This window comes from Fodinicurvata halophila (genome assembly GCF_042651425.1).
Lineage (GTDB): Bacteria > Pseudomonadota > Alphaproteobacteria > Kiloniellales > DSM-21159 > Fodinicurvata > Fodinicurvata halophila.
On the sequence record NZ_JBHSCW010000010.1, the window covers coordinates 1 to 51832 of the forward strand.

The 51832-nt window shown below is 63.1% G+C and carries 65 protein-coding genes, 1 tRNA gene and 1 riboswitch (1 of these 67 cut by a window edge); of the genes, 32 read left to right on the forward strand and 34 right to left on the reverse strand.

Features of this window, described 5'->3' with window-relative positions; all coding sequences use genetic code 11:
- Window positions 1-163: 163 nt before the first annotated feature.
- A complete protein-coding gene (locus ACFOW6_RS15055) occupies window positions 164-904 on the reverse strand; it encodes a hypothetical protein (protein ID WP_382423247.1) in 741 nt (246 codons plus the stop codon).
- A 465-nt stretch (window positions 905-1369) separates the two neighbouring features.
- On the opposite strand from ACFOW6_RS15055, the gene ACFOW6_RS15060 reads away from it, so the two are divergent.
- Together ACFOW6_RS15060 and ACFOW6_RS15065 are read left to right on the forward strand one after the other, a co-directional pair.
- On the forward strand, window positions 1370-1717 hold the full coding sequence (locus ACFOW6_RS15060; protein ID WP_382423248.1) for a hypothetical protein: 348 nt from the start codon (window positions 1370-1372) through the stop codon (window positions 1715-1717).
- 14 nt (window positions 1718-1731) lie between these two features.
- The gene (locus tag ACFOW6_RS15065) at window positions 1732-2559 is read left to right on the forward strand and encodes an ISL3 family transposase (RefSeq protein ID WP_382423249.1); all 828 of its coding nucleotides are present in this window, start codon (window positions 1732-1734) and stop codon (window positions 2557-2559) included.
- Window positions 2560-2621: 62 nt separating this feature from the next.
- On the opposite strand, the gene ACFOW6_RS15070 is transcribed toward ACFOW6_RS15065, so the two are convergent.
- A tRNA-Ser gene (locus ACFOW6_RS15070) sits at window positions 2622-2712 on the reverse strand.
- A 311-nt stretch (window positions 2713-3023) separates the two neighbouring features.
- A riboswitch (cobalamin riboswitch) is annotated at window positions 3024-3224 on the forward strand.
- A gap of 139 nt (window positions 3225-3363) precedes the next feature.
- Here ACFOW6_RS15070 and ACFOW6_RS15075 point away from each other — a divergent pair.
- Together ACFOW6_RS15075 and ACFOW6_RS15080 are read left to right on the forward strand one after the other, a co-directional pair.
- Window positions 3364-3849, forward strand: a complete 486-nt coding sequence (locus ACFOW6_RS15075; protein ID WP_382423250.1) for a copper chaperone PCu(A)C — start codon at window positions 3364-3366, stop codon at window positions 3847-3849.
- A 182-nt stretch (window positions 3850-4031) separates the two neighbouring features.
- Window positions 4032-4763 (forward strand): glycerophosphodiester phosphodiesterase family protein, encoded by a 732-nt coding sequence (locus ACFOW6_RS15080; protein WP_382423251.1) that lies wholly within the window; start codon window positions 4032-4034, stop codon window positions 4761-4763.
- 13 nt (window positions 4764-4776) lie between these two features.
- Here ACFOW6_RS15080 and ACFOW6_RS15085 read toward each other — a convergent pair whose 3' ends face one another.
- From ACFOW6_RS15085 to ffh, 9 genes are all read right to left on the reverse strand, one after another.
- A complete protein-coding gene (locus tag ACFOW6_RS15085) occupies window positions 4777-5886 on the reverse strand; it encodes a sn-glycerol-3-phosphate import ATP-binding protein UgpC (RefSeq protein WP_382423252.1) in 1110 nt (369 codons plus the stop codon).
- Between the two features lie 11 nt (window positions 5887-5897).
- Entirely contained in the window at window positions 5898-6746 is an 849-nt protein-coding gene (gene ugpE, locus ACFOW6_RS15090) for a sn-glycerol-3-phosphate ABC transporter permease UgpE (RefSeq protein WP_382423253.1), read from the reverse strand.
- A complete protein-coding gene (gene ugpA, locus ACFOW6_RS15095) occupies window positions 6746-7627 on the reverse strand; it encodes a sn-glycerol-3-phosphate ABC transporter permease UgpA (protein ID WP_382423254.1) in 882 nt (293 codons plus the stop codon). Before ugpA ends, ugpE begins: the two co-directional genes overlap by 1 nt.
- A 106-nt stretch (window positions 7628-7733) precedes the next feature.
- Window positions 7734-9056, reverse strand: a complete 1323-nt coding sequence (gene ugpB / locus ACFOW6_RS15100; RefSeq protein ID WP_382423255.1) for a sn-glycerol-3-phosphate ABC transporter substrate-binding protein UgpB — start codon at window positions 9054-9056, stop codon at window positions 7734-7736.
- 247 nt (window positions 9057-9303) lie between these two features.
- Window positions 9304-9729 (reverse strand): 50S ribosomal protein L19, encoded by a 426-nt coding sequence (gene rplS, locus ACFOW6_RS15105; RefSeq protein WP_382423256.1) that lies wholly within the window; start codon window positions 9727-9729, stop codon window positions 9304-9306.
- A gap of 10 nt (window positions 9730-9739) precedes the next feature.
- Entirely contained in the window at window positions 9740-10480 is a 741-nt protein-coding gene (trmD, locus tag ACFOW6_RS15110) for a tRNA (guanosine(37)-N1)-methyltransferase TrmD (protein ID WP_382423257.1), read from the reverse strand.
- A 61-nt stretch (window positions 10481-10541) separates the two neighbouring features.
- The gene (gene rimM, locus ACFOW6_RS15115; RefSeq protein WP_382423258.1) at window positions 10542-11093 is read right to left on the reverse strand and encodes a ribosome maturation factor RimM; all 552 of its coding nucleotides are present in this window, start codon (window positions 11091-11093) and stop codon (window positions 10542-10544) included.
- A gap of 30 nt (window positions 11094-11123) precedes the next feature.
- The gene (gene rpsP, locus ACFOW6_RS15120; protein WP_382423259.1) at window positions 11124-11570 is read right to left on the reverse strand and encodes a 30S ribosomal protein S16; all 447 of its coding nucleotides are present in this window, start codon (window positions 11568-11570) and stop codon (window positions 11124-11126) included.
- Window positions 11571-11669: 99 nt separating this feature from the next.
- Window positions 11670-13136: a signal recognition particle protein gene (gene ffh / locus ACFOW6_RS15125; RefSeq protein WP_382423260.1), complete on the reverse strand. Its 1467-nt coding sequence runs from the start codon at window positions 13134-13136 to the stop codon at window positions 11670-11672.
- A gap of 263 nt (window positions 13137-13399) precedes the next feature.
- On the opposite strand from ffh, the gene ACFOW6_RS15130 reads away from it, so the two are divergent.
- Window positions 13400-14107, forward strand: a complete 708-nt coding sequence (locus tag ACFOW6_RS15130; RefSeq protein WP_382423261.1) for a GntR family transcriptional regulator — start codon at window positions 13400-13402, stop codon at window positions 14105-14107.
- Window positions 14108-14145: 38 nt separating this feature from the next.
- Window positions 14146-14895 carry an SDR family oxidoreductase gene (locus ACFOW6_RS15135; RefSeq protein WP_382423262.1) on the forward strand — a complete coding sequence of 250 codons (750 nt, stop codon included), beginning with the start codon at window positions 14146-14148 and terminating at the stop codon, window positions 14893-14895.
- A gap of 7 nt (window positions 14896-14902) precedes the next feature.
- Here ACFOW6_RS15135 and dgcN read toward each other — a convergent pair whose 3' ends face one another.
- On the reverse strand, window positions 14903-15916 hold the full coding sequence (dgcN, locus tag ACFOW6_RS15140) for an N-acetyltransferase DgcN (protein WP_382423263.1): 1014 nt from the start codon (window positions 15914-15916) through the stop codon (window positions 14903-14905).
- 108 nt (window positions 15917-16024) lie between these two features.
- On the opposite strand from dgcN, the gene ACFOW6_RS15145 reads away from it, so the two are divergent.
- The 3 genes from ACFOW6_RS15145 (at window position 16025) to ACFOW6_RS15155 (ending at window position 18102) form a co-directional block, all read left to right on the forward strand.
- Window positions 16025-17383 carry an MATE family efflux transporter gene (locus ACFOW6_RS15145; RefSeq protein ID WP_382423264.1) on the forward strand — a complete coding sequence of 453 codons (1359 nt, stop codon included), beginning with the start codon at window positions 16025-16027 and terminating at the stop codon, window positions 17381-17383.
- A gap of 90 nt (window positions 17384-17473) precedes the next feature.
- Window positions 17474-17734, forward strand: coding sequence for an AbrB/MazE/SpoVT family DNA-binding domain-containing protein (locus tag ACFOW6_RS15150; RefSeq protein WP_382423265.1), 261 nt, complete (start codon window positions 17474-17476; stop codon window positions 17732-17734).
- On the forward strand, window positions 17734-18102 hold the full coding sequence (locus tag ACFOW6_RS15155; protein WP_382423266.1) for a type II toxin-antitoxin system PemK/MazF family toxin: 369 nt from the start codon (window positions 17734-17736) through the stop codon (window positions 18100-18102). Before ACFOW6_RS15150 ends, ACFOW6_RS15155 begins: the two co-directional genes overlap by 1 nt.
- Here ACFOW6_RS15155 and ACFOW6_RS15160 read toward each other — a convergent pair whose 3' ends face one another.
- The 11 genes from ACFOW6_RS15160 to ACFOW6_RS15210 all read right to left on the reverse strand — a co-directional run bounded on the left by ACFOW6_RS15160 (window position 18103) and on the right by ACFOW6_RS15210 (window position 28357).
- Window positions 18103-19227 (reverse strand): ABC transporter ATP-binding protein, encoded by a 1125-nt coding sequence (locus ACFOW6_RS15160; protein WP_382423267.1) that lies wholly within the window; start codon window positions 19225-19227, stop codon window positions 18103-18105. It lies immediately after the preceding gene.
- A gap of 10 nt (window positions 19228-19237) precedes the next feature.
- A complete protein-coding gene (locus ACFOW6_RS15165) occupies window positions 19238-20146 on the reverse strand; it encodes an ABC transporter permease (RefSeq protein ID WP_382423268.1) in 909 nt (302 codons plus the stop codon).
- Entirely contained in the window at window positions 20143-21066 is a 924-nt protein-coding gene (locus ACFOW6_RS15170) for an ABC transporter permease (protein ID WP_382423269.1), read from the reverse strand. Before ACFOW6_RS15170 ends, ACFOW6_RS15165 begins: the two co-directional genes overlap by 4 nt.
- Before the next feature lie 91 nt (window positions 21067-21157).
- Window positions 21158-22300 (reverse strand): ABC transporter substrate-binding protein, encoded by a 1143-nt coding sequence (locus ACFOW6_RS15175; protein ID WP_382423270.1) that lies wholly within the window; start codon window positions 22298-22300, stop codon window positions 21158-21160.
- Window positions 22301-22458: 158 nt separating this feature from the next.
- Entirely contained in the window at window positions 22459-22881 is a 423-nt protein-coding gene (locus ACFOW6_RS15180; RefSeq protein WP_382423271.1) for an OmpA family protein, read from the reverse strand.
- Window positions 22882-23089: 208 nt separating this feature from the next.
- Window positions 23090-24103: an NADP-dependent oxidoreductase gene (locus tag ACFOW6_RS15185; protein ID WP_382423272.1), complete on the reverse strand. Its 1014-nt coding sequence runs from the start codon at window positions 24101-24103 to the stop codon at window positions 23090-23092.
- Between the two features lie 90 nt (window positions 24104-24193).
- Window positions 24194-25228, reverse strand: coding sequence for a tRNA dihydrouridine(20/20a) synthase DusA (gene dusA / locus ACFOW6_RS15190; RefSeq protein ID WP_382423273.1), 1035 nt, complete (start codon window positions 25226-25228; stop codon window positions 24194-24196).
- Window positions 25229-25433: 205 nt separating this feature from the next.
- Window positions 25434-26324 carry a CopD family protein gene (locus ACFOW6_RS15195; RefSeq protein ID WP_382423274.1) on the reverse strand — a complete coding sequence of 297 codons (891 nt, stop codon included), beginning with the start codon at window positions 26322-26324 and terminating at the stop codon, window positions 25434-25436.
- An 8-nt stretch (window positions 26325-26332) separates the two neighbouring features.
- Window positions 26333-26695 carry a copper resistance CopC family protein gene (locus tag ACFOW6_RS15200; protein WP_382423275.1) on the reverse strand — a complete coding sequence of 121 codons (363 nt, stop codon included), beginning with the start codon at window positions 26693-26695 and terminating at the stop codon, window positions 26333-26335.
- A gap of 243 nt (window positions 26696-26938) precedes the next feature.
- Entirely contained in the window at window positions 26939-27580 is a 642-nt protein-coding gene (locus ACFOW6_RS15205; protein WP_382423276.1) for a gamma-glutamylcyclotransferase family protein, read from the reverse strand.
- A 201-nt stretch (window positions 27581-27781) separates the two neighbouring features.
- Window positions 27782-28357 carry a gamma-glutamylcyclotransferase family protein gene (locus ACFOW6_RS15210; protein WP_382423277.1) on the reverse strand — a complete coding sequence of 192 codons (576 nt, stop codon included), beginning with the start codon at window positions 28355-28357 and terminating at the stop codon, window positions 27782-27784.
- A gap of 254 nt (window positions 28358-28611) precedes the next feature.
- On the opposite strand from ACFOW6_RS15210, the gene ACFOW6_RS15215 reads away from it, so the two are divergent.
- The 8 genes from ACFOW6_RS15215 to ACFOW6_RS15250 all read left to right on the forward strand — a co-directional run bounded on the left by ACFOW6_RS15215 (window position 28612) and on the right by ACFOW6_RS15250 (window position 32593).
- Window positions 28612-29241, forward strand: coding sequence for a glutathione S-transferase family protein (locus tag ACFOW6_RS15215; protein ID WP_382423278.1), 630 nt, complete (start codon window positions 28612-28614; stop codon window positions 29239-29241).
- 126 nt (window positions 29242-29367) lie between these two features.
- Window positions 29368-29820: a carboxymuconolactone decarboxylase family protein gene (locus tag ACFOW6_RS15220; protein WP_382423279.1), complete on the forward strand. Its 453-nt coding sequence runs from the start codon at window positions 29368-29370 to the stop codon at window positions 29818-29820.
- A 21-nt stretch (window positions 29821-29841) separates the two neighbouring features.
- Window positions 29842-30096, forward strand: a complete 255-nt coding sequence (locus tag ACFOW6_RS15225) for a sigma factor (protein ID WP_382423280.1) — start codon at window positions 29842-29844, stop codon at window positions 30094-30096.
- Window positions 30089-30742 (forward strand): sigma factor-like helix-turn-helix DNA-binding protein, encoded by a 654-nt coding sequence (locus tag ACFOW6_RS15230; protein ID WP_382423456.1) that lies wholly within the window; start codon window positions 30089-30091, stop codon window positions 30740-30742. Before ACFOW6_RS15225 ends, ACFOW6_RS15230 begins: the two co-directional genes overlap by 8 nt.
- Before the next feature lie 99 nt (window positions 30743-30841).
- Window positions 30842-31108, forward strand: a complete 267-nt coding sequence (locus tag ACFOW6_RS15235) for an antitoxin (RefSeq protein ID WP_382423281.1) — start codon at window positions 30842-30844, stop codon at window positions 31106-31108.
- A complete protein-coding gene (locus tag ACFOW6_RS15240) occupies window positions 31105-31512 on the forward strand; it encodes a type II toxin-antitoxin system VapC family toxin (RefSeq protein WP_382423282.1) in 408 nt (135 codons plus the stop codon). The genes ACFOW6_RS15235 and ACFOW6_RS15240 overlap by 4 nt, the downstream gene beginning before the upstream one ends.
- An 81-nt stretch (window positions 31513-31593) precedes the next feature.
- Window positions 31594-31809, forward strand: coding sequence for a type II toxin-antitoxin system BrnA family antitoxin (gene brnA, locus ACFOW6_RS15245; protein ID WP_382423283.1), 216 nt, complete (start codon window positions 31594-31596; stop codon window positions 31807-31809).
- A 157-nt stretch (window positions 31810-31966) separates the two neighbouring features.
- The gene (locus ACFOW6_RS15250) at window positions 31967-32593 is read left to right on the forward strand and encodes a LysE family translocator (protein ID WP_382423284.1); all 627 of its coding nucleotides are present in this window, start codon (window positions 31967-31969) and stop codon (window positions 32591-32593) included.
- A gap of 23 nt (window positions 32594-32616) precedes the next feature.
- Here the strand turns inward: ACFOW6_RS15250 and ACFOW6_RS15255 are convergent, their stop codons facing one another.
- Window positions 32617-33060 carry a MarR family winged helix-turn-helix transcriptional regulator gene (locus tag ACFOW6_RS15255; protein WP_382423285.1) on the reverse strand — a complete coding sequence of 148 codons (444 nt, stop codon included), beginning with the start codon at window positions 33058-33060 and terminating at the stop codon, window positions 32617-32619.
- 101 nt (window positions 33061-33161) lie between these two features.
- Here ACFOW6_RS15255 and ACFOW6_RS15260 point away from each other — a divergent pair, with 101 nt between their 5' ends.
- The 4 genes from ACFOW6_RS15260 (at window position 33162) to brnA (ACFOW6_RS15275) (ending at window position 34850) form a co-directional block, all read left to right on the forward strand.
- Window positions 33162-33602 carry a DoxX family protein gene (locus tag ACFOW6_RS15260; protein WP_382423286.1) on the forward strand — a complete coding sequence of 147 codons (441 nt, stop codon included), beginning with the start codon at window positions 33162-33164 and terminating at the stop codon, window positions 33600-33602.
- Window positions 33603-33613: 11 nt separating this feature from the next.
- Window positions 33614-34288, forward strand: coding sequence for a glutathione S-transferase family protein (locus ACFOW6_RS15265; protein ID WP_382423287.1), 675 nt, complete (start codon window positions 33614-33616; stop codon window positions 34286-34288).
- A 96-nt stretch (window positions 34289-34384) separates the two neighbouring features.
- Window positions 34385-34648 carry a BrnT family toxin gene (locus ACFOW6_RS15270; RefSeq protein WP_382423288.1) on the forward strand — a complete coding sequence of 88 codons (264 nt, stop codon included), beginning with the start codon at window positions 34385-34387 and terminating at the stop codon, window positions 34646-34648.
- On the forward strand, window positions 34635-34850 hold the full coding sequence (brnA, locus tag ACFOW6_RS15275) for a type II toxin-antitoxin system BrnA family antitoxin (RefSeq protein WP_382423289.1): 216 nt from the start codon (window positions 34635-34637) through the stop codon (window positions 34848-34850). Before ACFOW6_RS15270 ends, brnA (ACFOW6_RS15275) begins: the two co-directional genes overlap by 14 nt.
- Window positions 34851-34893: 43 nt before the next feature.
- Here the strand turns inward: brnA (ACFOW6_RS15275) and ACFOW6_RS15280 are convergent, their stop codons facing one another.
- On the reverse strand, window positions 34894-35787 hold the full coding sequence (locus tag ACFOW6_RS15280) for a LysR family transcriptional regulator ArgP (protein WP_382423290.1): 894 nt from the start codon (window positions 35785-35787) through the stop codon (window positions 34894-34896).
- A 98-nt stretch (window positions 35788-35885) separates the two neighbouring features.
- On the opposite strand from ACFOW6_RS15280, the gene ACFOW6_RS15285 reads away from it, so the two are divergent.
- Window positions 35886-36488, forward strand: a complete 603-nt coding sequence (locus ACFOW6_RS15285; protein WP_382423291.1) for a LysE/ArgO family amino acid transporter — start codon at window positions 35886-35888, stop codon at window positions 36486-36488.
- 227 nt (window positions 36489-36715) lie between these two features.
- Here ACFOW6_RS15285 and ACFOW6_RS15290 read toward each other — a convergent pair whose 3' ends face one another.
- From ACFOW6_RS15290 to ACFOW6_RS15300, 3 genes are all read right to left on the reverse strand, one after another.
- On the reverse strand, window positions 36716-39103 hold the full coding sequence (locus ACFOW6_RS15290) for a mechanosensitive ion channel domain-containing protein (protein WP_382423292.1): 2388 nt from the start codon (window positions 39101-39103) through the stop codon (window positions 36716-36718).
- Between the two features lie 529 nt (window positions 39104-39632).
- Complete coding sequence (locus ACFOW6_RS15295; protein ID WP_382423293.1) at window positions 39633-40076, reverse strand: VOC family protein; 444 nt, start codon at window positions 40074-40076, stop codon at window positions 39633-39635.
- A gap of 43 nt (window positions 40077-40119) precedes the next feature.
- Complete coding sequence (locus ACFOW6_RS15300; protein ID WP_382423294.1) at window positions 40120-40584, reverse strand: MarR family winged helix-turn-helix transcriptional regulator; 465 nt, start codon at window positions 40582-40584, stop codon at window positions 40120-40122.
- Window positions 40585-40671: 87 nt separating this feature from the next.
- On the opposite strand from ACFOW6_RS15300, the gene ACFOW6_RS15305 reads away from it, so the two are divergent.
- The 6 genes from ACFOW6_RS15305 to ACFOW6_RS15330 all read left to right on the forward strand — a co-directional run bounded on the left by ACFOW6_RS15305 (window position 40672) and on the right by ACFOW6_RS15330 (window position 44101).
- Window positions 40672-41409 carry a DUF899 domain-containing protein gene (locus tag ACFOW6_RS15305; protein ID WP_382423295.1) on the forward strand — a complete coding sequence of 246 codons (738 nt, stop codon included), beginning with the start codon at window positions 40672-40674 and terminating at the stop codon, window positions 41407-41409.
- 6 nt (window positions 41410-41415) lie between these two features.
- The gene (locus ACFOW6_RS15310; protein ID WP_382423296.1) at window positions 41416-41640 is read left to right on the forward strand and encodes a hypothetical protein; all 225 of its coding nucleotides are present in this window, start codon (window positions 41416-41418) and stop codon (window positions 41638-41640) included.
- Between the two features lie 10 nt (window positions 41641-41650).
- Window positions 41651-42388, forward strand: coding sequence for a DUF899 domain-containing protein (locus ACFOW6_RS15315; protein WP_382423297.1), 738 nt, complete (start codon window positions 41651-41653; stop codon window positions 42386-42388).
- Window positions 42369-42812, forward strand: coding sequence for a YybH family protein (locus ACFOW6_RS15320; RefSeq protein WP_382423298.1), 444 nt, complete (start codon window positions 42369-42371; stop codon window positions 42810-42812). Before ACFOW6_RS15315 ends, ACFOW6_RS15320 begins: the two co-directional genes overlap by 20 nt.
- 85 nt (window positions 42813-42897) lie before the next feature.
- Window positions 42898-43620 (forward strand): cytochrome c oxidase assembly protein, encoded by a 723-nt coding sequence (locus ACFOW6_RS15325; RefSeq protein ID WP_382423299.1) that lies wholly within the window; start codon window positions 42898-42900, stop codon window positions 43618-43620.
- A gap of 40 nt (window positions 43621-43660) precedes the next feature.
- Window positions 43661-44101, forward strand: coding sequence for a copper chaperone PCu(A)C (locus ACFOW6_RS15330; protein WP_382423300.1), 441 nt, complete (start codon window positions 43661-43663; stop codon window positions 44099-44101).
- 14 nt (window positions 44102-44115) lie between these two features.
- On the opposite strand, the gene ACFOW6_RS15335 is transcribed toward ACFOW6_RS15330, so the two are convergent.
- On the reverse strand, window positions 44116-44763 hold the full coding sequence (locus ACFOW6_RS15335) for an MBL fold metallo-hydrolase (RefSeq protein WP_382423301.1): 648 nt from the start codon (window positions 44761-44763) through the stop codon (window positions 44116-44118).
- Window positions 44764-44847: 84 nt separating this feature from the next.
- Here ACFOW6_RS15335 and soxR point away from each other — a divergent pair, with 84 nt between their 5' ends.
- Entirely contained in the window at window positions 44848-45309 is a 462-nt protein-coding gene (soxR, locus tag ACFOW6_RS15340; protein WP_382423302.1) for a redox-sensitive transcriptional activator SoxR, read from the forward strand.
- Between the two features lie 49 nt (window positions 45310-45358).
- On the opposite strand, the gene ACFOW6_RS15345 is transcribed toward soxR, so the two are convergent.
- Window positions 45359-45733: a group I truncated hemoglobin gene (locus ACFOW6_RS15345; protein WP_382423303.1), complete on the reverse strand. Its 375-nt coding sequence runs from the start codon at window positions 45731-45733 to the stop codon at window positions 45359-45361.
- Window positions 45734-45798: 65 nt separating this feature from the next.
- A complete protein-coding gene (locus tag ACFOW6_RS15350) occupies window positions 45799-46023 on the reverse strand; it encodes a tautomerase family protein (RefSeq protein WP_382423304.1) in 225 nt (74 codons plus the stop codon).
- A gap of 190 nt (window positions 46024-46213) precedes the next feature.
- Between ACFOW6_RS15350 and ACFOW6_RS15355 the strand changes: the two genes are divergently transcribed.
- Together ACFOW6_RS15355 and ACFOW6_RS15360 are read left to right on the forward strand one after the other, a co-directional pair.
- Window positions 46214-47668: an aminotransferase-like domain-containing protein gene (locus tag ACFOW6_RS15355; RefSeq protein ID WP_382423305.1), complete on the forward strand. Its 1455-nt coding sequence runs from the start codon at window positions 46214-46216 to the stop codon at window positions 47666-47668.
- Between the two features lie 46 nt (window positions 47669-47714).
- Window positions 47715-48719, forward strand: a complete 1005-nt coding sequence (locus ACFOW6_RS15360) for a GlxA family transcriptional regulator (protein ID WP_382423306.1) — start codon at window positions 47715-47717, stop codon at window positions 48717-48719.
- 24 nt (window positions 48720-48743) lie between these two features.
- Here ACFOW6_RS15360 and ACFOW6_RS15365 read toward each other — a convergent pair whose 3' ends face one another.
- Window positions 48744-49016 carry a DUF4242 domain-containing protein gene (locus tag ACFOW6_RS15365; RefSeq protein WP_382423307.1) on the reverse strand — a complete coding sequence of 91 codons (273 nt, stop codon included), beginning with the start codon at window positions 49014-49016 and terminating at the stop codon, window positions 48744-48746.
- 224 nt (window positions 49017-49240) lie between these two features.
- Window positions 49241-50653, reverse strand: coding sequence for an FAD-binding oxidoreductase (locus tag ACFOW6_RS15370; protein ID WP_382423308.1), 1413 nt, complete (start codon window positions 50651-50653; stop codon window positions 49241-49243).
- 230 nt (window positions 50654-50883) lie between these two features.
- Here ACFOW6_RS15370 and ACFOW6_RS15375 point away from each other — a divergent pair, with 230 nt between their 5' ends.
- Window positions 50884-51531, forward strand: a complete 648-nt coding sequence (locus ACFOW6_RS15375; protein ID WP_382423309.1) for a TetR/AcrR family transcriptional regulator — start codon at window positions 50884-50886, stop codon at window positions 51529-51531.
- Here the strand turns inward: ACFOW6_RS15375 and gloA are convergent, their stop codons facing one another.
- A protein-coding gene (gene gloA / locus ACFOW6_RS15380) for a lactoylglutathione lyase (protein ID WP_382423310.1) crosses the window boundary here: on the reverse strand, window positions 51532-51832 show its 3' portion. The gene runs 236 nt beyond the window's last position; only the last 301 of its 537 coding nucleotides appear in the window; its start codon lies beyond the right edge, outside the window — the gene reads right to left on this strand; it ends in the stop codon at window positions 51532-51534.

Consider the following 51832-nt stretch of genomic DNA (forward strand, 5'->3'; position numbering starts at 1 on the left):
CATTCGTAATCCGTCAGTTCGTAACGCCGCCGGCTCATCTGTCCTCCGTAGCTTGCTCTACAGAGGACAAAGGGGAATCATAAATCACCCAATTTGGGAATCCCGTTTATGAGTATGCAGCCTAGTCATCCACGCTTGGGCGCGTTCATCTCCTGGTGGAAGATCAGGGCTCCAGGAATTGATTTATGCTTTCCATTTCGGAGGTAACCAGGGCAAGGAACTCCTCGCGGTTCGATTGATATTGGGTGATGGCGGTCGTTAACTCCGGATCCTCGCACTCGCTTTCCATCAGGTGGACATAGGAGGCGCCCATGCCTTCGGAATAGGACTCAAAAAGCTGATCCTTGCTTCGCAGATAGTCCTTCATCACCTGAAGTATCCTGGGTTCTGGTCTTTCTATGCCCAGAGTGTCGCTCAAGATCATGGACATTAAAGTGGCCCAGATCGTCATTGATCGTTTATCTTTCAGCGAGTTATTGGTCTCTTCCTGAAGCTCAACTATCCTTTCGCCAATAGCCAGATGATCATTGAATGCGGCCGCCTCCTCATTGGTGATTGCTTCATTGGCCTCCATCTTTGCAGACTTCTTATCAAAATTTTCGCTAAACGACTCCGTAATTTCGCTCCATCTCCGACCGCATTCCATCACTTTAAATAAATCTGAATTGTACGCAGTACTAAACTCACTCGATACGGATTTGACGAGTTCTTGTGCTCCTTTCGAGTTTTCTACATCTCCTATCCTGTTTGCCTCTTTCTTCACGAAGGTCTCGATTTCGGCGAGATCGGCGATGCCTGCAACACCTTCTAAACCTTCGATGTTTAAGCGCTCTGCGTTGGCAGATGAAGGACTGGCCATGAACAGGAGGGCCGCGAAGGGGATGGCGAGCAATGGAGAGCCCATGATCTATTCCTTTCACGAAGTACATGTGAGTTGTATGGCATCCAGTGCGGAATAGAACGGGAGAAGAAAGGTCGGATTGCCTTTGCTATGCCAGCCTAGATTTCAACCATATCGGCCAATACTAATTGGGCCATGGAAATATCGCCACGACCCTTTAAAGGTATTACCTTTGGGACTCAAGAAAACGGGTTCACCGGGATCCGGATCTCCGGATGGCCGGACGGTTCTTCTTGCCCCCGAGGAGAGCGCTGGAAGGGCTGCTCGGGTCATTCCGGGGAAACAGGGTGGTCTCAGCGTCGTCCTTGTCGCAATCCTGGTCGACCGCATCTCGCAGGGTTTCGGCCGCACGGCCCGCGAGAGGGGCCACCTCAGCTGGTACCAGCGGGCTCTACCTCATAAACGGGGGATAAGCGGTATTCATTAAGCTTGGTTTTCTTGGAACGAGGCTTGATGGAGGAGGTACCGATGTCCCCGACAGATTCTCTTCTTGGGATAGAAGGTTTGGCCGTTCAGCGGGTGGAGCGGCGGCGAGACATTCATGTCTGGGCCAGGCCCAAGGAGCGCCTGGCCTGCGTGCACTGCTTGCACACGGCGGTGCGGATCAAGGCCACCTACCGGCGTACGCTCAAGCACAGCCGCCAGGGCAACCAGCTGCTGGTGCTGCACTTGAGCGTGCCCAAGTATCATTGCCCGGGGTGCCAGCGTTATTTCCGTCACCGCTTTGCCGGCATTCGCCCGCGCCTGCGCGCCACCGAGGCCTATCGCCTGGAGGTCTTCGAGGCCCATGAGGGCGGGTCAGCCAGCGCAAGCTGACGACGACGCACGCGGTGGGCAGCGCCACGGTGGAGCGCTGGTATCAATTCTTCATCCGCCAGCGTGTCTCGGAGCTGTCCGGCCGGAGCTGTCCCCAGGTGCTGGGCATCGATGAGCACCTCTTCAGCCGCAAACAGGGCTACGCCACGAGCTTGGTGGATCTCAAGAACCATAAGGTGTTCGATGTGGTGCTGGGCCGTTCGGAGCCCAGCCTGCAGCGCTATCTCAGCCGCCTGCCGGGGCGCACGCAGGTCAGGCTGGTGGTGATGGATCTCTCCGAGACCTACCGCGCACTCGTGCGCCGGTACTTTCCCAACGCCCGGATCGTGGCCGATCGCTTCCATGTCGTCCACCTGGTCAACCAGCACTTCCTGAAGCTGTGGCAGCAGCAGGATCCCGAGGGCCGAAAGAACCGGGGGCTGCTCAGCCTGATGCGGCGCCATCAGTGGACGCTGAAGGCCGACCAGCAGCAGCGTCTGGCGCAGTATCTGGAGGAGCGTCCGGTGCTCAAGGCCCTCTACGCGGCCAAGCAGCGCCTGATGCGGTTCCTGCTGATGAAGACCCTGAATGCCAAACGCGCCAAAAAGGTCCTGCCGCGCTTCCTGGCGCTCCTCGAGCAGTTTGACAAGAGCCCGGCCAAAGCCCTGGCCACGACGCTCCGCTCCTGGCTCGAGCCGATTGTCCGAATGTGGCGGTTTTCCAAATCCAACGGCATCACCGAGGGCTTCCATACCAAGATGGAGATGATCTCGCGCCGCGCCTTCGGATTCAGGAATTTCGAGAATTACCGCATGAGGGTGCTCGCCCTCTGCGGGTGGAATGGTATAATCAACCGGGTCTGATGAATGCCCATCCCCCGTTCATGGGGAAGAACCAAAAAATAACATAAAATCAATTAGTTATCTGGCGGAGAGGGAGGGATTCGAACCCTCGGTAGGGGGTTACCCTACAACGGTTTTCGAGACCGCCCCGTTCGACCGCTCCGGCACCTCTCCGCGTGTCTGGTCGCCGGGCTGTGTGGCAGCCTGTGCGCGACCCGGTCGAGCAGGCGCGGAACCTAGCGCAAGCGCCCGGCTCCTGCAACCCGATCCTGGCTGCGTTCTTGCGGGCGTGGGCTACCTGCCCGTCCCCGATGTAGGCGCTCGACCGGGCCTTTGCCAACCCCCTGCACAGGCGGGTCGTTGCGTCCGCCTCCCGCCTGGTGCCCGGCCGGCGTGGCCCGGGAGGCCGGGGGGGCGGGAAGCCACACGCCGTTGCCCCGACTGGGCTGGACATCCCGGGGGCGTTCTGTAATTCTCCTTCCGCGTCATGGTTTTTCGACGGGCCGGAGTCGGTCTTCGTCCTGTCGGAAATGAAAAGGGAACCCGGTGCGAAGCCGGGGCTGCCCCCGCAACTGTGAGCGGTGCGGTTTCCGTCGCGAAAGTCACTGGCTGCCGGAGATGAAGAGGCGGCCGGGAAGGCAAGACGGTGGGACCGGACAAGCCGCAAGTCAGGAGACCTGCCATGACGGACACGATATTCATCCGACCGGGACGGGGTGTGTCCGGAACAAGGAGACTGGATCTGCGCCTGACGGCGTTTCACTTCCTGGCCCTACTCCCTATTTCAGGTCGCTGTTCGCAATAGAAGACCGGAGTACAAGACCCATGCGCATTCTCATCCTGACCGTCTTCCTGGCCCTTGCCGGAAGTGTATCCGCCGCCTTCGCCCATCACGACGGCGAGCGCTCGGCGGCCAAGAACATGGTCGTCAGCCATGCCTGGACCGTGGAGAACGCAGCCAACGCCCACGCCAACGCCGTCTACCTGACCCTGGAGAACACCGGCGGCGAGGACGACCGCCTGGTCGGCGCCGAGGTGGATTTCGCCAATGCCACCAGCTTCCGGGCGCCGGTTATGGACGACGAGGGCAGCTACAGCATGCGCCAGGTCGAGGCCATCGGCGTCGCGGCCGGCGAGTCGGTGACCCTGCAGCCCGGCGGTGCGCAGATCGTGCTGGAAGACCTGCAGGGCGAGTATCGCGCCGGCGATCACTTCCACATGACCCTGACCTTCGAGAAGGCCGGCTCGGTCGAGGTCGAGGTTGTGGTCGAGGACATGGACGAAGCCGAGACCGATACGCCGAGCAGCTGAGCTCTCGCGCCCGCCGACGCGGAGATCGAAGCCCCGTTCCCGATCCCGAGGAACGGGGCTTTTTCATGGGAGCGCCGTGCTCACGGCATGGACCCGGGGCAAGGGCTGTGATAGCTCCTGTATCCGAAGCGCACCGTCGAGCGGACGGGGAACGCAAGACGAGAGGGGGGACGACCCGAACAATGAAGAAACTGCCCAAGATCATCGGCCACCGCGGGGCTGCCGGCCTGGCGCCCGAGAACACGCTGGCGGGCTTTCGCAGGGCCGTGGATTTCGGCGTGCGCATGATCGAGCTGGATGCCAAGCTGACGGCCGACGGCGAGGTGATCTGTTTCCACGACGAGACCCTCGAGCGCACCACGAGCGGCCAGGGCGCCGTGGCAGAGACACCCTACGCCGAGATCGCCGAGCTGGACGCCGGGCGCTGGTTCGCCCCGGAGTTCGCGGGCACGCGCGTGCCGCTGCTCTCGGAGGCGCTTGCCTATTTCCGCGCGGCGGGCATTGCGGCCAATGTCGAGATCAAGCCCTGCCCCGGACGTGAGACGGAAACGGCGCTCAAGACCCTGGAGGTCCTGGACGCCCACTGGTCGGACGCGGACCCCCTGATGGTGATCTCCAGCTTCCAGCGTGTCTGCCTGGACCTGGCCCAGCAGCATGCGCCGCACTGGAAGCGCGCCCTGCTGACCCATCATTTCGAGGAAGGCTGGAAGCAGGCGGTGCGCGAGCTCGAGGCCTACAGCGTGCACGGCAACTTCGCCGCCTTCGGCAAGACGCACGCCATGGACGTCCAGCTGCTGGGCGCGCAGGCGGCGGCCTATACGGTGAACGACGTGGAGACCACCAAGATCCTGTTCTCGGCCGGGGTCGATTCGATCATCACCGACCGTCCCGACATCCTGGCGGCTTGGCTGTAAGGGGCGTGTTCGGTCAGCCCCCGGTCTTCCGGACTTCGTAATAGAGGCTGCGTCCGCTTTCCTGATCGAAGAGATGCAGCTTGCGCGGCCGGAAGGCCAGGTGCGCGACCTCTCCCTTGGCGACCTCCGGCACGCCGGACAGGCGCGCGACCACCGGCATGTCGATCTGCGGAATCTGGCCGTGCAGCAGGGTGTCGGCGCCCAGCACCTCCACTAGGTCCACAGAGAGCGGCAGGCTGGCCTCTTCGGGACTTTCCTGGGTCAGGTGCAGGTCTTCCGGCCGCAGCCCGACCATGACCGGGCGATCCGCCTGGATCTCCTCGGTGGCCTCGGGCAGCGGAATGCTGAAGTCCTCGCCGATGTTGACCGACTGCCGGTCGGCGTTGATCCGGCCCTCGACGAAGTTCATGGCGGGCGAGCCGATGAAGCCGGCCACGAAGGTGGAGGCGGGATTCTCGTAGATCTCCAGCGGCGTGCCGACCTGTTCGGCGACGCCGGCGTTCATGACCACCAGGCGATCGGCCATGGTCATGGCCTCGACCTGGTCGTGGGTGACGTAGAGCGAGGTGGTGCCCAGGCGCTGCTGCAGGCGGCGGATCTCCACGCGCATCTGAACGCGCAGCTTGGCATCCAGATTGGACAAGGGCTCGTCGAACAGGAAGATCGAGGGCTCGCGCACGATGGCCCGTCCCATGGCGACGCGCTGGCGCTGGCCGCCCGAGAGCTGGCTGGGCCGGCGGTCCAGAAACTCCGACAGGCGCAGCAGGTCGGCGGTTTCCTGCACGCGCTGCTCGATCTGCTGCTTGGGGAATTTCCGGATCTTGAGGCCATAGGCCATGTTCTGGCGCACGGACATGTGCGGATAGAGCGCGTAGTTCTGGAAGACGATGGCGATGTTCCGGTCCTTGGGCTCGACCCGGTTGACCATCTTGTCGTCGATGTGGATTTCGCCGCCGGTGACCTCCTCGAGCCCTGCCACCATGCGCAGCAGGGTGGACTTGCCGCAGCCCGAGGGGCCCACGACCACGACGAACTCGCCGTGCGTGACGCTGAGGTCGACCCCGTGGATCACGCGGGTGTCGCCGAATTCCTTGATGATGTTTTCCAGCCGAAGCTCGGCCATGCCCTATTTTCCTATTTCTCGGTTTCCACCAGGCCCTTCACGAAGAGCCGCTGCATGACGAGGACCACGATCACCGGCGGGACCATGCCCAGCATGGCGGTGGTCATGATGGCGTTCCAGACGGGAACGGCGTCGGCAACGTTCAGCATGCGCTGGATACCCATGACGATGGTGTAATAGCTTTCGTCCGTGGTCACCAGCAGGGGCCAGAGATACTGGTTCCAGCCGTAGATGAAGAGGATGACGAAGAGCGCCGCGATGTTGGTGCGCGAGAGCGGCAGCACCACGTCCCAGAAGAAGCGCATGGGACTGGCCCCGTCCATGCGCGCGGCCTCCAGCAGCTCGTCCGGGATGGTCAGGAAGAACTGCCGGAAGAGGAAGGTCGCCGTGGCCGAGGCAATCAGCGGCAGGGTGAGGCCCACGTAACTGTTTAGGAGGCCCAGGCTGGAGGCCACGCCGTACGTCGGCAGGATGCGCACCTCGACCGGCAGCATCAGGGTGATGAAGATCATCCAGAAGAAGAACATCCGGAAGGGAAAGCGGAAGTACACGATGGCATAGGCCGACAGCAGCGAGATGGCGATCTTGCCGATGGTGATGCCGAGCGCCATGACCATGGAGTTGAACATCATGAGTGCGACCGGGGGCGCGCCTGCCGTACTGAGCCCCTCGCCCAGGACCAGTTTCATGTTCTCCAGGAACTGGTCGCCCGGCAGGATGGGAAAGGGCGGCTGCTGCAGCGCCGGCCCGGTATGGGTCGTGGCGATCACCATGATGTAGATGGGGAAGATGACCGCAGCGAGACCCAGAATCAGGATCAGGTGCGACGAGAATTTGATCCAGCGGTTATTCTCGACCATCAGTACTGCACCTTCTTCTCGATGTAGCGGAACTGGAAGACGGTCAGCGAGATCACGATCGCCATCAGGATGACGGACTGGGCGGCCGAGCTGCCGAGGTCGAGACCGACGAAGCCGTCGCGGTAGACCTTGTAGACCAGGATCGAGGTTGCCCGGTTGGGACCGCCGTCGGTGACGGCATGGACGATGCCGAAGGTCTCGAAGAAGGCGTAGACCACGTTCACCACCATCAGGAAGAAGGTGGTCGGCGAGAGCAGCGGAAAGATGATGGTCCAGAAGCGCTTGAAGGGGCCCGCCCCGTCGATGGCGGCCGCCTCTACCAGGGAGCGCGGTATGGCCTGCATGCCAGCCAGGAAGAACAGGAAGTTGTAGCTGATCTGTTTCCAGGTGGCGGCGACGATGATCAGGATCATCGCGTCCGAGCCGTCGAGCCTGTGGTTCCAGTCATATCCCAGGTGCGTCAGGAAGGTGGAGATCACGCCCAGCGTGGGATCGAACATGAAGGCCCAGAGCGCGCCCGCCAGGGCCGGCGCCACGGCATAGGGCCAGACCAGCAGGGTCTTGTAGACACTGGCGCCGCGTATCACGCGGTCGGCCATGGTGGCAAAGCAGAGTCCCAGCGCCATGGCGGAGAAGGTGACCGCGGCGCTGAAGAAAATGGTGATGCGGAAGGAGTGCAGGTAATTGCCGTCGCGGAACAGGGCGATGAAGTTCTCGAACCAGACGAACTCGTAGCTGAGCCCAAAGGCATCTTCTAGCAACAGGGATTGATAGAGGGCCTGGGCCGCCGGCCAGATGAAGAAGATGATTGTAACCGCGATCTGCGGCAGCAGCAGCAGATAGGGCAGATAGGGTCGGCGGAAATGAACGCGTTTCAGCATGCAGGAGCCGGGTGTCTGGCAGACCGTCTTGTTGGAAAAAGACCACCCGGCCGGAAGGGGGTTGGGCCCCCTCTCCCGACCGGGTCGGTCAATCGATCACGAGCGCTCAGTTATTCTGCCGATGAAACTTGTCCATCTGGCTGTTGCTGCGCTCGACCGCCTCGTCGAGGGCTTCCGCGGCAGTCTTGTCATCAGCGAAGGTTGCTTGCAGCTCCTCGTTGATGATGTCGCGGATCTGCACGAAGTTGCCGATGCGCAGGCCCTTGGAGTATTCCGTCGGCGGATTCAGGTTCATCTGTTCGACGGAGATATCCGCGCCGGGATTCTCATCATAGTAGCCCTGCTCCTCGGTCAGCTCGAAGGCAGCCTCGGTGATGGGAAGGTAGCCCGACTTCTGGTGCCATTCGGCCTGGACTTCGGGAGAGGACAGGTGCTCGAAGAAGGCGGCGACGCCCTCGTATTCCTCTTCCGAGTGGCCTTCCAGGACCCAGAGAGAAGCCCCGCCGATAATGGAGTTCTGCGGAGCGTCCTCGACATCGGGCCAGTAGGGCAGCATGCCCACACCGAACTCGAAGTCCTCGATGTTGGAGACCAGGCCAGCGCGAGACGCGGAGGAGTCCATGTAGATGGGACACTCACCGCCGATGAACTTCGGCTGGCTGTCACTGTAGCGGCCGCCGTAGCTGAAGACGCCGCTTTCCTGCCACTCGGCCAGCTTGCCGATATGGTGCTTGTGCAGGTCGCTGTTGAAGAGGGCCTCGATGTCCGTGCCGGCGAAGCCGTTCTCCTTGCTGGCGAAGGGCACGTTGTGCAGGGCACTGAAGTTCTCCAGCTGCACCCAGGACGGCCAACCGGTGGTGAAGCCGCACTCATAGCCGGCATCCAGCAGTGCCTGGGAATACTCCTCGACCTCCGGCCAGGTACGCGGCGGCTGCTCCGGGTCCAGGCCGGCTTCCTCGAAGGCGTCCTTGTTGTAGAACATGACCGGCGTGGAGCTGTTGAAGGGCAGGGAGAGCATGTCGCCCTCGGTCGTCGTGTAATAGCCGGTCACGGCCGGCAGATAGGCGTCCGGATCGAACTCGACCTCGGACTTTTCCATGACCTCGTAGACCGGGCGGATGGCGCCCTCGGCCGCCATCATGGTGGCGGTGCCGACCTCGTAGATCTGCACGATGTGCGGCTGCTCGCCGGCGCGGAAGGCGGCGATGGCCCCGGTCATGGTCTCGTTGTACTCGCCCTTGTAGACCGGGTTGACGACATAGTCGTCCTGGCTCTCGTTGAAGTCCTGCGTGATGCTTTCGAGGAGCTCTCCCAGGCTGCCGCCCATGGCGTGCCACCACTGAATCTCGGTCTGGGCCATGGCCGGCGAGGCCAGGAAGAGGGCCGAAATGGCCGTTGCCGTTGCGAGGGTGGTCTTTTTCGATCTCATGCGTTTCTCCTCACTGCTTGAATTGTGGTCCCCGGTTCTTACGCGCGCCGGGTTATAGGGGTGCGAAACAATTATGAAGGTTTTGTTACAACCAGTTTAACCATATTCGGAAGGCTCTGAGAAGTCTCGCCTTATCCACAAGCTGATGTTGTGCGCCGCAACCCAAAACAGAAAACGCCGGGACGCAGGCCCGGCGTTTTCAAGACGTTTCTCCTCCTGCGGAACAACGGCGTTCCGATGAGGGGAATTACTTGCGGCCGGCCTTGCGGTCCGCCTGGTCCTGGCGCTCGGCCTGGGCCAGCTTGCCGGCCAGTCCCGTGGTCTTCTCCGGGATGCGGGCCGCCTTGCCGCGCAGGTTGCGAAGGTAATAGAGCTTGGCGCGGCGCACGTCGCCGCGGCGCAGGACCTCGATGCTGTCGACCCGCGGGCTGTAGAGCGGGAAGACACGCTCGACACCCTCGCCGTAGGAGATCTTGCGCACCGTGAAGGAGGAATTGATGCCGCGGTTCTTGCGGGCAATGCAGATTCCGTCGAAAGCCTGGATACGCTCACGCGTACCCTCGACGACCTTCACGTTGATGCGGAGCGTATCGCCCGGCGCAAAGCGCGGCACCTTGTTGTTGGCGTTCAGTGTGGCGACCTGCTCCTGCTCGAGCTGTTCGATCGTATTCATGGCCTTCGTCCTATCCTTCCTCGTTTCCGCCGGTGCGGCGGCGTTCAAGGTAGCGGTGCCAGAGATCCGGCCGCCGCCGTTCGGTTATGTCCTCTGCGCGGGCCCGCCGCCATTGGCGGACCCTCTCGTGATGGCCGGAAAGCAGAACCTCCGGCACGCTGCGCCCCTGCCATTCGGCGGGTCGCGTATAGTGGGGATACTCCAGCAGATCCCCTTCGAACGATTCGTCGCCGCCGCTCGCCTCGTTGCCCATAACCCCGGGCAACAGACGGACCACGGCATCCAGTACCACCTGTGCGGCGACCTCCCCTCCGGAGAGGACATAGTCGCCTATGCTGACCTCGCGCGCCCCGCTGGCTTCGAGCACGCGCTCGTCGATCCCTTCATAGCGCCCGCAAAGCAGGCGCAGGCCGGGCTCCTCGGCAAACTCTCGCGCCATGGCCTGGTCGAAGGTCCGCCCGCGGGGGCTCAGATAGACCAGGGGACCGGGTGACTCCGCGCTGGCCTCCACGGCCGCACCGACAACATCCGGCCGCATCACCATGCCGGCACCGCCGCCGAAGGGCGTATCGTCCACGGAGCGGTGTTTATCGCGCGCAAAACCCCGGATGTCCAGAGTTTCGAGCCTCCAAAGGTCCCTTTCCAGGCCCTTTCCCGCCAGACTGCTCCCCAGCAAGCCGGGAAAGGCTTCGGGAAAGAGGGTCAGGACGGTTGCCGTCCAGGGCTGTCGGTCTGTCCCGGCGCGTGTCACAACTGTCCATCCCTCGAAGCCGCGCTTTATGACCTGTCTGGGGCCGCTTGTCCAGCCCCACTCAGGCGTCCGGCGCGTTTTTCTCGCCGTTTTCCGAGGCCTCGGTGGCTTCCGTCTCGGGCGGTGGATCCACCCGGATCCACCCGGCCGCCAGGTCCACCTCGGGGACGATCTGGCGCGTGAAGGGCAGGAGGCGCTCTCCCCCCTCCTCATCACGCAATTCCAGCAGGTCGCCGGCCCCGAAGTTATACACCGCCGAGATGTATCCCAACAGGGTATCCGAGCTATCCCGGGCTTCCAGTCCGATCAGGTCCGCGAAGTAGAACTCCTCGGAATCCTCAGGCTGGGGCAGGGCCTCGCGCTTGACGTAGAGGCGCTTGCCCTTGAGGGACTCGGCCGCATCGCGGTCCGTCACCCCCTCAACCTCGGCGATCAGCAGGCCGCGCGCCTCGCCCTTGACCTTCAGGCGGTAGCTGTTCCCCTCCTCGTCCTGGAGGGGACCATAGGCGGTGACCGACTCCGGCGTTTCGGTGAAGGTCTTCAGGGTGACCTGGCCGCGCACGCCATGAGCGCCCGCGACCGCGGCCAGGCAGACCAGCTTCTCCGGCGTCATGCTGCCTCCGCCTTGCGTCTTCCGGAAGCCTTACGCCTTGGCTTCCTCGCCGCTTTCCTCGCCTGCAGGTTCTTCGGCAGGGGGCTCTGCGGCGGTCTGTTCCTCGGCGGCGGCTGCTGCCGCCGCTTCCTCGGCCTCTTTGCGCCGCTCTTCCGCTTCGCGCTGGCGCTCCTGCGCCTTGGCGCCGGGCTGGTTCTTCTTGGTCTGCTCGCGGCGCGGCTTGGCCTCGATCAGGTTGCGCTCGACCAGGAAGCGGGCCACGCGGTCGGTGGGCTGGGCGCCGTGGGACAGCCAGTACTGGATGCGCTCGCCGTTCAGGCGGATGCGTTCCTCATGCTCGCGCGGAAGCATGGGATTGTAGGTGCCCAGCTTCTCCTTGAAGCGGCCGTCACGCGGCATGCGCGTGTCCGCCACGACGATGGAATAGAAGGGGCGCTTCTTTGCGCCGCCACGGGCGAGGCGAATCTTGAGGGACATCTGGTTTCCTTTCTTTCCTTAAACCGCACTCATGTTCGAAGTCGTATGGGCCGGCGCGGGACCGTCTGCGGCGCTCCGCCTGCCGACTGTCGGGTGATCCTATTTCTTGTTGCCGAAGGGGTTGCTCATGTCGCCGAGGCCGGGCGGCAGGTTGCCGCCTCCACCGCCCATGCCACCGGGGCCACCCATGCCGCCGCCGCCCATTCCACCGGCGGGGGGCATGCCCGGCATGCCGCCGCGCATCATGCCCTTCTTGCCCAGCTTGCGGGCGCGCTTCATCATCTTCTGGGCATCGGCGAACTGCTTCAGCAGCTTGTTGACCTCCTGCACCGTGGTGCCGGAGCCCGACGCAATCCGCTTGCGGCGCGAGGCCTTGATGATCTCGGGGTGGGCGCGCTCCTGCTTGGTCATGGAGGAGATGATGGCCAGCTGGCGCTTGACCATGCCGTCGTCGACGTTGGCGTTCTTCAGCTGCTCCTGCATCTTGCCCATGCCGGGCATGAGATTCATCAGCTGCTGCATGCCGCCCATCTTGGTGAGCTGCTGGAGCTGCTTGGACATGTCGTTCAGGTCGAACTTGCCCTTCTCGAGCTTCTTGGCCATCTTCTCGGCCTCGTCCTGCTCGAAGCTCTCGGCGGCCTTCTCGACCAGGGAGACGATGTCGCCCATGCCCAGGATGCGTCCGGCGACGCGGTCGGCGTGGAAGTTCTCCAGGGCGTCCAATTTCTCGCCCACGCCCAGCAGCTTGATCGGGCGGCCGGTGACGGCGCGCATGGACAGGGCCGCACCGCCGCGGGCATCGCCGTCCACGCGGGTCAGCATGATGCCGGAGACACCGACGCGTTCGTTGAAGGTGCTGGCGACGTTGACGGCGTCCTGGCCGGTCATGGCATCGGCGACCAGCAGGGTTTCCTTGGGCTTGACGGCGTCGCGGATCTCGGCGACCTCGTTCATCAACTCCTCATCGATGGACAGGCGGCCGGCGGTGTCCAGCATGACCACGTCATAGCCTTCCAGCGCGCCGGTGTTCATGGCGCGCTTGGCGATGGCCAGCGGCGGCTCGCCGCTGACGATGGGCAGAGTGGCAATCCCGGCCTGCTCGCCGAGCACGGCCAGCTGATGCTGGGCGGCCGGACGGCGCGTGTCCAGCGAGGCCATCAGGACCTTCTTGCGGTCCTTCTCGCTCAGGCGCTTGGCCAGCTTGGCGCAGGAGGTGGTCTTGCCCGAGCCCTGCAGGCCCACGAACATGACGGGCACCGGCGGCTGGGCCGCCAGGTCGAGGGCTCCGGTCTCGGGATCGGAGCCGCCCAGGGTTTCCACCAGGTGGTCGTGGACGATCTTGACCACCATCTGGCCCGGGGTCACCGAGCGCAGGACTTCCTGGCCGACAGCCCTCTCCTTGACCTTGGCGATGAAGTCCTTGACGACAGGCAGGGCGACGTCGGCCTCGAGCAGGGCGACGCGCACCTCGCGCAGAGCCTCGGAGACATCCTCCTCGCTCAGCGCGCCGCGCTTCGTCAGACGCTCGAAGACGCCGGAGAGACGTTCCTGCAGTGATTCGAACATGGACTTCCTTCCCGTCGGGTGCCTGCCTGGTGTCCGAACAGCAGGTTTTGCACCGCTGCGCGAAAACTCGCGGACCGGTGGAGCTCCTCGGAGCCGACAGGCGACCTGTGGCGATAGTGAGCGGAACCTAGGCAAGCAGGCGCCGCGCGTCAAACGGATTCCTGCGTGCGCGCGGCGGCACTGCATGGAAGACCTTCCCTGAGAGGGCATTTTCCGCCATTGTTGAATTCCGTATGCAAAAAAGCGCGGAGCGGAGAGGGTCCATGGAGCCGCTTGCCCAACATCCCGCCCTGATCGATCAGGTCTACGAGAAGCTGCTGCAGGCGATCACGGCCGGCGAGATCCAGCCCGGCGAACGCCTGGCCCAGGAGAAGCTGGCGGCGCGCCTGGGGGTTTCGCGCCAGCCGGTGAGCCATGCGCTTGCCATGCTGAAGAAACAGGGTCTGCTGACCGAATTGGGCCGCAAGGGCCTGCAGGTGGCGCCCCTGGATGCCGAGCGCATTCGCGCTTTCTATCAGCTGCGCGTGGCTCTCGACGGCCTGGCGGCCCAGCTGGCCGCGCGCCGTGCCGCCAAGCTGAGCGATCATGAGCGCGACCGTCTCCGGACAATTCTCGCGGAAGGGCGCGCCGCACTGATGTCGGGCGAGGCCGCTCCCCTGGTGAGCGCGGACCACGCCTTTCACGCGCTGCTCTATCGCCTGTCCGGCAACGCCGTGGTGATTGAGACAGCGGAGCAGTCCTGGCCCCACCTGCGCCGTGCCCTGTCGGTGGCGCTGGCCCGCAGTCCGGCCAATCCGCGGGTCTGGGACGAGCATGCCGAGATCGCTGAGGCGGTACTGGCCGGCCATGCCGCCCAGGCCAAGTCCCTGGCGGAGGTCCACGCCGCCCGGGCCGGCAACGAGATCTGGCAGCGCCTGCAGGATGCCGGTGCCGTCGACGGCGCGTCCCCGAATGGCAACGCCGGCCCCTGACCGCTTCCGCAACGCGCAAACAAAGCAAGGAAAGACGAATGACCATTCCCGTCCTGATGGTAACCGGCGGCAGCCGGGGCATAGGTGCAGCCGTTTCGCGCCTGGCCGCACGGAGAGGCTACGATGTCTGCGTCAACTACAGCCGGGACGCCGAGGGGGCAGAGGCAGTGGTGCGCGATATCCAGGCGCTGGGGCGTCGGGCCATCGCGGTCCAGGGGGACGTGAGTGACGCGGAGGCAGTGAAGGTCCTGTTCGACAGCTGTGACCTGCAGCTGGGGCCCCTCGCGGCGCTGGTGAACTGCGCCGGCGTGACGGGGCGCCTCTCGTCCCTGGCGGAGACGACGCCGGAGACGATTCGTCGGACCATAGACATCAACCTGACCGGGACGCTCTATTGCTGTCGAGAGGCGGTCCAGCGCATGAGCCTAAAGCGCGATGGGGCCGGCGGGGTCATCATCAACATCTCCTCGCCCTCGGCCTATAACGGCGCGCCGGGCGAGTTCGTCTGGTATGCGGCGTCCAAGGGCGGCGTCGACAGCCTGACGCTGGGACTGGCGCGCGAATGCGCCGAGGACGGCATACGTGTGAACGCGGTGGCGCCGGGCCTGACGGAGACCGACCTGCATGCCTCGGGCGGTGTGCCGGACCGGGCGGTCCGGCTGGCGCCACAGATCCCGCTGAAACGCGCTGCCACGCCGGACGAAATCGCCGACCCGGTCGTCTACCTGCTGGGCCCCGGTGCAGGGTACGTCACTGGCGCAACCCTGCGCGTGACCGGCGGACGCTGAGCCGAACTCAGAAGTTCTCTTCCAGGCGATCCACCAGATTGCCGACACCGTGGCGCACGGGATCGACGGCGGGCAGGCCGAAGCGATCCTCCAGGCGTTCCAGGTAGGCCCCGGCCTCGTCCTCGGGCAGCTTCGCCGTGTTGACGGCGATGCCGGTGAAGCGAGCTTCCGGGTTGGTCAGGCGTGCGGCCTCCAGGTTGCGGTCCATGCAGACCTTGAGGTCGGGCAGCGGATAGTCGGGCAGACCGCGCATATGCTTGCGCGTCGGCTCGTGACAGAGCACCAGCGCATCGGCCTGGGCGCCGTGCAGCAGGCCCATGGAGACCCCGGCGAAGGAGGCGTGAAAGAGCGAGCCCTGCCCCTCGATCAGGTCCCAGTGCTCGGGCTCGTTGTCCGGCGAGAGCCATTCAACGGCGCCGGAAATGAAGTCTGCCACCACGGCGTCGACGGAGATGCCGCTGCCCGTGATCAGAATGCCGGTCTGGCCGGTGGCGCGGAAGTCGGCCTTCAGATCGCGCTGGTGCATCTCGTGCTCCAGGGCGAGCGTGGTGTACATCTTGCCCACGGAACAGTCGCTGCCCACGGTCAGCAGGCGCTTGCCGGAGCGGGGCTTGCCGTTGGCCACCTCCAGTTCCTGGGTGGGATGACGCACGTCCCAGAGCTGTCGGCCGTTCTTTTCCGCGAGCTCGGCGAGGACGGGCACATCCACCAGTCGGTTGTGCAGGCCCGCCGCCAGGTCGTAGCCCATTTCCAGGGCGCGCCCCAGGATCTCCAGCCAGAGCTGGGAGAAGCGTCCGCCCCGGTTGGCCACACCGATCACCAGGGTGCGCGCACCGGCCTCCATCCCCTCCTCGAGGGTCAGGTCCTTCAGGCCGACATCAGCCTGGCAGCCTTCCAGGCGCAGCTGGCCGACGCAGCCCTCGGGGCGCCAGTGGGCGATGCCGTCGGCGGTCTTGGCCGCCAGCTGGTCGGGCGCGTCGCCGAGAAAGAGCAGGTAGGGGGAACGGATCGTGCTGGACATACGCATATCTTCCTTTAAACGCGGGAACTCCCATGGGCCAGGAGGCTGGCCTGTTATCGTCTTTCAGGGCGATCTTTTCGCACGGAATTCTGACAAAGAAAATGCCGTATGGATACCAGAGAGGGTGAAACGAGGGGACCGGACCTGCGGGAAGAGACGCCCGTAAGCTGGTCGCGACGGGTCTGGGGCATCTCGGGGCCCGTCATCCTGTCCAACCTGTCGATCCCGTTGCTGGGGGCGGTCGACACGGCGGTCATGGGACACATGCCCGGGCCGGCCTATGTCGGCGCGGTGGCGGTCGGTGCCCTGATCTTCAACGTCTTCTATTGGATCTTCGGCTTCCTGCGCATGGGCACCACCGGTTTCGCCGCACAGGCCCATGGGGCGGAAGATGCGGTGGAACGGGCGGCCGTGATCTGGCGGGCAGCGCTGGTGGGCGCCTGCCTGGGGTTGGGCCTGATCGTCCTGCAGGTGCCATTGGGGCTGGCGGCCTTCGCGGTGATCGATCCCAGCGCGGAGGTCACGGCCCTGGGCGAGCGCTACTACGACCTGCGCATCTGGGGGGCGCCGGCCACCCTGATCACCTTTGCCATCAGCGGCTGGCTGCTGGGCATCAACCGGGCCGGCCATGTGCTGGCGGTGCAGCTGACGCTCAACGGGCTCAACATCGCGCTCAATCTCTATTTCGTGCTGGGTCTGGGCATGACCGTCGAAGGCGTGGCGTTGGGGACCGTCATTGCGGAATACACGGCGGTGACGCTCGGGCTGGTGCTGGTCTGGCGCCGGCTGCGGCCGCAGCAGGTCACGGTCTCCCGCCACAGGCTGTTCGCGCGCGCACGCCTGCTGGCGCTGTTCCGCGTCAACCGCGACATCATGATCCGTACGGCCTGTCTGCAGACGGCCTTCGTGCTGTTCACCGCGATCGGCGCACGGATGGGCGACGTGACCCTGGCGGCCAACGCCATCCTGATCAACCTGCTGCAGTTCACCTCCTACGGGCTGGACGGCTTCGCCCATGCCGCCGAGGCGCTGGCCGGCCAGGCCTTCGGTGCGCGCCGGCGCAGCGCGTTCCGGCAGGCCGCCTGGGTCAGTGGTCTCTGGGCGGCCGCTGCGGCCGTGGCGATAGCGCTGGTCTTCTGGTTGGCGGGGGAGATGATTCTCTCGCTCTATACCGACCAGCAGGAGGTGCTGGCCCAGGCGATCACCTACATGCCCTGGATGGTGGCCATGCCACTGGTGGCCGTGGCGTCCTACCAGCTGGACGGCGTCTTCATCGGGGCCACGCGCACGGTGGCCATGCGCAACGCCATGATCGCCTCGCTGCTGATCTACCTGTCGGTCCTGGCCGTGGCAGTTCCGCTGTGGGGCAACCACGGCCTCTGGTTCTCCATGGCGAGCCTGATGCTGGCCCGCGCCGCCACCCTGGCGGTCCGCTGGCCGGCCCTGGAGCGCACGGTGGAGGGGTGATCCTGATCATGCACGTGTCTACATTTATAGACACGTGAGACGCAGTCGGCTATGATTCAGTTCATTTGATAGCAGCCTTGAGGGCATGTCATGCAGACGCAGATCAAACGCTGGGGCAACAGTGCGGCGATTCGATTGTCGAGTCGCCTGTTAGCGAAGTCAGGCCTGGAAGTTTCGAGCGAGGTAAATATAGAGGTCAAGGACAACAAGATTATCATAGAGCCGTTGAAGCAAGCAGACAGGAAACTCCGCCTGCCATTTTCTGAGGAGGAGCTTCTGGACGGCATGACTCCTGACTCCGCGCATGCCGATGAGGTGGCACGACCTATTCCAAGTGAAACGGCTGATTGATGCCGGTCTATATACCGGATCGCAATCACATCATCTGGCTGGATTTCGAGCCTACGAAAGGCCGTGAAATCGGAAAGTACCGGCCTGCCCTTGTATTGTCTTCACGCACCTATAACAGCCAGACGGGTTTGCTGGTCTGTTGTCCAGTCAGCACATCCATTCGTGGGGGCAAGACAGAAGTTCCCGTAGTTAATCTGAGTGAACCTTCGGTCGTGGCAGCCAGCCTTGTTCAGACCCTCTCCTGGAAAGACAGGAAAGCGAAGTTCATTGCCGAGGCGGAAGCAGATGTCTTTGAAGAGGTACTTGTTCGGCTCCTGCCTTTGATCGGGGCGGACAAGGTCCTTGAGCGTCTCGTATCGAACGACTGATCAATCCGCCAGTACCAGCATGTCCCGGGAGGCCCAGGAGCACCAGACGCGGTCGCCGGGGCGCAGGGCTGGCTCGTTGCTCCTGGCTTCGTTCTGGACATTGGCGTTTATGGTGAAAGCGCCATCCAGGGTCACGAAGACATAGCTCATGTCGCCGTAGTAGGCGACCTCCTTCACCGTGCCCTCGCGGCGGACGCGCCCTTCGCTCTCGGGCACCTGGCTCGTGATGCGCACCTTCTCGGGCCGCACGGCCAGGTCCACCTCGTCGCGGCCTTCGAAGATCGAGCTGTCCAGGGTCGGGACCGCCATCGCCCCCAGCCCCTCAACGCGAATATCGAGACGATCCTGGTGGCGTTCCTCGAGGCGGCCGGTGAACAGGTTCATCTTGCCGATGAAATCCGCCACGAACCGCCGGGCGGGAAACTCGTAGAGGGTCTGGGGCGCGGCCACCTGCTGGACGCGGCCGTCGTTCATCACCGCCACACGATCGGCCATGGACAGGGCCTCGTCCTGGTCGTGGGTGACGATGATGAAGGTGATGCCCAGCGCATGGCGCAGGCGCACCAGTTCCATCTGCATGGCCTCGCGCAGCTTGGCGTCCAGGGCCGAAAGCGGCTCGTCGAGCAGCAGCACGCGCGGGCGCTTGACCAGGGCGCGGGCAAGGGCGACGCGCTGGCGCTGCCCGCCGGAAAGCTGGTCCGGCTCGCGGTCGGCCAGATTGTCCAGCTTGACGAGGCTGAGCGCCTCCTCGACCCGGTCCTTCGTTTCGCCGCGTCCGACGCCGGCGACCTTGAGGCCGTAGCCCACGTTCTCGCGCACGCTCATGTGCGGAAAGACGGCGTAAGACTGGAACACCATGTTGACCGGGCGACGGTTGGGCGGCAACAGGCTCATGTCCTTGCCGTCCAGGTGGATGGTTCCCGCGCTGGGCATCTCGAAGCCGGCGAGCATGCGCAGCAGGGTGGTCTTGCCGCACCCCGAGGGGCCCAGCAGGGCGAAGAATTCGTTCTCCGCGATGTCCAGGTTCACGTCCTCGACGGCAACGAACTCTCCGAAGAGTTTCGTGACCCCGCGCAGGGACAGGATGGTCCGCTGGTCGGCGGTACTCTGGGAGGCGGCGTACATGGCTCGAATGCTACTCCGTTTCGCTGCCGCGGGTCTGGCGCATCAGGTTGCTGCCCTGCAGCCACATGGCCAGGCTGGCGGTCACTATGGTGATCAGGATCAGGATGGTCGAGGCGGCATTGACTTCCGGCGTCACGCTGAAGCGCACCATGGAGAAGATCTTGACCGGCAGCGTGATGGTGTTGGGCCCGGCGGTGAAGAAGGTGATGACGAAATCGTCCAGCGAGAGCGTGAAGGCGATCAGCGCGCCGGCGATCAGCGCCGGCTTCAGGTGCGGCAGCAGGATATAGCGCAGGCTTTGCCATTGGGTGGCGCCGAGATCCAGGGACGCCTCTTCCAAGGCGCGATCGAAGTTGGCCAGCCGGGCGCGCACCACGATCGCCACGAAGGGGAAGGAAAAGGCGATATGGGCAATGGTGATCTTGACCAGGTTGATCGGCCACGGCAGGTCCGTCGGCCAGCCGATGCGCGCGAAGAAGGCCATCATGGCCACGCCCATGCAGATCTCGGGAATGACGATGGGCAGGGCGTTCAAGCCCTCGAAGACCGCCCGGCCGCGAAAGCGGAAGCGCCAGAGGCCGATGGCCACCAGGGTGCCCAGGAGGGTCGCGACGACGGTGTTCATGAGCGCGATGGTCAGGGAATTGACGAAGGCCTCCATCAGTTCCGTGTTCTGGAAGGCGGCCATGTAGTAGTCGGTGGTGAATCCCTGCCAGACGATGTTGCGTTCGCTGTCGTTGAAGCTGAAGGCAACCAGGACGACCATGGGCGCATAGAGGAAAAAGAAGACGATGAGCAGCGGCAGGCGCATCCACCAGCGCCGGCTGTAATCCAGGGGTCCGGGCGGCAGCTTGCGACGCAGGGCCGGACGCCGAGGGGCGTCGGGGGACGCGTCGGAAGGCGTGCGGAACATGCTCATACGCCGCCCTTTCCTTCAGCATTGCGGCCGGCCAGCACGGCGCGGAGCGCCAGCGCACCGAAGGTGGCGTACATCAGCAGCAGCGAGAGGGCCGCGCCGAAGGGCCAGTCGTTGGCCGCCTTGAACTGGCGCTCGATGACATTGCCGATCATCTGGCTGTCGGTCCCGCCCAGGATGGCCGGTATGAAGAAGTATCCCAGGGACGGGATGAAGACGATGATGATGCCGGAAATCGCGCCTTGCCAGGTCAGCGGAAAGATCACCGAGCGGAAGGTCCGCAGATGCCCGGCGCCCAGATCCAGGCTGGCCTCGATGTACGAGCGGTCGAGCCGTTCGATGTTGGCGTAGAGCGGGAGCACCATGAAGGGCAGGAAGGCATAGACCAGGCCGGCGGACACCGCGAAGTTGTTGTAGAGCAGGGGCAGCGGCGTAAAGAATTCGCCCAGCAGATTGTACCCGCCGAGACCGACCAGGTTCAGCAGCTCGTTGGCGCGCATCCAGAGCCATTCGTAGGCCATGTTGACGAACCCGCGGCCGCGGAAGACCGCGATGAGGGAATAGGTGCGGATCAGTACGTTGATCCAGAAGGGCATGATCACGATCAGCAGCAGCAGCGCCTTCCAGCGCGCCGGCGCGAAGGCGATGGCAAAGGCCACGGGATAGCCCAGCAGGAGGCAGGCCAGTGTGGCGCCGCCCGCGATCAGGATCGATTTCCAGATGATGCCCAGGTAAAGCGGATCGAGGGCCCGGATGTAGTTGTCCAGCGTCCCGGTGATCTCGATGCCGACAATGCCGCTCTTCTCGCCGAAGCTGAGGACGAAGATCACGCTGAGGGGGGCGAGGAAGAAGGCGACCAGCCAGAAGCCCGGCGGCAGGATGAAGATCCAGAACAGGAGCGGATGCTTGCGCCAGCTTTCCATGTGCGGTGCTCAGTGCCCCCTCAGACCGGTCAGGTTGCAAGACAAGGGGCCGGCCCGTCCCCGATGACGGGCCGGCCCCGGGTGCCCGGGATCAGGCGGAGAGAATACGCGTCCAGCTCTGTTCGAGCATGCGGGTGACCTCTTCACCGCGATAGAGGGCCGATTCGCATTCCTCCAGCACCTCTTCGGGCGGGAAGATGGCCGGGTGGTTCTTGTAGTCCTCCGGCATCAATTCGCGGGCGGCCTCGTTGGGCGTTGCATAGCGGATGGTCTCGGCGATTTCCGCCCCCACCTCGGCATCCAGCAGGAAGTTGATGAACTCGTGGGCATTGTTCGGATGCGGGGCATCCTTGGGGATGCACAGGCAGTCCTCCCACAACAGACCGCCTTCCTTGGGAACGATGTAGGAGAGATCGTCGTCCTCGGCCATCACCTGGACGATGTCGCCCGACCATTCCACGGCGAGATCGACCTCGCCGGAGAGCAGAAGGTCCTGCCCGGTGTCCGGGGCGATGACCTTCACATGGGGTTTCTGGGCGATCAGCATCTCCTCGACGGCCTTGATCTCGTCCGGATCCTTGGTGTTGTAGGAATAGCCGCGGTACATGGCGGCCTGGCCCATCATGGAGACCGCCTCGCTGATCCAGGCGATGCGCCCGGAGTATTTGTCTGAGTCGAAGACCACCTTCCAGCTGTCGGGCGAAGCCGTGCGCGACTTGCGGAAGCCGATGCCCATGGTGCCCCACATATAGGGCATGGAATGCTCGCGACCCGGATCGAACTCCACGTTGTTCCGGAAGGGGGCGGCGATGTTCTCGTAGTTCGGAATCTTCGAGTGATCGAGCGGCATCAGCATGTCGGCCAGGATCATGCGTTCCACGTAGGTGTCGGAGGGCACGATCACGTCGAAGCCAGGATTGCCCTCGCGCAGACGGGCGAAGAGCTCGTCGTTGTCGGCATAGAGGCTCATGGAGACCTCGATGCCCGTGGCTTCGTGGAAGTCCTCCAGCGTGGTGTCCCCGATGTAGGTGTCCCAATTGTAGAAGTTCAGTTCCTTTTCCTCCTGGGCCCAGCCCAGTCGAGGCGCTGCGCCGAAGGTCAGGCCGACGGCGGCGGCTCCGGACATGAAACGGCGCCGGGTGATTTCATCTCTCAGAATCTGGCCCGGGGATTTACCGTGCGATTTTCCGGCGGATTTCCTGCGGGATGAGCCGGGAGTTTTCCTGTTCTGCATGCTGTTATGCCTCCTCTGTCGCTGTCCATGGATGCGCCACTGCCGTGACGTCGGTCTTTTCTTTCGGAGTATTTGAACGATTGCTGCGCCATATCGCAAGAGTGGTCTTGCGAAAGCTGCAACTCTCTCGCGATTATCGCGTGCGACGGCAGGGCCGTCTACTCCGTGTCGAGGATGAGAATGCGGCGTTCCATGGCGTGGTAGGTCATTTCCCGGGAATCCCCGGGCCGCAGCGTCACAGCCGTGGCCTTGAGGCCGCTTTCCCGCAGGGCCTTGACGACGGTTTCAGTCCGCTTCCGGGCCAGGGCCTCGTTATATTCGGAATCACCGAAGCTTTCGCTCTGGGCTATGACGCAGAGATCATCGGCGTGGCTGGGATCCTCCAGGAAAGTTTCCAGCCGGCGTCTTTCCCGCGCTGAAAGCTCCGCGGAATCCGGGGGGAAGTTGATCACGATCGGGGCTTCCTGGGGTTGGGCCAGTGCCTTCAGGCAGTCGTCCTTGGCGACCGCCAACAGCGGCAGGCCGAGGCAGAGCGCGGCCACTGCCAGAGAAAGGGGTCCCGGAAAAGCCAAACGGCGCATTGCGATCAACCTGTTCCTTATCGTGAAAGCAAGGTGTCATGTTCATCCCGTGCCGGCTAGACCGTGCGCAGGATCATCATGCAAGGCCTCTCATGCAAGTCCGTGAATGAGGCATCGGTAAGGCGGCTGATGGACGGAGGAGCGCAGCAAGTGGTCATACTGCCGGGACACGGGGGCCCGTGGGCCGCGACGGGCAAGTCACGGATGATCAGGATTCGTTCAGCTTGACCAGCATCTTCCCCGTGTTCTCGCCCCGGAACAGGCCGATGAAGGCATCAGGGGCGTTCTCCAGGCCTTCGACCACGGTTTCCTGCCAGGTGACCTGACCGTTCGCGATCCACTGCGACATCTCCCGCGTAAACTCGGGCAGGAGGTCGAAATGATCGCGCACGATCATGCCCTGCAGCTTGATGCGCTTCGCCACCGCCTGGAAGAGATTGTGGACGCCCGGCGTGTCGGCGCCGGCATTGTATTGCGCGATCATGCCGCAGAGCACGAAGCGCGCGCCTTCATTGGCGAGCGCCAGGGCTGCGTCCAGATGGTCTCCGCCGACATTGTCGAAGTAGATGTCGATGCCCTCGGGACAGGCCTCGGCGAGTGCGGCCTGCAGGTCATCCGTCGTCTTGTAGTTGATGACCGCGTCGACACCGGCCTCACGGAGCAGCCACTCGGTCTTGGCCTCGGAGCCGGCCGAGCCGACCACGCGGCAGCCGCGCAGTCGGGCGATCTGGCAGGCCACGGCGCCCACGGCGCCGGCCGCGGCGGAGACGAAGATCGTTTCCCCCGGCTTCGGCTCGGCGATCCGGGCCAGCCCGGCGTAGGCGGTGAGCCCCGGCATGCCCAGCACGCCCAGGTAGGCCTGGGCGGGGACCGTCTCGGCATCGATCTTCATGACACCTCCACCCTCCAGCAGCGCGTGATCGCGCCAGCCGGCAAAGTGCGAGACCAGATCCCCCTCAACGAAGCGGCTGTCCCGGCTTTCGAGAACACGCCCGATCGCGCCGCCCTCGAGCGCCTGGCCGAGCTGGAAGGGGGATACATAGCTTTCGCGGTCGATCATCCGGCTGCGCATGTAGGGATCGACCGACATCCAGAGGTTCCGGACGAGGATCTGGCCCTGCTGCGGCGCTTCGAGCGGGCGATCCGCCAGTTCGAAATTCTCCGCGGAGGGTAGGCCCTCGGGACGGCTTTTCAGCAGGATCTCGCGGGCGGTCACGGTCATGGGGTTCCTCCGGAATTGTGCTCTTCGGGACAAGTCGCTCGATCTGGATGGGCTGGTGGCCAGCGTTGGCCAGCCTCCAGGAGGCGCCGGTCAGGCCGTCGCGGCCGCGGGCGTGTCGTGGGATGGTGATCGGGGGGAGGGCGCTCGGGATGGGGGCGCCATGGCCTCCAGGGCCTCTTCAATGATATCCGCACCCGCCGAGTCCAGGCGTCGCGCATCGCTCAGCACCTGGCGCCAGCGGCGCGCGCCGGGCTGTCCGTTGAACAGGCCCAGGACATGACGAGTGACGGCGCGCGGCGGCACGCCCTCCTGCTGTTGGCGGTGCAGGTAGCCGGCCAGCTGCCGCGCGATGTCCTCGCGCGTGAGCGCCGGGGTTTCGTCGCCGAAGATGCGCCGATCAACCTCCGCCAGCACCCAGGGCTCCTTGTAGGCGGCGCGGCCCAGCATGACGCCATCCACCTGTGCCAGATGACCCTCGACCGCCTCCAGGTCGACGACGCCGCCATTGAGGACGATCCGCAGCTCAGGGAAGTCCGCCTTCAGGCGATAGACGGTCTCGTAGCTGAGCGGCGGGATCTCGCGGTTCTCCTTGGGGCTGAGGCCCTGCAGCCAGGCCTTGCGGGCATGGATGATGAAGGTCTCGCAGCCGCCGCCGGCCACGCGGGCCACGAAATCGCAGAGCTCCTCGTAGCTGTCGCGCGCGTCGACGCCGATGCGCGTCTTCACAGTGACCGGCAGCGCGGTGGCCGCCTTCATGGCGGCGACGCAACGGGCGACCAGGTCCGGCTCGGCCATCAGACAGGCGCCGAAACGCCCGTTCTGCACGCGGTCGCTGGGGCAGCCGACGTTGAGATTGATCTCGTCGTAGCCATAGCTCTCGCCCGCCGCCGCCGACTCCGCCAGGGCGGCCGGATCGGAGCCGCCCAGCTGCAGCGCCACGGGACGCTCGACCGGATCGAAGGCGAGATGGCGTTCCGCATCGCCGTAGAGGATGGCACCGGTGGTCACCATTTCCGTGTAGAGCAGCGCATGACGCGACAACAGGCGATGGAAGGTCCGGCAGTGCCGATCCGTCCAGTCCATCATCGGGGCCACGCTGAGCCTGTGGGTCAGGTTTTCCGCCATTCTACGAACTCATTCAATTCCTGGTCACGCGCGTGCTGCTGAGAGATGCGCCCTTGATAACTTTCCTGCAAGGATACGATCTTCCCGCAAAGTGGCAGGAGCTGTGACAGATGGCAACAATCTGTCGGCGTTGCAAATAATGGCAGGCACGGACCCGATCAGCGGGCAGTCGACCCAACGCTATTGTCCATTCCGGCTTATCTTCTCAGTTCAAGCCGGGTGGTCTCGCGAGCGTCGTGAACGTCGCGGTGACCAGCAGGATGGTGATGACGGCCGCGATCTCCAACCGGATTGATGCCTTTAGCCGTTGCGGCGCTCTGGTGTCTCCGGTGAACAGCGCAGGGGTCAATCGTAACCTGTTGAGGGCCGCGAGCCCCAGAAGGAGTGCAAACAACAGGAGCTTTCCGAGAAAGAGCTGTCCGTAATTGGACGCGATAAAAGCCGTGGGGCTTTCGGAGAGCAGCCAGAGAAGAAGCGCGCCTGCCAGGATAAGCATAGCCACGATGTAGACGGCGAAGTCCCCAAAACGCTTGGCTGTTGTGCCCAGGCGCTCGTCGTCACGGCGCCTGGAGATCACAAGCAGGGGCAGCAGAGTGCCCAGCCAGTACGTCACCGCAGTGACATGAATGATAATGAGAAGTTGCGGCCAGGGGGTCAGGTCCAGGGCCGACGGATGCCCGCCCGGGGTAAAAGAGAGAATGACCAGGGCACCGCCCAGAGCTGCCACCATTAGCCCGAAGCCACGCGCCCTGATCAGCATCCCCAATACCAACACCAGACCCACGATGCGCAACATGAGCGCGGGGCCACGGCTTTCGAAAACGATGGAGAGCAACAACGGGTCGGCGGCGCTGGAAAAGCCACTCCCCAAGGCTGCCGCAGTCCAGAGAAAACCTGCAAGGCTGGCCAGCACCCCGGCGACGGCAAGACGGGCCGTCATACGGCAAATGACTGTTGTGTCCTCTCCTGCCAGGTGCCGGCCGAAAAGGAGGATGAACACCAGGCCTCCCGACGCCGAAAGGCCGGTAAAATAGGCTGCCGTCTTAAGGGCAATCGTTCCGACCTGCCAGACGCTGAGTGTGGCCAGGGCCTCCATCAATACGCTCAGTCCGTGGCCACTGTGAACGAGAAGGTGCCCTGCATGACGTGACCGTCCTGCGGCGAGAGCGCACTCCAAGAGATTGTATAGGTGCCATCACTCAGGCTGGGCATGGGCACCGAGTGATCTGTTGTCGCTTTCGAGCCGGGTTCGAAAGCGACCGGTATTTCTTCGCCCTCTTGGCGCACCTCGACATTGGTGAAGACGACCGGATTGTCGAAGGAAATCCGCAGAGTCTCAGGTGCGGACTGGACGGTGGCCCCGCTGGCCGGCGTCGAGCTCTTCATGGGCGAGTGCGCCAGTGCGGGGACAGCAACCACCATCGCCAGGAATATGACGGAGATCATGGCAGTATGAAGCTTGCGCACACTTCTTCTCCTCTTTCGCCGTTACTCAGGACCGGATCCTAACACAAGTCATAAAGGGGACAGGCATCCCCTCTTTCAGTCTGGGTGAGCGCTCTGGCGGTGAGACGAAGGATCTGGAGAGTATATTTGCGGACATCCTGTCCCGATGATCTCGGCCTTCTCGGGACGGCATTGAGCAGGCCGCGTGGTCTGGAGAAGGAACAACTAACACCCCTCTCCGAAATATCAGCTTTGCTGAGGCTGTCAGGAGGCGGCGGAGTGGCTGTCTTCCGGTGCCTGCGCTGTCTGGCGCAGGAACGCCCGAAGGTGCCGCCCCGGGGTATCCAGGAGCTCCCGGCTGCGCGCTTCCATGTGCGGGGGCAGCTCGGCCGGCCGTCCCTGAACCCGCGCCACCAGGTTCTCCCAGTAGGTGTCCAGCTCCTCCGCCGTGCAGGTTCCGTAGAAGTCCATCATGAGTTCGGCGTAGGCCAGCAACTCCGTCTTCTCCTCCCGTCGCCAGACCTCGATCGACCAGGGAGCCTCCGAGGCCGGCCAGGTCTGTTCCGGCAGGAAGCAGGCGGAGGTCCGTCTCGCCTCCTCGGTCACGACGGTCCTGCGGTCCGCCCGGAACTCGGGCCATTCGAACCAGGCGATGCGGTCGAGAACACTCTGGGGCAGGTCGTGAAACAGCAGGCCCGGGGCCCAGTCACCGGCGGCCGGCTGGAGAACGGGGTGCGGCCCGTCGATGGCGTTCACGACGCGATAGTCCGGAAGCCAGGCCCTCCGTCGGGGGGTCTGTTCGAACGCCAGGCCGCCGGTGACCACAGCGAAGACATCGGCGTCCTGCAACGTCCCGAATGAGAACAGCGGATGGGTCCGGAGTACGGCCGTGTCCATCTGTATCATCCTTCACACCCTCCCTTCGGAAGATGGTTCACGCTTGCCTCGGCAGAGACGGCGACAGCTCTGGCAGCGTGCTTCTGATACACGCTTCAACCGCTGAACTTTACCCACTTATTTGGTTTTGAGGCAATATTCCTGGAAGAGCTCGTGCTGAAGTCTACGGTGTTCGTGGCGTGTTACTGGAGACAGCCTGCTACCTGCCTATCAGGAATCGATTCCTGATATCTCTTCGCAGCGCGCTTCTATGTGCTCGGGAAGGTCCCTTGGATGGCCGTTCATGCGGGCCAGAATGTCCTCCCAATGCAGGTCGAGTTCCTCGGAGGTGCAGACTCCATAGAAGGCCATGCAGAGCTCCGCGAAAGACAGCCAGTGTCTCTTTTTATTCTTCTGCCAGGTTTCCAGCGACCAGGATTGTGCCGTGGCCGAGGGCTTTTGGGCAGGGATGAAGCAGGCACAGGTGCGCGTGGTGGAGGTGGTCGCGATTTCCTGGGGTTCTGGCCGGAACTCCGGCCATTCGAACCAGGCAAGGCGATCCAGCACCTCGGCGGAAAGATCATGGAAAAGTGTGCCGGGAGCCCAGGCCTCGGCGGCCTGCTGCAGGACCGGGTACAATCTATCCTCTGCCCCTACGATGCTCTGTCCCGCAAGCCAGCCCGCTTCCCTGGGCACCAACGAAAGCGGAATGCCGCCCGAAACGAGCTCGAAGACCTCGGCGTCCTGCAAGGTTCCGAACGCAAACAGCGGATAGCTGCGCAGGACCATTAGCCCTTCCTCCGTCATAGCTTGCCCTCCTTCAGCAGCACGCGGTTTGGTCCTTCCCATCTTGCCGGTGGTCACCTGTCAGGACTACAGCGACAAGGGGTATCGAACTGTGACGGCGTGATCGGCACCGCGATAGAAGGAGTCCATCAAGAAGATCCGGCCTTTGCAGATTCCGCCAGAAACCCGCATGTTCATTCACGCAGCCTTCAGCGCCTGGGCGGACAACCCCCGTACGGGAGCTGGCCAGCAAACACATGAGCGAAAGGTGAACCATGATCGATCTCTATACCTGGACCACCCCGAATGGGCGCAAGGTGTCCATCCTTCTGGAGGAACTGGGTCTCGACTACGAAGTTCATCCGATCAACATCGGCGAGGGCGAGCAGAAGACGCCCGAATTCCTGAAGATCAGCCCGAACAACAAGATTCCCGCCATCGTGGAGCGCGACAGCGGCCTGACGTTGATGGAGTCGGGGGCGATCATGTGGCATCTGGCCGACAAGCACGGAAAATTCCTGCCCGATACCTCCGAGGACCGGATGAAGGTCATGGAATGGCTCATGTGGCAGATGGGCGGGCTGGGCCCCATGTGCGGCCAGGCGCACCATTTCCTGCATTTCAATCCCGGCAAGTCGGCCTATGCCGAGGAACGCTTCTCGAACGAGGTGCATCGCCTCTACGGTGTCCTCGACCGGCGGCTCGAGGGCCGGGAGCATATTGCCGGGGATTATTCCATCGCGGACATGGCCTGCTGGCCCTGGGTGTCGCGCTATGAATGGCAGGGTGTCGACCTGGCGGATTATCCCAACGTACGCGCCTGGTACCGGCGCCTGCTCGAGCGTGACGCGGTGCAGAGGGGCTATCACGTGCCGAAGGTCATGAACGAGATCCCGGCAGGCTGAGCCTAGGCGGCCACATCGGCTGTCACGTCTGCCTTCGGTACAGGAATTGATCGAAGCTGTGTCACATCCCTCCAGGCTGCCTCGTCTTCCATTCAGATGACCTGAAACCAGACGAGGAGACCGATCATGGAACCGCGCTTGAATTACCCCGCTGCCGCTCCGGAGGCCTTCAAGGCGCTGCGGAGGCTGCAGGACTATGTTGCCGACTGCGGGCTGGAACACAGCCTGATCGAACTGGTGAAGATCCGGGCCTCGCAGATCAACGGCTGTGCCTTCTGCATCCACATGCACACCCGTGATGCCCGGGCGGCCGGGGAAAGCGAGACCCGGCTCTACCTGTTGTCGGCCTGGCGGGACTCGCCGCTCTTCACTCCGCGCGAGCGGGCGGCCCTGGCCTGGACCGATGCCCTGACCCGCGTGGCCGAGACCCAGGCGCCGGACAGCGACTACGAGGAGCTCGGCCGGCATTTCACCGAGGCGGAGCAGGTGAAACTGAGCCTGCTGATCGGGGTCATCAACATCTGGAATCGGCTCGCCATCGGCTTTCGCAGCCTGCATCCTGTCGAAGAGCCAGTGTGAGGGAAGAAGAGAGCCGTGGACATGCCGGCTGACAGCCTGCGGATCTTCGAGCAGGAACGGCGACGCCTCACCGGCCTGGCCTATCGCATGCTGGGCGCGGTGAGTGAGGCCGAGGACGTGGTGCAGGATGCCTGGCTGCGCTGGCAAGGCGTGGAGGCAAAGGAGATCGCCAACCCTCAGGCCTGGCTGTCGACAGTGGTGACACGGGCTGTGCCTCGACCGCCTGAAGGAAGCCCGGCACCGGCGGGAGACTTACGTCGGCGCCTGGCTGCCTGAACCGCTGCTGGAGGATCCCACTCTTGCCACGACACCGGAGTTGGAGATGGACCGAGACGTCTCCTTCGCCCTGATGCTGGCGCTCGAGCGCCTGTCGCCGCTGGAGCGGGCAGCCTTCATCCTGCATGACGTCTTCGAACTCGATTTCGCCGAAGTGGCCACGGCCCTGGAGCGCAGCGAGGCGGCCTGCCGCCAGCTGGCCAGTCGGGCCCGGGCCGGCCTGCGCGCCGAGCGGCCGCGCTTCACCCCCAGCGCTGAGGACAGGGAGCGGCTGGTGCAGGCCTTCGTGGAGGCCTCGCGCAGCGGGAATACGCAGCAGCTGCAGGCCCTGCTGTCGGAGAGTGCCGTGCTGCACAGCGACGGCGGCGGCCGCAAGCCGGCGGCGCTGAATCCCATTCTGGGCCGGGAGCGGATCGGCCGCTTCTTCGCCGGCCTTGTCCGCAAGGGCAAGACCGGGCCGCCGCGCTGGACCCGGCGTACGACGATCAACGGCCTGCCCGGCTGTATCTCTGTGGAGGCCGATGGAACGCTGCAGACCACTGCCTTCGAGATCGAGGGCGGCCGGATCGTCGCCATCTATACCGTGCGCAACCCCGACAAGCTGCGACACCTGCTGCCTCTGCTGGAGGCGGAGGGTGTCGGCTGAAGATGCCGGGCATCGGGAAGATCAGCTCGTTGTTGTCAAGCCGAGCAAAGGTTATATCTACTCTATGTAGATACAAGCTGGATTATGGAGAGCCAGGCAATGGAGAAGCGCGCGACAGCGAAGCTGTTCAAGCATGGCGGCAGCCAGGCCGTGCGCCTGCCCAAGGAGTTCCGCCTGCCGGGTAAGGAAGTCCGTGTCCGCAGGCATGGGCGCGGCGTTCTCCTGGAGCCGGTGGAATGGGGCGAGGAGGATATCAAGGCTCTTTTTGCCAGACTTGATCAGCTTGGCGGGAAGGATTTTCTGCCGGAAGGCCGCCCCGAACAGCCTCCTCTCCTGCCGGATGACGAAGTGTCCTTCGACGAATGATCTGCCTCGATACGAACGTCGTGATCGCGGCAATCAATGGGCGCCAGCCGAATGTGCGGATGCGCCTCGAAGAGGTGATGGCCGACGGTGAAGTTCCCGTTATCCCGACAGTCGTTCTGTTCGAACTTCACTATGGAATTCTCAAGAGCGCTCGTGCGGACCGGAATGCCACCCTTCTTTCCACGTTCCTGACCCTGGGATTCGAGTCATGGTCTTTCGAGGCGGAGGATGCGGAAGAAGCGGGTGATATCTGGGCGACACTTGAAAAAGCCGGCACGCTGATCGGGCCCTATGATGTCCTGATCGCCGCTCAGGCACGCCTGCGCGACGCCGTTCTGGTGACCGCGAACACCAGCGAATTCAGCCGCGTGCCGGGCCTCAGGCTGGAGGACTGGTCTGTCTGAAGAGTACCTGGCCGTCGGTCTCTAGAACCAGCATTTTTGGCCTGCTCAATTGCCGCGCCAGGCGAGAGGAGATCGAGCATTATGAAAGCGAATGAGTTCGACAGGAAGTTCGACGAAGGCGAAGACGTGAGTGCGGCTGTCGACTGGTCCAAGGCCAAGCGCGTGAACAGCGAAACAAGGCGGGTGAACGTGGACTTCCCGGCCTGGGTGGTCGAGGGCCTGGACAGGCAGGCCTGGCATCTGGGTGACACCCGACAGTCGCTCATCAAGCTCTGGATTGCCGAGCGCCTGGAATAAATCCGATCCGAAGCGCTTGATCTTCCGGCAGCAAGGGAGTCTCCGTTCCAGACATGAATGCGTTCCACGGGCAAGTGGAACGCTCAATGTCCGTGTTACGGCCGGTTGAACCGTGCGAAGCTCCTGACCCTGCCAGGAGACCAAAGGGGATAAGAGAATGCCAGTGGAATTGCAGACGCTGCTGGTCTTCATTCCGATCGCTCTTTCGCTCAATTTCACGCCGGGCGCGGACATGCTGTTCTGCCTCGGGCAGGGTGTTCGTTCGGGGCCGAGAGCCGGTGTTGCCGCCTCGCTGGGGATCGCGAGCGGATCCTTCCTGCACTCTGTCGCCGCCGGCCTGGGGCTCGCCTCTCTCATCGCCGCGCATCCGCTGGCCTTCGAGGTGATCCGGTGGGGCGGCGTGGCCTATCTTCTCTGGTTGGCGATCGGGGTCCTGCGGCAGCCCCTGCGGGAGTTGCGGCCCGCCCGGAGGGCGCGAATCAGCATCCATAGCGCCTGGGCAAACGGGGCCCTGGTCTGTCTGCTCAATCCCAAGGTGGCCCTGTTCATCCTGGCACTCGTGCCCCAGTTCGTGGATCCGGCCCAGGGCTCCGTGTTCCTCCAGTTCCTGATTTTCGGGGCGATCCTCAATATCGGCGGGACCATCGTGAATGGCTTGGTCGGCGGGTTTTCCGGCGGCATCGGACGGCTGCTGGCGCAGAACAGGCTGGTTGCGCGTGCCCTTCAGCACGTGACCAGTTTCGTGTTCTGCATTCTTGCGGCAAGACTGGCGTTCGATCGCTAATAGGGTCTGCTCGGACCTGAACTTTATGGTACGGGGGCTTTCAGCTTGCCGAGCAAGTCCGCCAGTTGCTGCCGTTCCCCGGCGGGGAGCCTTTCTTCGATGAGGTGGCTCAGCTGTTCGGCGTAAACCGGCCACATCCGTTGCCGCGTGGTACGTCCCGCCTCGGTGAGGACGATCACCTGTCCGCGGCCGTCGTCTTCGCAGGACTGGCGTTCGATCATGCCGGCCTTCTCGATCCGGGCCAGCAGGCGGGAGGTGCTGTACTGGGGCAGCAGCAGCCGTTCCTTCAGCTCGAAAGGACGCAGGCCGTCCGGCTCGGCCTTTTCGATTTCCAGCAGGGCGTCGTACCAGCTGAGCGGGGGTAGACCGGCGGATTTGAGCGCCTCCTCGATCCGCTCGAGAAGCGCGCCGCTGACCGAGACCAGGCTGGTCCAGGCGGCAATCGTATCGGGGCGTACTTTGGTCATGAGGGTATAGGAGCATAAAGATGCATATGCATCAAGATTGACAAAGCTTCTTGCCGCCGATTATATAAATGCACTTGCATCTATATTCATGGAGCTGACAAATGTCCCAGGATCATTTGACCGCACATGCGGTCTTCCTGCTTCGCGTGGCGCTGGGGGTGATGTTCATCGCCCACAGTTGGCTATTGAAACTCTTCGTCTTCACGCTGCCGGGAACGGCGCAGTTCTTCGTTTCTCTGGGGCTGCCAGGCTGGTTCGCCTATGCGGTTTTCGCCGCCGAAGCGGTGGCCGGACCCCTGCTGGTACTGGGGGTTCAGGCCCGCTGGGTAGCCTTGGCCATGCTGCCCGTCCTGGCCGGGGCAACCTGGGCGCACTGGGGCAACGGCTGGATGTTCGGATATGCGAACGGCGGTTGGGAGTATCCGGCCTATCTGACCCTGCTCGCGGCTGTCCAGGTCATGCTGGGCGACGGGTCCCATGCCCTGGTGCGCTCCTTCGCCCTGCCATGGCTTCGGATAACCGAAGTGAGGGCGGCGCAATGACATTGCATCTGATGAGCCACTCTCTGTGTCCCTATGTGCAGCGCGCCGTGATTTCGCTGAGCGAGAAACAGGTGCAGTTCGAGCGGAGCTATATCGATCTTGCCGCCAAACCGGACTGGTTCCTCGCGCTTTCGCCCCTGGGCAAGACGCCTGTGCTCACCGTATCCGGACAGCCCATCTTCGAATCGGCTGTCATCCTGGAGTTCCTGGAGGACACCCAGCCGGGTCCGCTGCTTCCCGGCGATCCCCTTCGGCGGGCCCGGCATCGGGCCTGGATGGAGTTCGGCTCGGCAGTGCTGAACGACATCGCCGGCTTCTACAGCGCCCGGGACAAGGACACCTTCTTGCAGAAGACGGACGCTCTGTACCGGAAGTTTCTCCGGCTGGAGGCGGAACTGGGAGACGGCCCCTATTTCGCCGGCCCATCCTTCAGCCTGGTGGATGCCGTCTTCGGGCCTGTCTTCCGATACTTCGACCTGTTCGATGGCATCGGCGATTTCGGCATCCTGGCGGGCGTGCCGAAGGTCACGGCCTGGCGTGCGGCGTTGGCCGAACGCCCTTCGGTACGCGCCGCCGTGACGGAGGACTACCCGCAGTTGCTCCGTGACTTCCTGTTGCGCCGAAACGGCTATCTGAGCTCGCTCATGAGCCATGACGAGGTTTCGCAGAGGACAATCGAGGCCTAGCGGCGTTTGAGCCGATCTTTCACCGAAGAAGTGACGAGGTTGGGTTCATGAGGTACTTTGTCATGGAAATGGATAATTTCTATACTATATTCACTCATGAACTTTGAGTATGATCCTGCCAAGAGCAGGACTAACAAGGCCAAGCATGGCATTGACTTCGAGGAGGCGCAGGCGCTTTGGGCGGATCCCTGGCTGCTGGAAGCCCCGGCAAGGACGGAGGATGAACCACGCTTCCTTGTTATTGGTAAGATCGATGGAAGGCACTGGGCGACGGTCTGCGTTTATCGCGGAGATGTAGTACGTCTCATCTCCGTGCGCCGCGCCAGGCGGGAGGAGATAGAGCATTATGAAAGCGAATGAATTCGACAGGAAGTTCGACGAAGGCGAAGACGTGAGTGCGGCTGTCGACTGGTCCAAGGCCAAGCGCGTGAATAGCGAAACAAGGCGGGTGAACGTGGACTTCCCGGCCTGGGTGGTCGAGAGCTTGGATAGACAGGCCCAGCATCTGGGTGTCACCCGACAGTCGCTCATCAAGCTCTGGATCGCCGAGCGCCTGGAGTAAATCCGGCCCACAACATTTAATCTCCCGGCTGGGAGAGCGCTTGTCACTCCACTGCAATGGGTTGCAAGGTCTCCTTCGTGGCGGCGCGTACGGCCTTGCGCAGGTTGGCCAGGGCCGTGCCGACGCTGCGGCTCTGTTGCCAGTAGAGGGGCACATCCAGGGGCAGGTTTGCGCGGAGCGGTACCAGGCGGCCGCTCTTCAGGTGTCCGGCCACCAGTGGTTCTGGATTGAGGCCCCAGCCGAGTCCGGCAAGCGCGGCGTCGACGAAGGCCTGGGTCGAGGGCAGCCAGTGGGTCGGCGGGGCAAGGTCGCGGCCGAAGGCCTGCTCCAGCCAGAGCTGCTGCAGGCGGTCCTTGCGGTTGAAGGTCAGGCAGGGCGCCTGGGCGGTCGCTTCCTCTGTCACGCCGCCGGAAAACCAACGCGCCATGAACTCCGGGCTGGCGGTGGCGATGTAGCGCAGCGCACCCAGGGGCGTGCTGTCGCAGCCCTGGACCGCCCGACCGTAACCGGTGACGGCGCCCAGGACCTCGCCCCGGCGCAGCCAGTCGGCGCTGTGCTCCTGGTCGTCCAGCACCAGATCGAACAGGCGCTCCGGCACGGCGGCGAGGGCCGGAACCAACCAGGTGGCCAGGCTGTCCGCGTTGACGGCGATGCGGAGGGGCACTTGCGGATTGGCCAGTCCGGCGGCGGGCAGGGCATCCTGCAGATCCTCCTCCAGCAACGCTACCGTCTCCACGTGCTGGCAGAGACGCAGGCCGCTCTCGGTGGCCCGGCAGGGCTGGCCGCGCACCACCAAGACCGTGCCCAACCGCTCCTCCAGCAGCTTGATGCGCTGCGAGACGGCCGAGGGCGTCAGCCCCAACTGTTGGGCGGCGCGATCGAAGCCCCCGGTGCGTATCACGGCGGCCAAGGCGGAGAGGAGCGCGTAGTCGAGCATGAATTAATTTCTCTAATTTAGATTTAGAGAAATTAATTATCCTAATTCAAGAGAGGATGCTACCTCGGGCAGCACTTCCAACGTCAACAGGCGCTGCCATGACCACGGCCCTCCTGCCCGGATTCCTGCTGGGCTTCAGCCTGATCCTCGCCATCGGTTCGCAGAACGCTTTCGTGCTGCGCCAAGGCTTGCGCGGCGAGCATCTGCTGGCGGTCTGCCTGGTCTGTGCATTTTCGGACGCGGTACTGATCTCGGCCGGTGTGGCCGGGTTCGGGGAGATCACCCGGCGCCTGCCCGGGCTCGAAACGCTGCTGCGCTACGCCGGGGCCGCCTTCCTGCTGGTCTATGGCGCCCGCGCGTTCCGGTCGGCCTGGCGGGGCAAGGAGGCTCTGGATCCGGCCCAGTCCGCGCCGCCCGGCCTGGCGGCCACCCTGGGTGTCTGCCTGGCGCTCACCTGGCTGAATCCGCATGTCTACCTGGACACCGTGGTCCTGCTGGGCTCGGTCTCGACGCAGTATCCGGGCGAGCAGGGGCTGTTCGCCCTGGGGGCCATCGCCGCCAGCTTCGTGTTCTTCTTCTCTCTTGGCTACGGCGCTCGGCTGCTGCGCCCCCTCTTCGCCCGGCCTGCCGCCTGGCAGTGGCTGGAGGCGGCGGTGGGTGTAATCATGTGGGCCATCGCTTTGCAGCTGATACTCGGTTAGATTTCTGCGGCAGGATTCAAGAACGTTTCCGTGCCATGGTCATTGGCCCCGCGATCCACTCCCTGAAATTTGAGTCCCGGCCATGAAGAACGATTCTCATATGGCTTCGTCATGAATGTCAGTTCTGATGGGAGGTGCTTGAGATATCGGTCAGCTGAGGGAGGAAAAGTCGCAGGGCGAATCAGGGGGAGAAGACACTTCCGAGTTGAAGCCGTGCGCTGGCAAAGTCATTTCTCCCTTTCACTCGTGGAGTCAGCGTCCTCCGCATCAGTCACCGCGTTATCGAACTCCTCTCCGGGCTGAACTTTGGAAACCGAGGCCAAGGCTGCCTTCCGAGCCTCGGGGTCTGCATTCGACAGATCTTCCTCTCTGGTGTTCTGTGCCTCCGCACGAAGTTGCATCAGGCGTAAAGGGGGAGCCGTTCCGTCCTTATCCTCTCCGAAATAGAGCGTCATGTGCGGGAAGGGTATCTCGATACCAGCAGCCTCGAAGTGCTTCTTGACCAACTGATTGTAAGCACGCCCCACACCCCACTGCATACCTGGTTCAGTCTTGATGCGTACGCGGATCTTCACTGAAGAGTCGTCGAGTGCGATCACCCCGAAAACTTCCAGATCATCGATCAAGCTGGGGGCGATGTCAGGATCGTTGCGCAGCTCCTCGAAAGCCTCCTGCAAGCGTGCGATGGCATGATCGATATCTTCATGATAGGCGATCCTGTATTCGCCAACATGATATCCGAAATCACGCATGAAGTTGCTGATGTAGTCGACCTGAGCAAATGAAACGAGGTGGTAGGTTCCATGTAGGTCGCGGATCCCTGCGGATCGGATCGTCAACTTCTCTACGGTTCCGGTGATACCGGAAACCGTAACCACATCCCCGACGTTGAGCGCGTTCTCCAACTGGATAAACACCCCAGTGATCACATCCTGGACCATACGTTGCGCACCGAAGCCGATGGCCAGGCCCAGGACACCAGCTCCAGCGAGCAGAGGGCCGATGTCGAGGCCAATTTCCGACAACACGATCATCACCGTCAGAATGGTAAGGATAACGGCGAAAGCATTTCGGAATATGGCAAGTAGAGTGCGCTCACGTGCACTGGCTTGCCGCCCTGACAGCTCCAAGTCTGGGTTGAGCCGGTGTTCGACCCAGGAAGCAACAGCGAGCCAGAGGAACATTGCGACAAGAAGAATCAGCCCGACCGTGATCAGCACACTGAGAAGGTCGCCACCGCCACCTTCACTCAGCCAATACGCCAAGTCGAATATGTCCCATGCGTGAAGCAGGACGAGCAGGACTGTGGCAAAAACGATCAGACGCACAATTCGTAGAATAGTTGGTACGTAAGCGTTGAGCCGCTGTTCCAGCATCGGCAGGTTGCGGCGCATGTCATCCGACAAGTGCACGCCAACTGATATGACACGACTGAGCGCAAAGCTCACGGCTATACCCAACACCACCACCACGATGCTTTCCAGAGTGGCGGTTAACATGAAAGGCAAGGCGTCTTCCGGGTGCAGTAGGGAGACAATAAACAGCGTTGCCAAATACGTTATGGCGATCAGATGCCAGCACCTCGCAAGCATAAAGAGGAGCGAGCGCGTGAATGTCATGTCGTTCTGCTGGGCACGCTGATGAAGCCAGCTGCCTATAGGCTTTCGGTTCTGTAAGACCAGTACCACAGCCATGAGAAGAACGACGGCACCGATCAAAACAGCGAGTGCATGTCCCAGTTCGTCTGATAGATTGTGCTGGACAATCGGAACGAGCAAAAGAAGACCGTAACCCAGCACACTCAAGAGGCGGCCCAGCCAAGCATACCAGTAGGCTGCATCCTCATCGTTGATGCGAAGGATGCGAAGCACCGAGTAGCTGGGAGAAAGCATCAGGCGCAATACCACCTTGATGAGTTCGACCAGCAGGAAGGCATTGAGGAACAACGCGTGGCGGTCGTCCATCTGCCCAAACTCGCCTATGACAAAAAGAGCCAGCACGTAACCACCGACCCAGGCGAATACAACTGCAAGTGCATCGAGCGTACTGCTCAGGAGTACGACGGCACCGCGGAGAACAAGGCGGTTTTGAGACTCTGCTTGTCGATTCAGTGAAGTATAAAGTCTGCGTGCTCCGTTGCGCAGAAGGATAAATAATGTTATCGTAAAAACAATTATAATCAAAATATCCAGGGCCATAAGGCCGAGGTTCTTCAGGTATTCATCGCTTTCTTCTTCGTCAATTTCAATGGCACTGACAGTTTCATCCAGGTCATCGAGTAGGCTGAAAAGAAATTCTGCCGTGGCACGGGTTGTCTGGGCGATTTGTCGAGACAAGGAAATCTTGTCCTCGGCAAATGAGGGATTTGTGGCGGCTTCTGAGTCGTCTGCTGTCCTGGGGTCCTGCAGAGTACGAAGGTCTTCAACCAGTCGTTCTCTCAGGGCTTCGTCTTCCAGTAGATTCAGCAGGGACTCGTAGCTGCTGGTGGTCTGCTCGGCTTCGGAGCCTGTTGGTGACGGTTGTTGCGCTGACAGCGAGCCTGGGAATACAAATAAAAATGCCACAATAAAAGTAATTACAAGTTTATTCGCTTTCCGTAAATTTACCAAAATCATGGAGGTCCTATTGTTTACGACTTTCAGGCGGTTTTATAAAATCGCCAATTCATAAAAACTCACAATATTTGACGTTTATTGATAATGAATATGATAGTGGATATTACTTTAAATTCCCTTAATCCCTGCCATCGGCAGTCCCGTTCTCAAGGTTTCTACTGGAGCAGTGCCCATCAGGTTTTCCCTTTATGTCGTATAGCGTCAGCGATTTCAGGTGTTTGAGCCCAGGCATTGATGGCGCGACCATGTCCGGGGACCGGAAGGAAGCACTGCCGGCCAGGTTCACACCGCTGTGCCACGGCCACGCACGCCATCCGAGCTGCAATACAGCGATCCGAAGCCTGGTCGAATGCTTCTTTCGAGGATCAAGCGGTTCCTTGCCATCGCCCCTGTCATGACCGCAAACCGGAGAGCTACAAAGCCGCGCTCAAGCTTGCGGTACAGCGCAATCCATTGAAGTCTTATAAGCCTGCAACCAGAAAGCGCTGATTGGTTAATTTCGATTTGGGGCAGAGCCGGTTGGTGCAGCCTAACCGGCGGCGTCCTCGGGGCAGTCCTCACCGGGCACAATCACCATCCAGCCGATACCGAAACGGTCGGTGAGCATGCCGAAGCAGGGCGAAAAGAAGGTCCTGTCCAGCGGCATGCTCACCGTGCCGCCTTCGGCGAGCGTCTCGAACAGGCGCCGGGCCTCGGCCTCGTCGGCGGCATCGAGGGAGAGCGAGAAGCCGCCGAACTGGGGTTGGGCATCGCCGCAGGGTGCGTCGGAGGCCATGACTGTGGTCTCGCCGATGCGAAACGCGGTGTGCATGACCTGGTGTTCCTTGCCCTCGGGCACCATGCCGGGCGGCAGGGGCTCGGGCGAATCGCTGTAGCGCATGATGGCCTGCACTTCGGCGCCCAATGCGTCGCGGTAGAAATTCACGGCCTCCTCGCAGGTGCCGTCGAAGAAGAGATAGGTCTGTACCTGCATCGGGCTTTTCCCTTTTTCTCGTGTTGGCGGAAAGATCTTCAGGTCACGAAAGCGCGCGCAGGTCCTCCAGCAGGCTGTCGAGGCCGAGCTCGTTGACGAGCTTGCGGTTCTCCTCCTGGGTTGCCCGCCACAGCGGCACGGCCTCAGCGAGGAGTTCACGGCCCTGGTCCGTCAGCAGCAGGCGCCGGCCGCGCCGGTCGTGGGGGTCCACCTTCACCTGGATCAGGCCGCGCTTCTCCAGCGGCTTCAGGTTGGCCGTCAGGGTGGTGCGGTCCATGGCGAGCAGGCTGGCCACATCCTTCATGGCGGGCGGTTGTGGACGGTTCAGCGACATCATCAGCGAGAACTGCCCATTGGTGATGCCCAGCGGGCGCAGGGCCTCGTCGTAGCGCCGCGCCACGGCCCGGGCGGCACGCTGCACATGCAGGCAGAGGCAGGAATCGCGAACTTCAAGCGTGGTCTCATAGGCGACGGTGTTGGATTCGGATGTAGGAGTACTGTTTGACATGATTTATATATGTTGATATCAACTTAATAGTCAAGTTCGACTTTCCGCAAAGCCTGCATAACGGCTCTGCCAATCAGGAGAAAGAGAATGCTGCAGAACGCTGTCGTCTCCCGCGAAGACTGGCTGGAGGCCCGGAAGGCCCTGCTGGCGAAAGAAAAGGAGCTGACGCGCCAGCGCGACGAATTGAGTGCCGCGCGCCGCGAACTGCCCTGGGTGAAGGTGGAAAAGACCTATGTCTTCGAGACACTGGAGGGTCCGAAGTCACTCGGTGAGCTGTTCGAAGGCCGCAGCCAGATGATCGTCCATCACTTCATGTTCGGGCCGGGCTGGACAGAGGGCTGTATCGGCTGTTCCTTCGCCGCCGATCATGCCGAGGGTGCGCTGGTCCACCTGGAAAACCACGATGTCAGCTATCTGCGCGTTTCCCGCGCGCCGCTGGACGAACTGGAGGCCTATCGCCGGCGCATGGGCTGGCGGGCACGATGGGTGTCGTCCCACGACAGCGATTTCAACTACGACTTCCATGTCTCCTTCACGCCGGAGCAGATCGCCAAGGGCGAGGTCGTCTACAACTACGCCCAGAGCGGCATCCAGAGCGAGGACCTGGGCGGGCTCAGCGTCTTCTACCGCAATGATGAAGGCGAGGTCTTCCATACCTATTCCACCTTCGGGCGCGGCGACGAGATGCTGGACACCAGCTACATGTTCCTGGACCTGACGCCCAAGGGGCGCAACGAGACCGGGCCGCACTACAACCTGATGGATTGGGTGAAGCGTCATGACGACTACGGGACGCCGGCGGCCCGCGCCGCGGCTGGGGAATGAACGGCCATGCTCTGCTGTGCCTTCGGTGCCATGCTGCTCTCGCTCCTGATGACCTGGCACCGGGCACGCTCCGTGCTGTCCGGCTTTGCCGGCGGCTGGCTGGCGAGCGGCGTCGTGGCGGCCATCCCGCTGCTGTTGGTCGCCGGGGCCGTACTGCAGCTCCTTCCGGCGACAGCGTTCGCCGCCGCAGACGGGGCAGCTCTCTGCCTAACCGATCTCGCAAGCCTGTGAAAGGAACGTCATGAAACCCGATAACCTAGCCTCACGCGAAGACTGGCTGGCTGCGCGCAAGGCCCATCTGGAGCGTGAGAAGGAGCTGACCCGCCTGCACGAACAGGTAATGGCGGAGCGCCGCCAGTTGCCCTGGGTGCGCATCGAGACAGACTATCGCTTCGACAGCGAGACGGGTGCGAAGTCCCTCGTCGATCTCTTCGACGGGCGTAAGCAGCTGATCGTCTATCACTTCATGTTCGCCCCGGGCTGGCAGGACGGCTGCGACGGCTGTTCCTTCCTGGCCGATCATTTCGACGGGCCGAACCGGCACCTGAAGCACCATGACGTTTCGCTGGTCGCGGTCTCGCGCGCACCGCTGGCGGAATTCCTGCCCTTCAAGCACCGCATGGGCTGGAACTTCGAATGGGTGTCCTCCCACGGCAGCGCGTTTAACTACGATTTCGGGGCCTCCTTCACGCCGGAGCAGGTGGCAGAGGGCAAGCCCCTCTACAACTTCGGCACCACAGCCTACCTGGCCGAGGACCTGCATGGGCTCAGCATCTTCGTGCGCGACGGGGAGGAGATCTTCCACAGCTATTCGACCTATGCCCGGGGCGGCGACATCCTGCTGGGCGCGCACCACTTCCTGGACATGACGCCCAAGGGCCGCAACGAGCAGAGCACCATGGACTGGGTGCGTCTGCACGACCGCTACGAGGAAACCCCTGAAGAGGAAGGAGAGCTCAATGTCCGTTGCCACAACTGAAGCCAGTGCCGAGCAGGAGATCCGCGCCGCCCTGGACAGCTTGCTGAAGACCGTCTCGTCCAAGGATGTAGACGCCATCATGGATTTCTATGCGCCGGACATCGTGGCCTATGACGCCATTGCCGCCCTGCAGTTCAAGGGCGCGGAGGCCTATGGCGAGCATTGGCGCCAGTGCCTGTCCATGTGCGGTGAGCTCTCCATGGAGGCCAGCGATATCCACATCGCCACGGCCGGGGACCTGGCGACCAGCTATTATCTGCACCGCTGCGCCGGCGTGGATGACAAGGGCGAGGAGCAGGCCTGCTGGATGCGGGCTACGGTGGTCTGGCGCAGGCAGGGGGGTAGTTGGAAGATCATCCATGATCACTTTTCGGCCCCCTTCGATCCGGAAAGCGGCCAGGCGCTGATGGGACTGAGCCCGTAGCGTTTTTACCGTCCTCTCCTGCCTTGCGTCGTTGCGCCGCCTCGTCGCATTGATCCGGAGGGCCTGCGGCCCCAAACTGTACTCCATGACGGATCATGACAGAAAGCGCCCGCGCTCCAACCGCAGGGTTCTCGCGCTGACCCTAGCGCCCCTGCTGGTCATGGGCGGGCTCGTCGCCTATTCGCCTACGCTTTACCAGATGTTCTGCGACCTGACCGGGTTCGGCGGCACAGTCCAGGCCGCGTCCGAGGAGAAGACAGAAACCCGAGAGGAGACCCAGACGGCACGGGCCACCGAGGGTGACGGAACGCAGAGCGCGGCGGACGGAGATGTCCCGACTGTCACGATCACCTTCGATGCCAACGTCGATTCCGCCCTGCCCTGGACCTTCCGGCCCGAGCAGCGTGACGTGGAGGTGCCGGTGGGCGAGACGGCCAAGGTCTATTACTACGCCGAGAACAACACCGATGAGACGGTGGTGGCGCGCGCCACCTTCAACGTGACGCCCTACAAGGCCGCGCCCTATTTCTTCAAGATCGAGTGCTTCTGCTTCACCGAGGAGAAACTGGGTCCGGGCGAGAGTGCACGCATGCCGCTGCAGCTCTATATCGACGAGGAGATGCTGGCCGATACGAACACGGAAATGGTGCGCGATATGACCCTGTCCTACACCTTCTATCGGCAGGAGGATCTCTCGCGCGAAGAGGCAAAAGCCACGCGCGACCTTAAGGCCGGCTCCCAGCGCGTGGAAGAGAGGTTGAATCAGGCCGACGAGGTGGAGTACCGCAATGATGCACCGCGACAGTAGAAGGGCGTTCCTTGCCATCCGAAAGCGGCAGGGGGCGCTCGTGAGCCTGCTGTCCGCGATGGCCCTGGCGGGCCTGATTGCCGGCGTGGCACCTTCGGTGCTGGCCCACAGCTACAAGCTGGGCGATCTCTCCATCGGACATATCTGGGCGCCGCCGCCCGTCGAGGGTGCGGACGGACTGCCCGTCTATGGCCCTTTCCTGAACAACGGGAACGAGAGTATCACCCTGGTGGGTGCCTCCTCCCCCCTGGCCGAAAGGGTCACCTTCCGAAGCGACGAGGACGAGGCAAAGGAACTGACCGAGGGGATCGAGATCACCCCCGGACAGCCCTATGCCATGGCTCCCTGGCGACCGCATATCTGGGTGGTCGGCCTCAAGGAACCGCTGGAAGAAGGCGATTCCCTGGAATTGACGCTGGATTTCGGCGGGGCCGGCCAGAAGACGGTCGAAGTCGAGATCGAGGAAGACGGCAGCCACTGATTGGCGAGCCTGCCTCAAGCCAGGGCGGACAGCTCCTCCAGAGCCGCATCCACCGCCTTGCGCCATTGCGCGGGCGTCACCTCCCGCACGCCATCCGGTGCCACGGCCGCGCTCGAGATCACCACGTCGGGCTTGAGCCCGCGCAGCAGCTTCAGGCTGTTCACTAGGTCTTCCCGGTTGCTGCCGCGGATCAGGTAGGTTTCCCATCCGCGTTCGCTGGCGAAGATGGTATCTCCGGTGAAGAGGTATCTCTGGCCGTGCGGCGAGGCATAGAGGAAGGACGTACTGCCCGGACTGTGCCCGGGAGTGGGAATCACCTCGATGCCGCCCAGCCACGTCTCGCGTGATTCGAAGGCGAGGTCCAGCGGACTGACGGCGCGCACTTCGTCGGCTTCACGGGCGTGAATGCCCAGTTTCGCGCCGAAGTGCGTCCGCAGGTCGGCCAGGGCCGGGGTGATCTCGTCGCGATGGCTGAGCAGCTGGTAGGCAACGCCGCCCAGGGACTCGATCTGGTCAGCATCTTCCAGGAGGTAACTGGAATTGTAGAAGAGAACGTTGCTTTCCGGCCGAGTCAGAAGATAGGCGTGGGTCGTGACCTGAGGGGCCTCGGCGAAGGGACGTTCCGTCAGACTTTGCCAGAGGTCGGGATAGATCTGTTGCATGTCAGGCTTCCTTTCTCGAAGGCTTTGCATTCCAGGAAGCCGCTGCTATAAGACCTCAAGTAAACTTGAGGTCAAGGGGGTTTCATGAAGGAGGAACCACACTCCTGTGGGCCCGCCGATCTGTCGGTCGGGCAGGTGGCGGCGCGCAGCGGCGTTGCGGTCTCGACGCTGCATTTCTACGAGACCAAGGGCCTGATCGCCAGCCGGCGCAGCCCGGGCAACCAGCGGCGCTACAGCCGCGACGTTTTGCGCCGTATCGGGGTCATCAAGGTGGCGCAGCGCATCGGAATCCCGCTGAGCGAGATCCGGGCGGCCCTGGACCGGCTGCCCAACGGCTGCGTGCCGACGGCAGCGGACTGGGCGGAGCTCTCCGCGGCCTGGAAGGAAGACCTGGACCGGCGGATCGAGACGCTGACCCGCCTGCGCGACCACCTGAGCGACTGCATCGGGTGCGGTTGCCTGTCCATCGAGGCCTGCCGCTTGCGCAATCCGGGGGACGAGCAGGCAGCCCAGGGTCCGGGACCGCGCTTCCTGGAAGCAGACTGACTGCCCTGTCTGCACAGGACAGCCAGTTCTTGCTTGCGCTGGTTCCTCTTCAGACGCGAACGATCTCGTCCTTGAGGGAATAGGCGATGGCCAGCACGTCCCGACGGGTTTCTTCGTCCACCCCGTGGGCATCCAGTGACTTCAGGATGTCGTCGAGCACGGCCATATACTCGCCTTCGCTGATGTTCATCCCGCGGTGGATCTCCAGCATGCTGCGGCCTTCGTACTTTTCCGGTCCGCCGCTGCCTTCGCCCAGGAAGTTGCGCAGATGCTGCTTGGCTTGTGCCATGCGCTCCGGATCCTCCTTCAGGGCCTGATAACGCGGATTGATCTCGGGGTTGGCCAGATGGGCGTCGACGATCCGGTCGACCAGCGCCGAAACGCCGCGAGCGGATCCGAGCCGTTCGTAGAGGGGTGTGCTCATGGTTTGCCTCCTGTTTCCTTGGTGTTTCCTGTGGTGTTGAAGTCCAGGTGCTCCGGACGACGGTCTCAAGACGCTTCCGCGGCGGCCATCTGCCGGACGGCCTGGGAGGTCAGCGGATTGCCGCCAATCGCCCACTGACCGCTCTTGACTTCCAGGATGCGGACCCAGGTCACGTCGCGCATGGCGGGTCCTTCCACGGCAACCATCGCTTCGGTGACGCGCTGAATCATGTCCTGTTTCTGGGCCTCGTCGAAGACCCCCTCGATGACCTGTACATCTACCAATGGCATTGTCTCTCTCCCTCGTATTGGTCTCGTTTCAGGAACGACAGAAGCCTATTGGACAGACATGCGGGCGGACAGGTACACTGCACCCTGCCATGTGGCAGACTGTATCGGCGCAGGTGACCTGCCAGTCCGGGTTGATGGAAGGTGCTCCAGGCTTGCGGGTGTCCACCGGACAGGGAGCAGTGGAGGCTTCATGCTTCAAGTCCAGCTCGACCGTGAGGGGGCGTCTGCCCTGACCGATCAGATCGTGGAGGCCCTCCGAGAGCGTATCGACACGGGCCTGTTGCGGCCGGGCACGAAACTGCCCTCAATCCGGGGCTTTGCCACCGAACACGACATCAGCCGCTTCACGGTGGTCGAGGCTTATGACCGCCTGGTGGCCATGGGCTACCTGCAGTCCCGGCGCGGAGCGGGCTTCTTCACCGCGAAAAGCATGCCGCGTTCGGCCGCCGGACAGGGCAATGGGGAAGACGCGGCCGACCCCCAGCACAACGAGGAGGTGGTCTGGCTGATCCGCCGGCTGCTCGAGGCCGGCAAGGGCCTGACACTTGCGGGCGGCCCCTGGCTTCCCGCCGACTGGCTGGACGAGGCGAACCTGCGGCGCGTCATGCGCGGGCTGGCCAACAACGAAGGGGATCACCTGATCGAGTACGGGGAGCCCCTGGGGTATCGTCCCTTGCGCCGGCACATCGCGGAGACACTGTTGCCGGAGATCGATATCCAGGCTGAGGAAAACCAGGTGCTTCTGACCTGCGGGGCGAGCCAGGCCCTGGACCTGGTGAGCCGCAGCCTGCTGAAGCCCGGCGATACGGTTCTGGTGGATGACCCCGGCTATTACAATCTCTTCGGCAGCCTGCGCCAGCAGGGCTATCGCCTGATCGGGGTGCCGCGCCAGGAAGACGGCCCCGACATCGAGGCCCTGGATCGCCTGGCAGCACAGCACCGCCCACGCCTCTACTTCACGCAGTCAGTGCTGCAGAATCCCACCAGTACGACGCTCACGCCCGCCAAGGCCTTCCGCCTCCTGCAGGTGGCCGAGCGTCACGATTTCCAGGTGGTGGAGGACGATATCTTCTCGGATCTCCATCCCGAGCCGGCGCCACGCCTGGCTGCCCTGGACCGTCTGGAGCGCGTGATCTACCTGCGCAGTTTCTCGAAGACCCTGTCCGGCAGCCTGCGTGTCGGCTTCATTGCATGCGAGCGCGGACTGGCGGAACAATTGACGGACAGCAAGATGGTCACTTGCGTCACCACTTCGCTGTTCACCGAGAAGCTGGTCTATCGCCTGCTGACCGAGGGGTATTACCGCAAGTTCCTGGCGCGTCTGCTGGGCCGCCTGGCCGAAGCGCGCCAGCGCGTGAGCACGGCGTTCGAGCAGACAGGAATCGAGACCTTCCATGGCGGCGACAGAGGGCTCTTCCTCTGGGGGCGTTTTCCGGATATCCCGGACTCCCTTCCGCTTGCCGAATCCGCCCAGGAAGAGGGCTTGCTGCTGGCCCCCGGTGCGGTGTTCCGCCCGAACCTGCAGCCCTCCCCCTGGATGCGCTTCAACGTCGCCGTTTGCGAGGACCCGCAGGTGCTGGAGCGCCTGCAACGGATGAGTACGGCTTATCGAGACAGGAAGGTGGAGTCGGAAACGCTGATGTAGGCCAGGGCTCCGGGCAGCAGTGCCAGTTGAGGACGGAGGCTGATTCATGATCGATGTCACCGTGGTGCTGGTCAACGACGGCTATGCCTCCACCGCGATCGCGCCGCTGGAGGTCTTCTCCTCGGCCGGTGTGCTGCTGAATGCCTTTGCCGGTGAGGCCCCGGAGCCGCGTTTCCGCGTGCAGGTGGCCTCGGTGGATGGACGGCCGGTGCAGAGTGCCCATCAGCTGGCGGTCTCGCCCCAGACCTCGATCGCCGAGATCGAGAAGACGGACCTTATCGTCGTTTCTGCGATCGGGCTTGACGTGGAGGCTGCGCTCGCCGCGCATCGCCCGCTGCTCGACTGGCTTCGTCTGTGGAGTGATCGCGGTACCGGCGTGGCAGCCGCCTGCGCCGGGGTCTCCTTCCTGGCGGAGGCCGGTCTGCTGGACGGTCGTCGGGCCACCACGCACTGGGCACTCGCGCGGGAGTTCGCGCGGCGCTATCCGAAGGTGGACTGGCATCCGGAGGCCTTCATCACGGAGGACGAAGGCGTCTATTGCGGGGGCGGGGTCTATGGCGTCATCGACCTCAGCCTCTATCTCGTGGAGAAGTTCTGCGGCCATGCCGTGGCGCTGGATTGCGCGCGCTCGATGCTGGTGGAGATGCCGCGCGTTAACCAAGCAGGCTTCGCCGTTCTGCCCCTGACCAGTCGCCACGACGATTCAACGATCCGCAAGGCGGAGGAATGGCTGCATGCGCATTTCGCAACGGAAGTGCGGCTCGAAGCGCTGGCGGCCCAGCTGGGCATGAGCCCACGCAATTTCGAGCGCCGCTTCAAGACGGCCACCGGCATGAAGGCGCGAAGCTACCTGCAGGCGCTTCGGATCGCTGCGGCCCGGCGGATGCTGGAGGAGGGCGCACGCTCGGTGCAACAGGTGAGCAGTGCAGTGGGATACGACGACGTGGCCTATTTCCGTACACTGTTCAAGCGCCATACCGCCTTGACGCCCGGCGCCTACCGGCGCCGTTTCGGCCGCGACGGCGCGGGCCTGCCCGCCGCGGCCCGCTAAGAGCTCACGGCGGGCAGAGGTGAGTTAGTCCGCCGCAGTCGGATCGAGCATTCCGCGTACCGGCGAGATGCTGTCGGCCGGGACACCGGCCTTCTGCGCATGAGCGCGGATCTGGTCCTCGTTCTGCGCCCGGAAGATGCAGTAGAACTTGTCGTCTGTCACATAGCTGTGAACCCACTGAATCTCCGGTCCGACTTCGCGCAGAGCGGCACAGGAAGCTTCCGCACCTTCCTTCAGTTCCTTCGCCGAAGCGCGGCCAATACCGGGTATTTCCCGTTCGATAACGTATTCAGGCATGGCGGTTCCCTCCCTTTCATGACCTGTCCAGCTCCTCTCGGACCTGGTCCTCAAAGCATGCGGGGAAAACCCATGCCCTGCCAGCCGGCGGAACGGACAAGGTAGAGGGGTATATCCGTCAATTTTCGGCAACGGAAACGGATGGAGGAGTTCAGCGCGGCAGCCGTGTTCCAAAGTCACTGCCTCCCATTTCTTCCCGATTCGCCGGTCGGAATTTCACCGCTTCAGACAGGGCGGATGTTGTGGTTTTGCCGGAACAGGTTGTCGGGGTCGTAGAGCCGCTTGAGCCTGCAAAGGCGCTGCTCTCTCGCGCTGTCCTGCTCGACCGGAACGCTGTCCGGTTCGAAATTGAGATAGGAGTTGCCGTTCGAAAAACGTTCCATTCGCGCACAGGCCGCCCGCGTCCAGTCCCGGTTGCGCGTGTCCTCTGCAGGGTCGTCCCAATTCGATTCCACGCCCAGCAGGTAAGGGGCGCCGCGATCGCCGAAGGCCGTGGCATCGGCGGGGATGCGGCCCATTGTGCCGCCAAGCTGCCAGACGTCGACGGTGGAAAGTGAAGAAGGGCGTTCGGCTGCCAGCTGCAATACCTGGTCGATCACGGTTTCGTCGAACTGCTTGAGATAGAGAGACTTCCAGTAATAGCGGCGGCCGTCCGGGTAATCGCCGTCGAAGTTCGATTGGATCTCCAGATAGGGCGCGGGACTGCTGAAGTCGCACAGCGGTTCTCCAAGCGCCTGCAGGGGTGAAAGGATTCGTCGGCCATCCTCCACTGGCCCGGCGTACATCGTGGCCAGGGCGACGAACTGCCGTCTATGGATGTCCGGTGGAAAGGGCTCTTCCTCCGGGACGGTACCGCAGAGGACGATCGACGTGACCTCATCCGGCGCGGCCTGGCAGAATTCGTGCCAGCCCTGAAGCACCTGCCGGCCGCTCTCCAGGGGATAGAGGGTGAAGGAGAACATTACCTCCGGGCCCACGGGGTGCAGCGCATACTCGAATTTCGTCACGACACCGAAGTTGCCGCCGCCGCCACGCAGGCCCCAGAGCAGGTCGCTGTTCTCCTTCTCGCTGGCCGTGAAGATCTGCCCGTCCGCAGTGACGACCTCAGCTGCGACGAGATTGTCGCAGCTGAGGCCATGCTTGCGGCGCAGCCAGCCGAGCCCGCCGCCGAGCGTCAATCCGGCAATGCCGGTTTTCGAGACCAGTCCCCCGGGAGCCGCCAGGCCATGCGGCTGGGTTGCCCGGTCGAGATCGGCCCAGGTGGCTCCGCCCCCGGCCCACGCACGTCCTTGCTGCGGATCGACGGTCACCTCCCGCATGGGCGAGAGGTCGATGACCAGTCCATCCCGGCAGGTTGCGGTCCCCGCAATGTTGTGGGCGCCACCCCTGACTGCCGGATACAGGTTGTTGTCGGCAGCGAAACGCACGGCCCTGGAGACATCCTGCGCGGAGCTGCAGCGGGCGATCAGGGTCGGTGTGTGTTCGATCATGCCGTTCCATACGGGTGCCACCTCGGCAAACCCGGCGTCTCCCCGGTGCAGCACATCACCCCCGAAGCCTGAAGCGAGGGCGCGTGCTACGGAGTCGTCGATTCCGGACGGCGTGGTCTGGCCCGTGACCTCTGTACTGGAAACCATGATTCCATTCTCCCTTGGCTCTGAAATTCAACCTTTTGGACCAATATTTTCTTGTCTCCGAGTCTCAGTGACAGTGCCAAGGCGGGGGATTCTTCTCCAGTGGTCTTGCGGTCCACTTGCACCTGAGTTGAGTTTTCTTTGGAAATTAGTAGTATGACAGGGAATCCGGCTCGATTTTGGAGGGGCGGAGGCATCCCAAGCGGGTGTCAACTGGACCCGGGGTGCAGTACATGGAGGAGACAGGCACGCAATCGGGCGTCGGTACGCGCGAGAGACTTCTCGAGATTGCGGAGGGTGCCGTTCTCGCGAAGGGGTTTGGGGCCACCTCGATCGAGGAACTGATCGTCGAGGCCGGGATCACTAAGAACGGATTCTTCTATCACTTTCCGGACAAGAACGCGCTCGCACTGGCGTTGCTGGAACGCTACCTGGAGCGCGAGGAAAGGCTGCTGGATGAGGTCTTCACCCGCGGCCGCGAGCTCTCCGAGGATCCGCTGCACGCCTTTCTCATCGGACTGAAGCTCCTGGCCGAAACGATGGCGGACCTTCCGCAAACCCTACCCGGCTGTCTTGTCGCCACCTTCTGCTATCAGGAACGTCTCTTCGACAGCAGGGTGCATGAATTGAACCGAAGCATCGTGCTGGGCTGGCGGGCACGCTTCCGGCGAAGCCTGGAGGCCATCCAGACCCGCTACGAACCCCGCGAACAGGTGGATCTGGACGGGCTCGCCGACATGGTCTCGAGCGTCATCGAAGGCGGCATGGTGCTGGGCCGGGCCACCGGAAACCCGGCGATCCTGCCGGAGCAGATCATGTTGATACGCGGTTATGTCAAACTGCTGTTCAGCGAGCCGTCAAGTCACGGAGGTTCCGCATGATCACTGCCCCAGGCCCTTCAAGCGCCCGGGTTCGATAATCTCGATCCAGTAGCCGTCGGGATCCTTGATGAAGGCGACGTCCTTCATCTTGCCCTGTTCGGGTCGCTTGACGTAGTCGACGCCGTTGCTATCGAGCCAGGCGATGGCGCGGTCCAGGTCGGGCACGGAGATGCAGATGTGGCCGAAGCCCTGGGGCTGGTCGTTGCCGTTGTGGTACTTCGCCTCGGGATCCGTCTCGGTGCCCCAGTTATGGGTCAGTTCCAGGATTCCGCGCTGGGAGAAGGTCCAGGCCGTCCGCTCG

What these genes read in the sequence shown, in the direction of transcription:
- ACFOW6_RS15055 (WP_382423247.1), bottom strand. Translation starts at nt 904, where the DNA reads ATGGGCTCTCCATTGCTCGCCATCCCCTTCGCGGCCCTCCTGTTCATG.
- ACFOW6_RS15060 (WP_382423248.1), top strand. Translation starts at nt 1,370, where the DNA reads ATGTCCCCGACAGATTCTCTTCTTGGGATAGAAGGTTTGGCCGTTCAG.
- ACFOW6_RS15075 (WP_382423250.1), top strand. Translation starts at nt 3,364, where the DNA reads ATGCGCATTCTCATCCTGACCGTCTTCCTGGCCCTTGCCGGAAGTGTA.
- ACFOW6_RS15080 (WP_382423251.1), top strand. Translation starts at nt 4,032, where the DNA reads ATGAAGAAACTGCCCAAGATCATCGGCCACCGCGGGGCTGCCGGCCTG.
- ACFOW6_RS15085 (WP_382423252.1), bottom strand. Translation starts at nt 5,886, where the DNA reads ATGGCCGAGCTTCGGCTGGAAAACATCATCAAGGAATTCGGCGACACC.
- ugpE (WP_382423253.1), bottom strand. Translation starts at nt 6,746, where the DNA reads ATGGTCGAGAATAACCGCTGGATCAAATTCTCGTCGCACCTGATCCTG.
- ugpA (WP_382423254.1), bottom strand. Translation starts at nt 7,627, where the DNA reads ATGCTGAAACGCGTTCATTTCCGCCGACCCTATCTGCCCTATCTGCTG.
- ugpB (WP_382423255.1), bottom strand. Translation starts at nt 9,056, where the DNA reads ATGAGATCGAAAAAGACCACCCTCGCAACGGCAACGGCCATTTCGGCC.
- rplS (WP_382423256.1), bottom strand. Translation starts at nt 9,729, where the DNA reads ATGAATACGATCGAACAGCTCGAGCAGGAGCAGGTCGCCACACTGAAC.
- rimM (WP_382423258.1), bottom strand. Translation starts at nt 11,093, where the DNA reads ATGACGCCGGAGAAGCTGGTCTGCCTGGCCGCGGTCGCGGGCGCTCAT.
- rpsP (WP_382423259.1), bottom strand. Translation starts at nt 11,570, where the DNA reads ATGTCCCTCAAGATTCGCCTCGCCCGTGGCGGCGCAAAGAAGCGCCCC.
- ffh (WP_382423260.1), bottom strand. Translation starts at nt 13,136, where the DNA reads ATGTTCGAATCACTGCAGGAACGTCTCTCCGGCGTCTTCGAGCGTCTG.
- ACFOW6_RS15130 (WP_382423261.1), top strand. Translation starts at nt 13,400, where the DNA reads ATGGAGCCGCTTGCCCAACATCCCGCCCTGATCGATCAGGTCTACGAG.
- ACFOW6_RS15135 (WP_382423262.1), top strand. Translation starts at nt 14,146, where the DNA reads ATGACCATTCCCGTCCTGATGGTAACCGGCGGCAGCCGGGGCATAGGT.
- dgcN (WP_382423263.1), bottom strand. Translation starts at nt 15,916, where the DNA reads ATGTCCAGCACGATCCGTTCCCCCTACCTGCTCTTTCTCGGCGACGCG.
- ACFOW6_RS15145 (WP_382423264.1), top strand. Translation starts at nt 16,025, where the DNA reads ATGGATACCAGAGAGGGTGAAACGAGGGGACCGGACCTGCGGGAAGAG.
- ACFOW6_RS15150 (WP_382423265.1), top strand. Translation starts at nt 17,474, where the DNA reads ATGCAGACGCAGATCAAACGCTGGGGCAACAGTGCGGCGATTCGATTG.
- ACFOW6_RS15155 (WP_382423266.1), top strand. Translation starts at nt 17,734, where the DNA reads ATGCCGGTCTATATACCGGATCGCAATCACATCATCTGGCTGGATTTC.
- ACFOW6_RS15160 (WP_382423267.1), bottom strand. Translation starts at nt 19,227, where the DNA reads ATGTACGCCGCCTCCCAGAGTACCGCCGACCAGCGGACCATCCTGTCC.
- ACFOW6_RS15165 (WP_382423268.1), bottom strand. Translation starts at nt 20,146, where the DNA reads ATGAGCATGTTCCGCACGCCTTCCGACGCGTCCCCCGACGCCCCTCGG.
- ACFOW6_RS15170 (WP_382423269.1), bottom strand. Translation starts at nt 21,066, where the DNA reads ATGGAAAGCTGGCGCAAGCATCCGCTCCTGTTCTGGATCTTCATCCTG.
- ACFOW6_RS15175 (WP_382423270.1), bottom strand. Translation starts at nt 22,300, where the DNA reads ATGCAGAACAGGAAAACTCCCGGCTCATCCCGCAGGAAATCCGCCGGA.
- ACFOW6_RS15180 (WP_382423271.1), bottom strand. Translation starts at nt 22,881, where the DNA reads ATGCGCCGTTTGGCTTTTCCGGGACCCCTTTCTCTGGCAGTGGCCGCG.
- ACFOW6_RS15185 (WP_382423272.1), bottom strand. Translation starts at nt 24,103, where the DNA reads ATGACCGTGACCGCCCGCGAGATCCTGCTGAAAAGCCGTCCCGAGGGC.
- dusA (WP_382423273.1), bottom strand. Translation starts at nt 25,228, where the DNA reads ATGGCGGAAAACCTGACCCACAGGCTCAGCGTGGCCCCGATGATGGAC.
- ACFOW6_RS15195 (WP_382423274.1), bottom strand. Translation starts at nt 26,324, where the DNA reads ATGGAGGCCCTGGCCACACTCAGCGTCTGGCAGGTCGGAACGATTGCC.
- ACFOW6_RS15205 (WP_382423276.1), bottom strand. Translation starts at nt 27,580, where the DNA reads ATGATACAGATGGACACGGCCGTACTCCGGACCCATCCGCTGTTCTCA.
- ACFOW6_RS15210 (WP_382423277.1), bottom strand. Translation starts at nt 28,357, where the DNA reads ATGACGGAGGAAGGGCTAATGGTCCTGCGCAGCTATCCGCTGTTTGCG.
- ACFOW6_RS15215 (WP_382423278.1), top strand. Translation starts at nt 28,612, where the DNA reads ATGATCGATCTCTATACCTGGACCACCCCGAATGGGCGCAAGGTGTCC.
- ACFOW6_RS15220 (WP_382423279.1), top strand. Translation starts at nt 29,368, where the DNA reads ATGGAACCGCGCTTGAATTACCCCGCTGCCGCTCCGGAGGCCTTCAAG.
- ACFOW6_RS15225 (WP_382423280.1), top strand. Translation starts at nt 29,842, where the DNA reads ATGCCGGCTGACAGCCTGCGGATCTTCGAGCAGGAACGGCGACGCCTC.
- ACFOW6_RS15235 (WP_382423281.1), top strand. Translation starts at nt 30,842, where the DNA reads ATGGAGAAGCGCGCGACAGCGAAGCTGTTCAAGCATGGCGGCAGCCAG.
- ACFOW6_RS15240 (WP_382423282.1), top strand. Translation starts at nt 31,105, where the DNA reads ATGATCTGCCTCGATACGAACGTCGTGATCGCGGCAATCAATGGGCGC.
- brnA (WP_382423283.1), top strand. Translation starts at nt 31,594, where the DNA reads ATGAAAGCGAATGAGTTCGACAGGAAGTTCGACGAAGGCGAAGACGTG.
- ACFOW6_RS15250 (WP_382423284.1), top strand. Translation starts at nt 31,967, where the DNA reads ATGCCAGTGGAATTGCAGACGCTGCTGGTCTTCATTCCGATCGCTCTT.
- ACFOW6_RS15255 (WP_382423285.1), bottom strand. Translation starts at nt 33,060, where the DNA reads ATGACCAAAGTACGCCCCGATACGATTGCCGCCTGGACCAGCCTGGTC.
- ACFOW6_RS15260 (WP_382423286.1), top strand. Translation starts at nt 33,162, where the DNA reads ATGTCCCAGGATCATTTGACCGCACATGCGGTCTTCCTGCTTCGCGTG.
- ACFOW6_RS15265 (WP_382423287.1), top strand. Translation starts at nt 33,614, where the DNA reads ATGAGCCACTCTCTGTGTCCCTATGTGCAGCGCGCCGTGATTTCGCTG.
- ACFOW6_RS15270 (WP_382423288.1), top strand. Translation starts at nt 34,385, where the DNA reads ATGAACTTTGAGTATGATCCTGCCAAGAGCAGGACTAACAAGGCCAAG.
- brnA (WP_382423289.1), top strand. Translation starts at nt 34,635, where the DNA reads ATGAAAGCGAATGAATTCGACAGGAAGTTCGACGAAGGCGAAGACGTG.
- ACFOW6_RS15280 (WP_382423290.1), bottom strand. Translation starts at nt 35,787, where the DNA reads ATGCTCGACTACGCGCTCCTCTCCGCCTTGGCCGCCGTGATACGCACC.
- ACFOW6_RS15285 (WP_382423291.1), top strand. Translation starts at nt 35,886, where the DNA reads ATGACCACGGCCCTCCTGCCCGGATTCCTGCTGGGCTTCAGCCTGATC.
- ACFOW6_RS15290 (WP_382423292.1), bottom strand. Translation starts at nt 39,103, where the DNA reads ATGATTTTGGTAAATTTACGGAAAGCGAATAAACTTGTAATTACTTTT.
- ACFOW6_RS15295 (WP_382423293.1), bottom strand. Translation starts at nt 40,076, where the DNA reads ATGCAGGTACAGACCTATCTCTTCTTCGACGGCACCTGCGAGGAGGCC.
- ACFOW6_RS15300 (WP_382423294.1), bottom strand. Translation starts at nt 40,584, where the DNA reads ATGTCAAACAGTACTCCTACATCCGAATCCAACACCGTCGCCTATGAG.
- ACFOW6_RS15305 (WP_382423295.1), top strand. Translation starts at nt 40,672, where the DNA reads ATGCTGCAGAACGCTGTCGTCTCCCGCGAAGACTGGCTGGAGGCCCGG.
- ACFOW6_RS15310 (WP_382423296.1), top strand. Translation starts at nt 41,416, where the DNA reads ATGCTCTGCTGTGCCTTCGGTGCCATGCTGCTCTCGCTCCTGATGACC.
- ACFOW6_RS15315 (WP_382423297.1), top strand. Translation starts at nt 41,651, where the DNA reads ATGAAACCCGATAACCTAGCCTCACGCGAAGACTGGCTGGCTGCGCGC.
- ACFOW6_RS15320 (WP_382423298.1), top strand. Translation starts at nt 42,369, where the DNA reads ATGTCCGTTGCCACAACTGAAGCCAGTGCCGAGCAGGAGATCCGCGCC.
- ACFOW6_RS15325 (WP_382423299.1), top strand. Translation starts at nt 42,898, where the DNA reads ATGACGGATCATGACAGAAAGCGCCCGCGCTCCAACCGCAGGGTTCTC.
- ACFOW6_RS15335 (WP_382423301.1), bottom strand. Translation starts at nt 44,763, where the DNA reads ATGCAACAGATCTATCCCGACCTCTGGCAAAGTCTGACGGAACGTCCC.
- soxR (WP_382423302.1), top strand. Translation starts at nt 44,848, where the DNA reads ATGAAGGAGGAACCACACTCCTGTGGGCCCGCCGATCTGTCGGTCGGG.
- ACFOW6_RS15345 (WP_382423303.1), bottom strand. Translation starts at nt 45,733, where the DNA reads ATGAGCACACCCCTCTACGAACGGCTCGGATCCGCTCGCGGCGTTTCG.
- ACFOW6_RS15350 (WP_382423304.1), bottom strand. Translation starts at nt 46,023, where the DNA reads ATGCCATTGGTAGATGTACAGGTCATCGAGGGGGTCTTCGACGAGGCC.
- ACFOW6_RS15355 (WP_382423305.1), top strand. Translation starts at nt 46,214, where the DNA reads ATGCTTCAAGTCCAGCTCGACCGTGAGGGGGCGTCTGCCCTGACCGAT.
- ACFOW6_RS15360 (WP_382423306.1), top strand. Translation starts at nt 47,715, where the DNA reads ATGATCGATGTCACCGTGGTGCTGGTCAACGACGGCTATGCCTCCACC.
- ACFOW6_RS15365 (WP_382423307.1), bottom strand. Translation starts at nt 49,016, where the DNA reads ATGCCTGAATACGTTATCGAACGGGAAATACCCGGTATTGGCCGCGCT.
- ACFOW6_RS15370 (WP_382423308.1), bottom strand. Translation starts at nt 50,653, where the DNA reads ATGGTTTCCAGTACAGAGGTCACGGGCCAGACCACGCCGTCCGGAATC.
- ACFOW6_RS15375 (WP_382423309.1), top strand. Translation starts at nt 50,884, where the DNA reads ATGGAGGAGACAGGCACGCAATCGGGCGTCGGTACGCGCGAGAGACTT.